Source organism: Variovorax sp. LARHSF232, assembly GCF_052871435.1.
On the sequence record NZ_JBIXJS010000003.1, the window covers coordinates 560,189 to 614,925 of the forward strand.

At 66.8% G+C, this 54,737-nt stretch carries 54 protein-coding genes and 1 pseudogene (2 of these 55 running past the window's edge); 35 read left to right on the forward strand and 20 right to left on the reverse strand.

The window, feature by feature from the left end; translation table 11 throughout:
- The 5 genes from zwf to ACIPRI_RS11505 all read left to right on the forward strand — a co-directional run.
- On the forward strand, positions 1-1,193 hold the 3' portion of the coding sequence (gene zwf, locus ACIPRI_RS11485; protein ID WP_446621557.1) for a glucose-6-phosphate dehydrogenase. 289 nt of this gene lie to the left of the window's left edge; 1,193 of the gene's 1,482 nt are visible here — the last part of the coding sequence; its start codon lies beyond the left edge, outside the window; it ends in the stop codon at positions 1,191-1,193.
- An 80-nt stretch (positions 1,194-1,273) separates the two neighbouring features.
- Positions 1,274-1,987, forward strand: coding sequence for a glutathione S-transferase N-terminal domain-containing protein (locus tag ACIPRI_RS11490; protein ID WP_446621558.1), 714 nt, complete (start codon positions 1,274-1,276; stop codon positions 1,985-1,987).
- Positions 1,988-1,995: 8 nt separating this feature from the next.
- Entirely contained in the window at positions 1,996-2,643 is a 648-nt protein-coding gene (locus ACIPRI_RS11495) for a nucleoside/nucleotide kinase family protein (protein ID WP_446621559.1), read from the forward strand.
- 66 nt (positions 2,644-2,709) lie between these two features.
- On the forward strand, positions 2,710-3,513 hold the full coding sequence (locus ACIPRI_RS11500) for a transporter substrate-binding domain-containing protein (protein ID WP_446621560.1): 804 nt from the start codon (positions 2,710-2,712) through the stop codon (positions 3,511-3,513).
- Between the two features lie 19 nt (positions 3,514-3,532).
- Positions 3,533-4,186, forward strand: a complete 654-nt coding sequence (locus ACIPRI_RS11505) for an amino acid ABC transporter permease (RefSeq protein ID WP_446621561.1) — start codon at positions 3,533-3,535, stop codon at positions 4,184-4,186.
- Between the two features lie 12 nt (positions 4,187-4,198).
- Here ACIPRI_RS11505 and ACIPRI_RS11510 read toward each other — a convergent pair whose 3' ends face one another.
- Positions 4,199-4,828 carry a LysE family translocator gene (locus tag ACIPRI_RS11510; RefSeq protein WP_446621708.1) on the reverse strand — a complete coding sequence of 210 codons (630 nt, stop codon included), beginning with the start codon at positions 4,826-4,828 and terminating at the stop codon, positions 4,199-4,201.
- A gap of 111 nt (positions 4,829-4,939) precedes the next feature.
- On the opposite strand from ACIPRI_RS11510, the gene ACIPRI_RS11515 reads away from it, so the two are divergent.
- Together ACIPRI_RS11515 and iaaH are read left to right on the forward strand one after the other, a co-directional pair.
- On the forward strand, positions 4,940-6,265 hold the full coding sequence (locus ACIPRI_RS11515; RefSeq protein WP_446621562.1) for an aminotransferase-like domain-containing protein: 1,326 nt from the start codon (positions 4,940-4,942) through the stop codon (positions 6,263-6,265).
- Between the two features lie 92 nt (positions 6,266-6,357).
- Entirely contained in the window at positions 6,358-7,881 is a 1,524-nt protein-coding gene (gene iaaH, locus ACIPRI_RS11520) for an indoleacetamide hydrolase (protein ID WP_446621563.1), read from the forward strand.
- Between the two features lie 12 nt (positions 7,882-7,893).
- On the opposite strand, the gene ACIPRI_RS11525 is transcribed toward iaaH, so the two are convergent.
- The 3 genes from ACIPRI_RS11525 to ACIPRI_RS11535 form a co-directional block, all read right to left on the reverse strand.
- Complete coding sequence (locus tag ACIPRI_RS11525) at positions 7,894-8,634, reverse strand: response regulator transcription factor (protein ID WP_446621564.1); 741 nt, start codon at positions 8,632-8,634, stop codon at positions 7,894-7,896.
- A gap of 12 nt (positions 8,635-8,646) precedes the next feature.
- Entirely contained in the window at positions 8,647-9,267 is a 621-nt protein-coding gene (locus ACIPRI_RS11530; RefSeq protein WP_446621565.1) for a TetR/AcrR family transcriptional regulator, read from the reverse strand.
- A 64-nt stretch (positions 9,268-9,331) separates the two neighbouring features.
- Positions 9,332-9,943 carry a phenylacetic acid degradation protein PaaY gene (locus tag ACIPRI_RS11535; RefSeq protein WP_446621566.1) on the reverse strand — a complete coding sequence of 204 codons (612 nt, stop codon included), beginning with the start codon at positions 9,941-9,943 and terminating at the stop codon, positions 9,332-9,334.
- 107 nt (positions 9,944-10,050) lie between these two features.
- Here ACIPRI_RS11535 and ACIPRI_RS11540 point away from each other — a divergent pair, with 107 nt between their 5' ends.
- The 14 genes from ACIPRI_RS11540 (at position 10,051) to ACIPRI_RS11605 (ending at position 23,856) form a co-directional block, all read left to right on the forward strand.
- Complete coding sequence (locus ACIPRI_RS11540; RefSeq protein WP_446621567.1) at positions 10,051-10,836, forward strand: enoyl-CoA hydratase-related protein; 786 nt, start codon at positions 10,051-10,053, stop codon at positions 10,834-10,836.
- A 5-nt stretch (positions 10,837-10,841) separates the two neighbouring features.
- Entirely contained in the window at positions 10,842-11,273 is a 432-nt protein-coding gene (paaI, locus tag ACIPRI_RS11545) for a hydroxyphenylacetyl-CoA thioesterase PaaI (protein WP_446621568.1), read from the forward strand.
- Between the two features lie 64 nt (positions 11,274-11,337).
- Complete coding sequence (paaK, locus tag ACIPRI_RS11550) at positions 11,338-12,654, forward strand: phenylacetate--CoA ligase PaaK (RefSeq protein ID WP_446621569.1); 1,317 nt, start codon at positions 11,338-11,340, stop codon at positions 12,652-12,654.
- 33 nt (positions 12,655-12,687) lie between these two features.
- Positions 12,688-13,698 carry a 1,2-phenylacetyl-CoA epoxidase subunit PaaA gene (paaA, locus tag ACIPRI_RS11555; protein ID WP_446621570.1) on the forward strand — a complete coding sequence of 337 codons (1,011 nt, stop codon included), beginning with the start codon at positions 12,688-12,690 and terminating at the stop codon, positions 13,696-13,698.
- Positions 13,695-13,991 (forward strand): 1,2-phenylacetyl-CoA epoxidase subunit PaaB, encoded by a 297-nt coding sequence (gene paaB, locus ACIPRI_RS11560; RefSeq protein ID WP_446621571.1) that lies wholly within the window; start codon positions 13,695-13,697, stop codon positions 13,989-13,991. The genes paaA and paaB overlap by 4 nt, the downstream gene beginning before the upstream one ends.
- 17 nt (positions 13,992-14,008) lie before the next feature.
- A complete protein-coding gene (paaC, locus tag ACIPRI_RS11565) occupies positions 14,009-14,788 on the forward strand; it encodes a 1,2-phenylacetyl-CoA epoxidase subunit PaaC (RefSeq protein ID WP_446621572.1) in 780 nt (259 codons plus the stop codon).
- Complete coding sequence (gene paaD / locus ACIPRI_RS11570) at positions 14,788-15,324, forward strand: 1,2-phenylacetyl-CoA epoxidase subunit PaaD (protein WP_446621573.1); 537 nt, start codon at positions 14,788-14,790, stop codon at positions 15,322-15,324. Before paaC ends, paaD begins: the two co-directional genes overlap by 1 nt.
- A gap of 13 nt (positions 15,325-15,337) precedes the next feature.
- Positions 15,338-16,432 carry a 1,2-phenylacetyl-CoA epoxidase subunit PaaE gene (gene paaE / locus ACIPRI_RS11575; protein WP_446621574.1) on the forward strand — a complete coding sequence of 365 codons (1,095 nt, stop codon included), beginning with the start codon at positions 15,338-15,340 and terminating at the stop codon, positions 16,430-16,432.
- A gap of 95 nt (positions 16,433-16,527) precedes the next feature.
- Entirely contained in the window at positions 16,528-17,682 is a 1,155-nt protein-coding gene (locus ACIPRI_RS11580) for an ABC transporter substrate-binding protein (protein ID WP_446621575.1), read from the forward strand.
- A gap of 141 nt (positions 17,683-17,823) precedes the next feature.
- Positions 17,824-18,852: a branched-chain amino acid ABC transporter permease gene (locus ACIPRI_RS11585; protein ID WP_446621576.1), complete on the forward strand. Its 1,029-nt coding sequence runs from the start codon at positions 17,824-17,826 to the stop codon at positions 18,850-18,852.
- Between the two features lie 8 nt (positions 18,853-18,860).
- Positions 18,861-20,744 (forward strand): branched-chain amino acid ABC transporter ATP-binding protein/permease, encoded by a 1,884-nt coding sequence (locus ACIPRI_RS11590; protein ID WP_446621577.1) that lies wholly within the window; start codon positions 18,861-18,863, stop codon positions 20,742-20,744.
- Positions 20,741-21,478 (forward strand): ABC transporter ATP-binding protein, encoded by a 738-nt coding sequence (locus ACIPRI_RS11595; protein ID WP_446621578.1) that lies wholly within the window; start codon positions 20,741-20,743, stop codon positions 21,476-21,478. Before ACIPRI_RS11590 ends, ACIPRI_RS11595 begins: the two co-directional genes overlap by 4 nt.
- An 18-nt stretch (positions 21,479-21,496) precedes the next feature.
- Positions 21,497-23,551, forward strand: a complete 2,055-nt coding sequence (gene paaZ / locus ACIPRI_RS11600; RefSeq protein ID WP_446621579.1) for a phenylacetic acid degradation bifunctional protein PaaZ — start codon at positions 21,497-21,499, stop codon at positions 23,549-23,551.
- Positions 23,548-23,856 carry an EthD family reductase gene (locus ACIPRI_RS11605; protein WP_446621580.1) on the forward strand — a complete coding sequence of 103 codons (309 nt, stop codon included), beginning with the start codon at positions 23,548-23,550 and terminating at the stop codon, positions 23,854-23,856. The genes paaZ and ACIPRI_RS11605 overlap by 4 nt, the downstream gene beginning before the upstream one ends.
- Before the next feature lie 10 nt (positions 23,857-23,866).
- On the opposite strand, the gene ACIPRI_RS11610 is transcribed toward ACIPRI_RS11605, so the two are convergent.
- On the reverse strand, positions 23,867-24,628 hold the full coding sequence (locus ACIPRI_RS11610; RefSeq protein ID WP_446621581.1) for a 3-oxoacyl-ACP reductase family protein: 762 nt from the start codon (positions 24,626-24,628) through the stop codon (positions 23,867-23,869).
- A gap of 123 nt (positions 24,629-24,751) precedes the next feature.
- On the opposite strand from ACIPRI_RS11610, the gene ACIPRI_RS11615 reads away from it, so the two are divergent.
- The gene (locus ACIPRI_RS11615; protein WP_446621582.1) at positions 24,752-25,702 is read left to right on the forward strand and encodes a LysR substrate-binding domain-containing protein; all 951 of its coding nucleotides are present in this window, start codon (positions 24,752-24,754) and stop codon (positions 25,700-25,702) included.
- 37 nt (positions 25,703-25,739) lie between these two features.
- Here the strand turns inward: ACIPRI_RS11615 and ACIPRI_RS11620 are convergent, their stop codons facing one another.
- The 4 genes from ACIPRI_RS11620 to ACIPRI_RS11635 are packed head-to-tail and all read right to left on the reverse strand — an operon-like array spanning position 25,740 to position 30,727.
- A complete protein-coding gene (locus ACIPRI_RS11620) occupies positions 25,740-26,483 on the reverse strand; it encodes an aspartate/glutamate racemase family protein (protein WP_446621583.1) in 744 nt (247 codons plus the stop codon).
- Between the two features lie 29 nt (positions 26,484-26,512).
- Complete coding sequence (locus ACIPRI_RS11625) at positions 26,513-27,886, reverse strand: amidase (RefSeq protein WP_446621584.1); 1,374 nt, start codon at positions 27,884-27,886, stop codon at positions 26,513-26,515.
- The gene (gene hydA, locus ACIPRI_RS11630) at positions 27,879-29,369 is read right to left on the reverse strand and encodes a dihydropyrimidinase (RefSeq protein ID WP_446621585.1); all 1,491 of its coding nucleotides are present in this window, start codon (positions 29,367-29,369) and stop codon (positions 27,879-27,881) included. Before hydA ends, ACIPRI_RS11625 begins: the two co-directional genes overlap by 8 nt.
- Before the next feature lie 32 nt (positions 29,370-29,401).
- Positions 29,402-30,727, reverse strand: coding sequence for an MFS transporter (locus ACIPRI_RS11635; protein WP_446621586.1), 1,326 nt, complete (start codon positions 30,725-30,727; stop codon positions 29,402-29,404).
- A 252-nt stretch (positions 30,728-30,979) separates the two neighbouring features.
- Here ACIPRI_RS11635 and ACIPRI_RS11640 point away from each other — a divergent pair, with 252 nt between their 5' ends.
- Positions 30,980-31,681, forward strand: a complete 702-nt coding sequence (locus ACIPRI_RS11640; RefSeq protein ID WP_446621587.1) for a GntR family transcriptional regulator — start codon at positions 30,980-30,982, stop codon at positions 31,679-31,681.
- A gap of 256 nt (positions 31,682-31,937) precedes the next feature.
- Entirely contained in the window at positions 31,938-32,312 is a 375-nt protein-coding gene (locus tag ACIPRI_RS11645; RefSeq protein WP_446621588.1) for a VOC family protein, read from the forward strand.
- A 6-nt stretch (positions 32,313-32,318) separates the two neighbouring features.
- Here ACIPRI_RS11645 and ACIPRI_RS11650 read toward each other — a convergent pair whose 3' ends face one another.
- Positions 32,319-33,131 carry a thioesterase family protein gene (locus ACIPRI_RS11650; protein ID WP_446621589.1) on the reverse strand — a complete coding sequence of 271 codons (813 nt, stop codon included), beginning with the start codon at positions 33,129-33,131 and terminating at the stop codon, positions 32,319-32,321.
- Between the two features lie 112 nt (positions 33,132-33,243).
- Between ACIPRI_RS11650 and ACIPRI_RS11655 the strand changes: the two genes are divergently transcribed.
- Genes ACIPRI_RS11655 through ACIPRI_RS11665 form a run of 3 tightly spaced genes read left to right on the forward strand, consistent with a single transcriptional unit; the run spans position 33,244 to position 35,036 of the window.
- Entirely contained in the window at positions 33,244-33,888 is a 645-nt protein-coding gene (locus tag ACIPRI_RS11655; protein WP_446621590.1) for a TetR/AcrR family transcriptional regulator, read from the forward strand.
- A 38-nt stretch (positions 33,889-33,926) separates the two neighbouring features.
- On the forward strand, positions 33,927-34,376 hold the full coding sequence (locus tag ACIPRI_RS11660) for a surface-adhesin E family protein (protein ID WP_446621591.1): 450 nt from the start codon (positions 33,927-33,929) through the stop codon (positions 34,374-34,376).
- A gap of 24 nt (positions 34,377-34,400) precedes the next feature.
- Positions 34,401-35,036: a GDSL-type esterase/lipase family protein gene (locus tag ACIPRI_RS11665; RefSeq protein ID WP_446621592.1), complete on the forward strand. Its 636-nt coding sequence runs from the start codon at positions 34,401-34,403 to the stop codon at positions 35,034-35,036.
- A gap of 1 nt (position 35,037) precedes the next feature.
- On the opposite strand, the gene ACIPRI_RS11670 is transcribed toward ACIPRI_RS11665, so the two are convergent.
- On the reverse strand, positions 35,038-36,129 hold the full coding sequence (locus ACIPRI_RS11670; protein ID WP_446621593.1) for a porin: 1,092 nt from the start codon (positions 36,127-36,129) through the stop codon (positions 35,038-35,040).
- A 296-nt stretch (positions 36,130-36,425) separates the two neighbouring features.
- Between ACIPRI_RS11670 and ACIPRI_RS11675 the strand changes: the two genes are divergently transcribed.
- From ACIPRI_RS11675 to ACIPRI_RS11690, 4 genes are all read left to right on the forward strand, one after another.
- Positions 36,426-37,943 (forward strand): efflux RND transporter periplasmic adaptor subunit, encoded by a 1,518-nt coding sequence (locus ACIPRI_RS11675; RefSeq protein WP_446621594.1) that lies wholly within the window; start codon positions 36,426-36,428, stop codon positions 37,941-37,943.
- Complete coding sequence (locus tag ACIPRI_RS11680; RefSeq protein WP_446621595.1) at positions 37,940-41,137, forward strand: efflux RND transporter permease subunit; 3,198 nt, start codon at positions 37,940-37,942, stop codon at positions 41,135-41,137. Before ACIPRI_RS11675 ends, ACIPRI_RS11680 begins: the two co-directional genes overlap by 4 nt.
- A complete protein-coding gene (locus ACIPRI_RS11685) occupies positions 41,124-42,581 on the forward strand; it encodes an efflux transporter outer membrane subunit (RefSeq protein ID WP_446621596.1) in 1,458 nt (485 codons plus the stop codon). Before ACIPRI_RS11680 ends, ACIPRI_RS11685 begins: the two co-directional genes overlap by 14 nt.
- A 147-nt stretch (positions 42,582-42,728) precedes the next feature.
- Positions 42,729-43,757: a Bug family tripartite tricarboxylate transporter substrate binding protein gene (locus ACIPRI_RS11690; RefSeq protein ID WP_446621597.1), complete on the forward strand. Its 1,029-nt coding sequence runs from the start codon at positions 42,729-42,731 to the stop codon at positions 43,755-43,757.
- Between the two features lie 81 nt (positions 43,758-43,838).
- Here the strand turns inward: ACIPRI_RS11690 and ACIPRI_RS11695 are convergent, their stop codons facing one another.
- Both ACIPRI_RS11695 and ACIPRI_RS11700 read right to left on the reverse strand, forming a co-directional pair.
- Positions 43,839-44,495, reverse strand: a complete 657-nt coding sequence (locus ACIPRI_RS11695; protein WP_446621598.1) for a glutathione S-transferase — start codon at positions 44,493-44,495, stop codon at positions 43,839-43,841.
- Positions 44,489-45,280 (reverse strand): hydroxyacylglutathione hydrolase, encoded by a 792-nt coding sequence (locus ACIPRI_RS11700; RefSeq protein ID WP_446621599.1) that lies wholly within the window; start codon positions 45,278-45,280, stop codon positions 44,489-44,491. The genes ACIPRI_RS11695 and ACIPRI_RS11700 overlap by 7 nt, the downstream gene beginning before the upstream one ends.
- 261 nt (positions 45,281-45,541) lie before the next feature.
- On the opposite strand from ACIPRI_RS11700, the gene ACIPRI_RS11705 reads away from it, so the two are divergent.
- Complete coding sequence (locus ACIPRI_RS11705; protein ID WP_446621600.1) at positions 45,542-45,832, forward strand: hypothetical protein; 291 nt, start codon at positions 45,542-45,544, stop codon at positions 45,830-45,832.
- 46 nt (positions 45,833-45,878) lie between these two features.
- Here the strand turns inward: ACIPRI_RS11705 and ACIPRI_RS11710 are convergent, their stop codons facing one another.
- Genes ACIPRI_RS11710 through hppD form a run of 3 tightly spaced genes read right to left on the reverse strand, consistent with a single transcriptional unit; the run spans position 45,879 to position 48,554 of the window.
- Positions 45,879-46,583 carry an SDR family NAD(P)-dependent oxidoreductase gene (locus ACIPRI_RS11710; RefSeq protein ID WP_446621601.1) on the reverse strand — a complete coding sequence of 235 codons (705 nt, stop codon included), beginning with the start codon at positions 46,581-46,583 and terminating at the stop codon, positions 45,879-45,881.
- A complete protein-coding gene (phhA, locus tag ACIPRI_RS11715; RefSeq protein ID WP_446621602.1) occupies positions 46,580-47,467 on the reverse strand; it encodes a phenylalanine 4-monooxygenase in 888 nt (295 codons plus the stop codon). The genes ACIPRI_RS11710 and phhA overlap by 4 nt, the downstream gene beginning before the upstream one ends.
- A 1-nt stretch (position 47,468) precedes the next feature.
- Positions 47,469-48,554 (reverse strand): 4-hydroxyphenylpyruvate dioxygenase, encoded by a 1,086-nt coding sequence (hppD, locus tag ACIPRI_RS11720; protein ID WP_446621603.1) that lies wholly within the window; start codon positions 48,552-48,554, stop codon positions 47,469-47,471.
- Between the two features lie 122 nt (positions 48,555-48,676).
- On the opposite strand from hppD, the gene ACIPRI_RS11725 reads away from it, so the two are divergent.
- The 3 genes from ACIPRI_RS11725 to ACIPRI_RS11735 all read left to right on the forward strand — a co-directional run bounded on the left by ACIPRI_RS11725 (position 48,677) and on the right by ACIPRI_RS11735 (position 50,548).
- Positions 48,677-49,159, forward strand: coding sequence for an Lrp/AsnC family transcriptional regulator (locus ACIPRI_RS11725; protein WP_446621604.1), 483 nt, complete (start codon positions 48,677-48,679; stop codon positions 49,157-49,159).
- Positions 49,160-49,332: 173 nt separating this feature from the next.
- Positions 49,333-49,872 carry a hypothetical protein gene (locus ACIPRI_RS11730; RefSeq protein ID WP_446621605.1) on the forward strand — a complete coding sequence of 180 codons (540 nt, stop codon included), beginning with the start codon at positions 49,333-49,335 and terminating at the stop codon, positions 49,870-49,872.
- A 7-nt stretch (positions 49,873-49,879) separates the two neighbouring features.
- Positions 49,880-50,548, forward strand: coding sequence for a class I SAM-dependent methyltransferase (locus ACIPRI_RS11735; RefSeq protein WP_446621606.1), 669 nt, complete (start codon positions 49,880-49,882; stop codon positions 50,546-50,548).
- Here the strand turns inward: ACIPRI_RS11735 and ACIPRI_RS11740 are convergent.
- From ACIPRI_RS11740 to ACIPRI_RS11755, 4 genes and pseudogenes are all read right to left on the reverse strand, one after another.
- Entirely contained in the window at positions 50,522-53,533 is a 3,012-nt protein-coding gene (locus tag ACIPRI_RS11740; protein WP_446621709.1) for an ATP-binding protein, read from the reverse strand. The genes ACIPRI_RS11735 and ACIPRI_RS11740 overlap by 27 nt on opposite strands.
- A 102-nt stretch (positions 53,534-53,635) precedes the next feature.
- Positions 53,636-53,761: pseudogene (locus tag ACIPRI_RS11745) on the reverse strand (double zinc ribbon domain-containing protein); the annotation flags it as partial.
- Between the two features lie 139 nt (positions 53,762-53,900).
- On the reverse strand, positions 53,901-54,548 hold the full coding sequence (gene ureG, locus ACIPRI_RS11750) for an urease accessory protein UreG (RefSeq protein WP_446621607.1): 648 nt from the start codon (positions 54,546-54,548) through the stop codon (positions 53,901-53,903).
- A gap of 8 nt (positions 54,549-54,556) precedes the next feature.
- A protein-coding gene (locus ACIPRI_RS11755) for an urease accessory protein UreF (RefSeq protein ID WP_446621608.1) crosses the window boundary here: on the reverse strand, positions 54,557-54,737 show its 3' end. It continues 509 nt past the right edge of the window; 181 of the gene's 690 nt are visible here — the last part of the coding sequence; the start codon falls outside the window, past its right edge — the gene reads right to left on this strand; it ends in the stop codon at positions 54,557-54,559.

Here is a 54,737-nt window from a genome sequence, read left to right on the forward strand (position 1 = left end):
CCAACACGCCCCAGCACTTCGAAGCCCTCGCAGCGGCGTTGAAGGATTCGAAGGCGGCGGTGCGCGTGTTCTTTCTGTCGACGGCGCCCGACTTCTTCGCGCCCATTTGCAAGAACCTGGCGGCCGCCGGCCTGGTGCATGCGCAATCGCGCGTGGTGCTGGAAAAGCCCCTGGGGCGCGACCTGGCCTCGGCGCAGAAGATCAACGAGGACGTGGGCAGCGTGTTCGCCGAATCGCAGATCTTTCGCATCGACCACTACCTGGGCAAGGAGCCGGTGCAGAACCTCCTGGCGCTGCGCTTTGCCAATGCGCTGCTGGAGCCGCTGTGGAACCGCACCTGGGTCAGCAACGTGCAGATCACCATCGCCGAGCAGGTGGGGGTGGAGACGCGCGGCGCCTTCTACGACCGCACCGGCGCACTGCGCGACATGGTGCAGAACCACCTCTTGCAACTGCTGTGCATCCTGGCGATGGAGCCGCCCAACTCCATCCACCCGGATGCGGTGCGCGACGAGAAGCTCAAGGTGCTCAATGCGCTGCGCCCCTTCACGCCGGCCGATGTCGAGACGCGCACCGTGCGCGGCCAGTACCGGGCCGGCGCCATTGGCGGCCAGCGCGTGCCGGGCTACCTGGAAGAGCCGGACATTCCGGCCGGCAGCAGCACCGAAAGCTATGTGGCGATCCGCGCCGAGCTGCAGAACTGGCGCTGGTCCGGCGTGCCCTTCTATTTGCGCACCGGCAAGCGAATGGCCGAGCGGGTGGCCGAAATCGTCGTCAACTTCCGCGCGGTGCCGCATTCGATCTTTCCGGGCGCCGGCGCCGGCACGCCGGGCAACCGGCTGGTGATCCGGCTGCAGCCCGACGAAGAGCTCAAGCTTTTCATGATGGCCAAGGTGCCGGGCGACACGCTCAAGCTCAAGCCGGTGGAACTGAACCTGGATTTTGCCGAGCAGTTCAGGCAGCGCCCCATGGAGGCCTACGAACGCCTCTTGATGGATGCGATCCGCGGCAACCTCACTCTGTTCATGCGGCGCGACGAGCTGGACGCCGCCTGGCGCTGGTGCGAGCCGATCCTGCATGGCTGGGCGCAGTCGGATCAGGCACCCAAGCCGTACAGCGCCGGCTCCTGGGGCCCGGCTGCCGCCAGTGCACTGGTAGGCCGCGACGGGGTGGTCTGGCGTGAAGAGGCTTAGCAAGGCCTAGCACAAAGGCCTTCGGCACGGTCGTCGGCGGACTTGTACCTGCGGCGCCTGCCTGGTCCAGAATGCGCGCCATGACGAAGAACGACCAACTCGCCTCCTTCCCCATCACCCGCAAGTGGCCCGCCGCCCAGCCCGAGCGGCTTCAGCTCTATTCGCTGCCCACGCCCAATGGCGTGAAGGTGTCGATCATGCTGGAGGAAACGGGCCTTCCCTACGAGCCGCACCTGGTGGACTTCGGCAAGAACGACCAGCTGTCGCCCGAGTTCCTCTCGCTCAATCCGAACAACAAGATCCCGGCCATCATCGATCCGGATGGCCCGGGCGGAAAGCCGCTGGCGCTGTTCGAATCGGGTGCCATCCTCTTGTACCTGGCCGACAAGACCGGCAAGTTCATTGCGCAGGATCCGGCCGCCCGCTACGAGACCATCCAGTGGCTGATGTTCCAGATGGGCGGCATCGGGCCGATGTTCGGCCAGCTCGGTTTCTTCCACAAATTTGCCGGCAAGGACTATGAAGACAAGCGGCCGCGCGATCGCTATGTGGCCGAGTCCAAGCGCCTGCTGGCCGTGCTCGACCAGCGCCTGAAGGGCCGGGCCTGGGTGATGGGCGATGAATGCACCATCGCCGATATCGCCATCTTCCCCTGGGTGCGCAACCTGGTCGGCTTCTACGAGGCGGGCGAGCTGGTCGGCTTCTCGGAATTTGCCGAGGTCAGGCGCGTGCTGGACGCCTTCGTCGCACGTCCAGCCGTGGCGCGCGGGCTGACGATCCCGGCGCGCGGCTGACAGAGAACATGGCGCCTTCTCGCCCGGCAATACCCCCGTCCTCCCTTGCGCGGGTCGAGGCATTGCTGGCGACGGGGGCGCCGCGCATCCTGCTCGGCCTGGTGGGGCCGCCGGGCGCCGGCAAGTCCACGTTGGCGCAGCAACTGCAAGCCGCCTTTGCCGAGGTGTCGCAGGTGTTGCCGATGGATGGCTTCCACCTGGCCAATTCCGAATTGCAGCGCCTGGGAAGGGCAGGGCGCAAGGGCGCGCCGGACACCTTCGACGCGGCCGGCTACCTGGCCCTGCTGCAGCGCCTGCGCCAGCCGCCGCGCGACGACAGCGAAGTGATCTACGCGCCCGAGTTCCGGCGCGACATCGAGGAAGCCGTCGCAGGCGCCATCGCCATCGAGCCGCAGGTGCGCCTGGTCATCACCGAAGGCAACTACCTGCTCTTGGACCAGGCGCCCTGGAACGCCATCGCGCCGCTGCTGGATGAAGCTTGGTACGTGGAGGTGGACGATCGGCTGCGCGAGCACCGCCTCGCGCAGCGCCACGAGGAATTCGGCCGCAGCAGGGATGACGCGCTGGCCTGGGTGGCGCAGACCGACGCGCCGAATGCCCGCCTGATCGCGGCCAGCCGGCCGCGCGCGACGCACCTGTTCCGCTGGGACGCCTGATCGCTGCCTCGCCGCCGCGACTGGTGGCAACATCCATCCTGTATTGACCACCCAAGGAACCTTCCCATGAAGAAGACGACACCCACCTCCTGGCTGGCTTCGGTGCTCCTGGCCGGCATCGCCCTGACCACCAGCGCTGCCAGCGCCGCTGACCTGCTCGACGAAGCGAAGGCGCGCGGCACGCTTCGCATCGCCTGCGAAGGCACCTATCCGCCCTTCAACTACAAGGACGACCAGGGCCAGCTGACCGGCTTCGACGTCGAGATCGGCAAGGCGCTGGCCGCCAAGCTGGGCGTGAAACCGGAGTTCGTGACCTCCGAGTGGAGCGGCATCCTGGCCGGCCTGCAGGCCGGCAAGTACGACGTGATCATCAACCAGGTGGCCGCCACCGACGCGCGCCGCGAGACCTTCGACTTCAGCGGGCCCTATGTCATGTCCTACCCGCAGCTGATCGTGCGGGCCAACGAGACGCGCAAGCTGGAGACGCCGGCCGACCTCAAGGGCAAGAAGATCGGCGTGGGGCAGGGCAGCAACTATGCGGAACTGGCCAAGGGCATCGAAGGCGCCGAGGTGCGCACCTACCCCGGCGCGCCGGAATACCTGCAGGATCTCGCCACCGGGCGCATCGACGCGGCCATCAACGACAGCCTGCTCATTCCCTACCTGCGCGCGAAGACCAAGCTGCCGGTCAAGGCAGGCGCCCAGATCGGCAAGCCCGAGAGCAACGCGATCCCTTTCCGCAAGGGCAATCCCAAGTTCAAGCAGGCCATCGACAAGGCCCTGGACGAGCTGAAGGCCGACGGCAGCTACGCGAAGATCTCCAACAAGTGGTTCGAGCGTGACGTGAGCGTGCCGCCGTCCGGCCGCTGACCCGCGTTCGGCGCCGCCCATGGATCTGCAATCGCTGTTCGCGCTGGCATGGCCGGTGATGCTGAAGGGGACCGGCTACACGCTGCTGTTCGCCGTCGTCTCGATGATCCTCGGCCTGCCCCTGGCAGGCCTTGTCACGCTGGTTCGCGTGCTGGGCATATGGGGGCTGTCCGGCGTGATGGCGCTGTACGTCAGCGTGATGCGCGGCACGCCGCTCCTGGTGCAGGTCTTCATCGTGTACTACGGCCTGCCCAGCGTCGGGATCGAGTTGTCGCCGATCACGGCGGGCATCCTGACTCTGACCTTGAACGTCGCGGCCTACATGAGCGAGACGCTGCGCGGGTCGATCAATGCCGTGGCGCAAGGGCAGTGGCTGGCCGGCACCAGCCTGGGGCTGACGCGCCGCCAGACCCTTCGCCACGTGGTTGGGCCGCAGGCGCTGCGGGCGGCGGTGCCCAGCCTGTCCAACAGCCTGATCAGCCTCATCAAGGACACCTCGCTGGTCTCGGTGATCGCGGTGACCGAGCTGATGCTGGCGACCAAGGAGCTGATCTCCACCACCTTCCAGCCCTTCCAGCTGTACATGGCCGCGGCCGGGGTCTACTGGGTGCTCAGCCTGAGCTTCGAGCAGGTTCAGCGCTGGATGGAAAAGCGAATGGCGTATCCGCACTGAAGGGCGGCCGTTTCACTGCGGCCGCGCCATCAGTGCCAGCCGCAGTGCCAGCAGCGCCAGTACCAGAGCCAGGGTGCGCGACTGCCAGCGGGCAGCCTGGGTGTTGCCGGCCAGCCATCGGTTCACCACACCGCCCAGGGCGCCCAGCGCCGCATGGAAGACGAAGCTGATCATGGTCAGCAGCACGCCCAGCGCGATCAGCTGCTGCGGCACCTGCCCCTTGGCGGCATCGACGAACTGCGGCAGGAAGACCATGAAGAACAGCAAGGCCTTGGGATTGAGCAGGCTGTTCAGCATGGAACGCAGCGTGACCGAGAACAGCGCACGCCGGCTCCCCGCCTGGGTCGTCAGCACGCTGGGGTTGCGCCAGGCCTTGTAGGCCATCCACAGAAGATAGAGCACGCCGGCCAGCCTGATCAGATCGAAGGCCAGCGGCCCTTGCGCGACGATGGCGGTGATGCCAAGCGCCGTCAGGGCCGTCAGGGCCAGATCGGCCAGGCCGATGCCCAGCGAAGCCGCCACGCTTCCGCGCCAGCCGTAGCCAACGCCATGTGCGATCACGAAGGCCATGTTCGGCCCCGGGGACATCAGCAAGAGCAGCACCGCGGCTGCGAAGAGCCCCAGCGAGGCGGGTTCCATCACCGGCACGTCGAGCTCCTGTGTGTGAAGGCGGGCCCTTATTGCCCCGCCAGGTTTCGCAGCGTAGTCTTCGTATTTGATACAGACAAATAATTGTTCTAGATACGGTGAATCATGCGACCTGCCCGCTACCGGCCCTTGATCGACGAGTTCAGCCGCCGCATTCGCAGCGGCGAGCTGCGCCCCGGCGAGCAGCTGCCCACGGTGCGTGCGCTGATGCGCGAGCAGGGCGTGGCGTTGGCGACCGCCACCCGCGTCTACAACTCGCTGGAGGCGATCGGCCTGGTGGTCGGCGAGGCGGGCCGCGGCACCTTTGTGCGTGACACCTCGCTGCCGCGTAGCCACGGCCTGCCGCAGCAACCCGGCGGTGGCGTGGTGGACCTGAGTTTCAACTACCCGGCCCTGCCCGGCCAGGCCGAACTCCTGCGCGAGGGTCTGCGCAGCCTGGCCGCTGCGGGTGATCTGGACGCACTGTTGCACTCCGCGCCCCAGGGTGGCCGACCGCACGAGCGCCAGACGGCGGCCAGGCACCTGCGCAATCGCGGCATCCGCGTCGGCGGTGAGCAAGTGCTGATCGTCAATGGCGCTCAGCAAGGGCTCGCACTGGCGGCGATGGCGCTGCTTGCGCCCGGCGACGCGATCGCCGTCGATGCCCTGACCTACCCCGGCATCAAGGCTTTGGCTGCGGCGCATCGCCTGGCGTTGTGCGCGCTGCCGCAGACCGGCGGGCAGACCGATCTGGATGCGCTGGCGGCGCTGTGCCGGCGCCGCAGGATCCGCGCCGTCTACAGCATGCCCACCCTGCACAACCCGCTCGGGTCGGTGATGAGCCTGGCAGATCGCGAGCGCCTGGTGGCGCTGGCCGAGCGGCACGATTTGCTGATCATCGAGGACGGCGCCTATGCCTTCCTGGCCGAGCCGGCGCCTTCGCCGCTGTTCACGCTGGCACCCGGGCGCACGATCTACGTTTCGGGGCTGTCCAAGAGCGTGGCTTCGGGCTTGCGGGTCGGCTTTGTCGCGGCGCCACCCGCCCTGGTGCCGGCGCTGGAGCAGGCGCAAAGGGCCTCGACCTGGAACACGCCCTCCGTCGTGGTGGCCCTGGCCTGCCGCTGGATCGAGTCGGGTGAAGTCGACGCGCTGGAGGAGGCGAAGCGCCGCGATGCGGGCCAGCGCCAGGCACTGGCGCGGCGTGTGCTGCGCGGCTGCGCCCTGTGTGCACATCCCTCGTCCTACTACCTCTGGCTGGCGCTGCCCGAGGGCTTGCGCGCAGACCCCGTGGTGAGCGCGCTGCAACGCGAGGGCGTGCTGCTGAGCAACGCCGAGCCCTTCGCGGCCACCGCCCATGTGCCGCAGGCGCTGCGGGTGGCGCTGGGCTCGGTGCCGCTCGAGGTGCTGAAGCTTGCCCTGCAGAAGGTGCGGGATGCGGCGACTTGCGTCTAGGGTCATTGCTCCTTGCGTGTCATCGGTTTCGATGACAGACGGGGCGGCGTAAACGGCGCAGCATGGCAAATCCTCTTTCGGAGATTTTTTCCATGTTCATCCCGACATCCGCTCCGTTCGCTTTGACCTTGCCACTGCTGTGCCTGGCCGCCATCGGTTCATCCGCGCACGCCCAGACCAACGCGCCGGACGTCGCCAAGCTGACCGCCAGCGAGGCTGTGCGGCAGATCTGCGCGGGCACCCTCGGCAGCGAGCACCTGGTGTCCGCCTATCTTGCGCAGGCCAAGACGAAGGCGAACCTCAACGCTTTCATCACCCTCGATGAAGCTGGGGCGTTGAAGGCTGCGCGGGCCGCCGATGCGGCCCGGCGGCGCGGGGATGCATGCAAGCCGCTGGCCGGCCTGCCGGTGGTCATCAAGGACAACATTCATGTGCAAGGCCTGCCCGCCACGGCCGGAACGCCGGCACTGAAGGCCTTCGTGCCTGCGGCCGATGCGCCGGTCGTCGCCAAGCTGCGGGCGGCCGGCGCCGTCATCCTGGGAAAGACGAACATGCACGAACTGGCCTTCGGCGTGTCTGGCTACAACCCCGCCTTCCAGACCGGCCCGGAGGTCGGTGTGCGCAACGCCTACGACACGGCTCGCATCGCCGGGGGCTCCTCCTCCGGCAATGGGACGGCGCTCGGTGCTCGCATGGCACCGGCGGCGCTCGGTACGGACACCGGCGGGTCGGTGCGCATCCCCTGCGCATTCAACGGCTGCGCCTCACTACGCCCGACCATGGGGCGCTATTCGCAGCAGGGTATTGCACCCATCTCGCACACGCGCGACACAGCAGGCCCGATGGCCATGTCGATGGCCGACGTTGCGCTGCTCGATCGCGTGATTGCCGGTGGCAAGGCGATCAAGCCGGCCGACTTGAAGCGCGTGCGGCTCGGCGTGGTGCCCGCCTTCTACGCCAACCTCGATGCGGACACGAAGGCCGCTACGGATGCAGCGCTGGCCAAGCTGCGCGCCGCCGGCGTCGCGCTGGTGGATGTGGACATGCCCAAGCTCATGGAACTCAACGGTGCCGTCGGCTTCCCGGTGGCGCTCTTCGAAGCGCACGACGACATGGTCGCCTACCTCGCCAGGTACCCGACGGGCATCGACATCGCTCAACTGGTGGCCGGCATCGCCAGCCCGGACGTCAAGGGCACCTTCGAGGGTCTGGTGATCCCGCGCAAGTTGCCTGCGGCCAATGGCGTGGTCGATGCCAAACCGGCCTATGACAACGCGATGCGCGTCGCACGGCCGCAATTGATAAAGCTCTACCGCGATACCTTCGCCAGGAACAGGCTCGATGCCTTGGTGTTCCCAACCGTGCCGCGGGTGGCCCTGGCGGCCACACCCGAAGCCAGCAGCCCGGAGAACTTCGGGGCGCTCATCCAGAACACCGACCCAGGCAGCAATGCAGGCATTCCGGGCATTCAACTGCCCTCCGGGCTGGGTGCCACGTCCGGCTTGCCGGTGGGCTTGGAACTGGACGGTCCGGCCGGCAGCGACCGCAGGCTGCTTGCCATCGGGCTGGCGGTGGAGCGCGAGTTGGGCCGTCTGCCGAAACCCACAGCGAAGTAGGCGGCTGGCCGTTCAGCGGCTGGCCCAGCCGGCCAGCGCGGATCGTCTTTCGATGCCGACTTTGTCGAAGATGCGTCGCAGGTAGGTCCGCACGGTGGGCACGCCCACGGCCATGCGGCGGGCGATCTCCTTGTCCGTCAGGCCTTCGCACACCGCTCTTGCGACTTCGCGCTCCCGCAGGCTCAGCGCATTCCACTTTGCGGCGGCGGGGAGGCCCGCGGCGCAGGGCGCCATGCACCGCGCGCGCTGCAGAGCGCCGATGAAGGCCGGCTCGATCAGATCGAGCAAGGCCTTTTCGTGGTCTCCGAAATTGCCGCGACCCCGACGCCGCCAGATGCGCAGATCGCCCAGCGCGCGGTCGCCGCCGTCGAATGCATGCAGGTTGATACCCCAGTGCAATCCATCGCGCGAGAGAAAGTCATTGAAAAAGGCGGTACGCATCAGTTCTCGCTGCGGCATGACTTCGGTCACGCAAGTGGCGCGGCGGCGCCTCTGCAGCAAGAAGGTGATGGGATCGTGGTGCTGATGCCATTCGCCATAGCGGTCCAGGTTGCCCAGGTCCATGTGGAGCGCCACGCGCCGGTCGAAGCAGCCGGCATGCGCGTTCCACACGAAGGAGGCGAACTGGTCGGCGTGCAGCAGGTCCAGCAGCGACCGGCCCAGGCATTCGCGTACCTCGGTCTCGTCGTGATCGTCCGCCAGCAATGCGAAGACGCTGCGCAGGGCGCGCTGTTCGGAGCCGGTCAGGTACATCGATTCAATCTCTCAGCCGTCCCGGCCCGCGGCCACAGGCAGCTTCACCTCGCCGACACCGCCCAGGAACAGATCGGCCACGATCGGTCCCATGGCGTCGTAGTCGAGCTGGCCCTCGGGTTTCATCCAGGTGAACATCCAGTTGATCATGCCGAACAGCAGCATGGTCAGGGGCTTGGCCATCTGCTCGCTGGCGGTGCCCTTGCGCATCTCGGCCAGCGCCTGCGCAAAACCGGCGACCACCAGGCGCTCCTTGTCGAGCACGCGCTGGCGGTCGGCTTCCTCCAGGAACTTCACGTCCTCGGTCAGCACCCGGTGCGCGTTCTGCGCGTCAGCGTATTCCTCGACGATGCGGCGGATCAGGTGGCGCAGCCTGGCTTCGCCCTGCAGATGCTTCGCCTCTTCATCGTCGATGAGCGCGGCCAGCCGCGAAACGTGGTCGTCCGCGATGCTCACCAGCAGGCTGTATTTGTCGCGGTAGTAGTGATAGAGCGTGGCCTTCGACAAGCCGCAGGCCTGCGCCACCTCATTCATCGAGGTGGCCGAGTAGCCGCGCCGGGCAAAGAGCTGCGCCGCCTGCGCCAGGATCATTTCCCGTTGGCCTTGGTAGCTGGCTGATCGTCCGCGTGCCATGCCGGTGCTTCCTCAGTGATTTGTTCTTGGTTGAAGGCAAAGGCGCGATCTTGCCTGAGCGGGATCAGGAAGCGCCGCCGCGCCGGGTCTCGATCAGCGACTTGACCTCCACGCTCTTCACGCGCGGACGCCCGGGCTCAATGGCCGCGAGCGGCGCCACCTCGACCATCGTCGCCAGGCAGCGGCGCGTCAGGTCCTGGTAGGTAAGGGTGCCTTCCAGCTTCCAGGCCACCTCGGCGTCGCTCAGCGCGCGCTTCACCTTGGCCGGCATGCCGGCCACCAGGCTTCTGGGCGGCACCTTCATGCCGGCCGGCACGAAGGCGCAGGCGGCCACGATGGAGGCTTCGCCGATCTCGGCCTCGTCCATCACCACCGCGTTCATGCCGACCAGCACGTCGCGCCGGATGATGCAGCTGTGCAGTACGGCGCCATGGCCGATGTGGCCGTTCTCCTCGACCACCGTGTCCTGCTCCGGAAAACCATGGATGACGCAGGTGTCTTGGACATTGGCGCCGCGCTGCAGGACGATGCGTCCGAAGTCGCCGCGCAGGCTGGCGCAAGGGCCGACGTAGCAGCCGGGCCCCACGATCACGTCGCCGATCAGCACGGCCGTGGGATGCACATGGGCGCTGGGGTCGATGACCGGCACCACGCCTTCGATGGAATAGCAGGGCATTGGGCGCTCCTAGGGTTTGCACTAGACCGGTATGTCTTGAAGCTTTCGTGTCCCTCATCCTAAAATCTACCGAACGGTCGGTCAATAGTGTTTAAGGAAATCCCACGATGAGCACGGAACCCTTGGTCCTGGTGGCAGATGCAGCTGCCACCCGCACGCTGACCCTGAATCGGCCGGCGGCGATGAACAGCTTCACCACCGAAATGCATGCCGAGCTGCTGACGGCGCTGAACGCCGCCGCCGATGAAGCGCAGGTGCGCTGCGTGGTCATCACCGGCGCCGGCCGCGGCTTTTGCGCCGGCCAGGACCTGGGCGACCCGCAAGCCGCGCCCGGCAAGGACCTGGGCGCGCTGATCGAGGCGCACTACCTGCCGCTGGTGGAACGCATCCGCTCCATGCCGGTGCCTGTGATCGCCGCGGTCAACGGTGTCGCCGCAGGCGCGGGCGCGAACCTGGCGTTCTGCTGCGATGTGGTGATCGCGGGCCGCGCCGCCAGCTTCATCCAGGCCTTCTCCAAGATCGGCCTGGTGCCCGACACCGGCGGCACCTGGCTGCTGCCGCGCCTGGTCGGTCATGCGCGGGCGCTGGCCATCGCCATGACGGGCGACAAGATTTCCGCCGAGCAGGCGGCGCAGATGGGAATGATCTGGCAGTGCGTGGATGACGCGGCGCTGCAAGACGCCGTGAACGCGCTGGCCGCGCGCCTGGCCGCCATGCCCACGCGCGCCCTGGTCGCCACGCGCCACGCGCTGTCCGCGGCGCAGGACATGGACCTGCGCTCGGCGCTGCAGCACGAAGCCACCTTGCAGACCGAACTGGGCGCCGCACACGACTACCTGGAAGGTGTCGACGCCTTCCGCAACAAGCGCGCCCCCAAGTTCACCGACCGCTGAAAGACATGAGCGAAACCACGCCCCAACAAATGGCCGAGCGCGTGCGCGACGGCATGCTGAAAAACGACCGCGCCACCCGCGCCATGGGCATGCAGGTGGTCGACATCTCGCCCGGCCGCGCCACCGTGACGATGCGCGTGCGCGAAGACATGCTCAACGGCCACGACACCTGCCATGGCGGACTGATCTCCACCCTGGCCGATTCGGCCTTCGCCTTTGCCTGCAACTCGCATGGCGAGCTGACGGTGGCGGCCTCCATCGCCGTCGACTTCCTGGCGCCAGGCCGCAAGGACGACCTGCTCACCGCCCAGGCGCACGAAGTGTCGAAGGCCGGCCGCACGGGCCTGTACGACTGCGAGGTGACCAACCAGCATGGCGAGCGCATCGCCGTGTTCCGCGGCCGCTCGCACACCATGAAAGGCAAGCCGGCGTTCTAGCCGGCAAAGGCAGGCCGGCGTTCTGACCGGCCTCCATTGATTCGGAATTCGGGAGACATATCAGATGACCGTGAAGACCCCCGCCCCCGGCGACCTGGCGCCCATCGAGAAAGCCAGCCGCGACGAGATCGCCGCCCTGCAGCTGACGCGCCTGAAGGCCACCCTGCAGCGCGCGTACGACAACGTGCCGCACTACCGCCAGGCCTTCGACGCCAAGGGCGTGCACCCGGAAGACCTCAAGCAGCTGTCCGACCTGGCGAAGTTCCCCTTCACCGTGAAGTCGGATCTGCGCGACAACTATCCCTTCGGCCTCTTTGCCGTGCCGCGTGCGCAGGTCGCGCGCATCCACGCATCGTCGGGCACCACCGGCAAGCCCACGGTGGTCGGCTACACGAAGAACGACATCGACGTCTGGGCCGAGCTGGTGGCGCGCTCGATCCGCGCCGCGGGCGGCCGGCCCGGCGACATGGTGCACGTGGCCTATGGCTATGGCCTCTTCACCGGCGGCCTGGGCGCGCACTACGGCGCCGAACGCGCCGGCTGTACCGTGGTGCCGATGTCGGGCGGGCAGACCGAGAAGCAGGTGCAGCTCATCAACGACTTCAAGCCCGACATCATCATGGTCACGCCCAGCTACATGCAGGTGCTGATCGAGGAGTTCGTGCGCCAGGGGCTGGATCCGGCCGCCAGCTCGCTGAAGGTCGGCATCTTCGGTGCCGAGCCCTGGACCGAGGCGATGCGGCGCGACATCGAGCACAAGGCCGGCATCGATGCGGTCGACATCTACGGCCTGTCCGAGGTGATGGGCCCGGGCGTGGCCAGCGAATGCATCGAAAGCAAGGACGGCCCGGTGATCTGGGAAGACCACTTCTATCCCGAGATCATCAATCCGGAGACCGGCGAGCCGGTGGCCGATGGCGAAGAGGGCGAGCTGGTCTTCACCTCGCTCAGCAAGGAAGCGATGCCGGTGATCCGCTACCGCACGCGCGACCTCACGCGCCTCTTGCCGCCCACCTCGCGCTCGTTCCGGCGCATGGGCAAGATCGTCGGGCGCAGCGACGACATGATGATCATCCGCGGCGTCAACGTGTTTCCGACGCAGGTGGAAGAGATCGTGCTGGCGCACGAGAAGCTCACCGGCGTCTACCAGCTGCACCTCAGCCGCGAGGGCCTGATGGATCAGGTCGAGGTGCATTGCGAGCTGCAGCCGGGCCTGGTGGGCCTGGCCGAAGACGCCCGCGGCGAGATCGCCAAGTGGGTGCAGCAGCGCATCAAGACGATGGTGGGCATCTCCACCTCGGTGCGGGTCTTCAACCCCGACACCATCGAGCGCACCCAGACCGGCAAGGCCAGGCGCGTGATCGACAAGCGGCCCAAGTGACGCGCTGCTGAACTTCATTCCAGGAGGAACGACATGTACACCCAAGCCATGGACACCATGGGCAAGGACGGCGCCGACGGCCAGAAGGCCGTGCGCTCGGCCGACGAGATGCGCCTGCAGGAGCGCTTCGACGAGCGCATCGATGCCGGCGACTTCATCGAGGCCAAGGACTGGATGCCCGATCACTACCGCAAGACCTTGCTCCGCCAGATCAGCCAGCACGCGCACTCGGAAATCGTCGGCATGCTGCCCGAGGGCAACTGGATCACCCGCGCGCCCACGCTCAAGCGCAAGGCGATCCTCCTGGCCAAGGTGCAGGACGAAGGCGGCCACGGCCTGTACCTGTATGCCGCGGCCGAGACGCTGGGCACCTCGCGCGACCAGATGCTCGATGCGCTGCACACCGGCAAGGCCAAGTACAGCTCCATCTTCAACTACCCAACCCTGACCTGGGCCGACATCGGCACCGTCGGCTGGCTGGTGGATGGCGCGGCCATCATGAACCAGGTGCCGATCTGCCGATGCTCCTATGCGCCCTATGCGCGCGCCATGATCCGCATCTGCCGCGAGGAGAGCTTTCACCAGCGCCAGGGCTACGAGGCGCTGCTCACCATGATGCAGCAGGGCACGCCGGAGCAGAAGGCGATGGTGCAGGACGCGGTCAATCGCTGGTGGTGGCCCTCGATCATGATGTTCGGCCCGCCGGACGACCAGTCGCCCAACAGCGCGCAATCGATGCGCTGGGGCATCAAGCGCGTCAGCAACGACGAGCTGCGCCAGAAGTTCATCGACGCCGCGGTGGAGCAGGCGCGCATCCTGGGCGTGACGCTGCCCGACCCGGAACTCAAATGGAACGAGGAGCGCCAGGCGCATGACCACGGCCCCATCGACTGGGAAGAGTTCTGGCGCGTCATCGCCGGCGACGGCCCCTGCAACCGCGAGCGCCTGGGCGCCCGCGTCAAGGCCTGGGACGACGGCGCCTGGGTGCGCGAAGCCGCGCTGGCCCACGCCCGCAAGCAAGCAACGATCAAGGAGGCAGCATGAGTTCCGACGTTCAAAAAGAGTGGCCGCTGTGGGAAGTGTTCGTGCGCAGCAAGGCCGGACTTGACCACAAGCATTGCGGCAGCCTGCACGCGGCCGACGCCAAGATGGCGATCCAGATGGCGCGCGACGTCTACACACGCCGCCAGGAAGGCTGCAGCGTCTGGGTGGTGCCCTCCGACCAGATCGTGGCCAGCGACCCCGGCGACAAGGACATGTACTTCGATCCGGCCGAAGACAAGGTGTACCGCCACCCGACCTTCTACCAGCTGCCCAAGGCCGTGGACCACATGTGAATGAGCGAGAACGACCCATGTCCACCGCCTCCATCGAACTCGATCTCACGCCCGCCACGCAGTACCTGCTGCGCATCGGCGACAGCTGCCTGATCCTGGCGCAGCGCCTCGGCGAATGGTGCGGCCACGCGCCCGTCCTGGAAGAGGACATCGCGATGTCGAACATCGCGCTGGACCTGATCGGCCAGGCGCGCGCCGTGCTCACGCGCGCCGGCGAGATCGAAGGCCGCTCGCATGACGAAGACCAGTTGGCGTTCCTGCGCAACGAGCGCGACTACTTCAACGTCACCCTGGTCGAGCTGCCGCGTGGCGACTTCGCTTTCTCGGTGCTGCGCAACACGATGATCGCCACCTGGCTCAAGCTCTTGTGGGAGCGCCTCGCCGCTGAAAGCAGCGATGCCGAGCTGCGCGCCATCGCCGCCAAGGCACTGAAGGAAGCGCGCTACCACCAGCAGCATTCCGGCGACTGGGTGGTGCGTCTGGGCGACGGCACCGATGAATCGCGTGCTCGCATGGAAGCGGCGCTGGCTGCACTGTGGCGCTACGCCGCCGAGCTGTTCGACACCGATGCCACCGACGAAGCGGCCGCCGACGCCGGCTGGGGCCCGCGCTGGTCGACGCTGGAGGCGCCCTGGCAGGCCGAGATGGAACAGATCCTGCGCGAAGCCGGCTTCGCGCTGCCGGCCGACAGCAAGTTCCAGAGCGACGGCAAGCGTGGCCGCCACAGCGAGCACATGGGCTTCATCCTGGCCGAGCTGCAGTACTTGCAGCGCGCCTTTCCCGGCGGGGTGTGGTGATGGCGCTGGCGGCCGTTGCACCCCGGCAGGACGCGCGCATCCAGGCCGCCTGGGACGTGCTCGCCACCGTGCTCGACCCGGAAGTGCCGGCCCTGTCCGTGTGCGACCTCGGCATCGTGCGCGAGGTGCTGGCGCGTGGCGACGGGCTGGAGATCGTGCTCACGCCCACCTATTCCGGCTGCCCCGCCACCGAGGTGATCGAGCGCGACGTGCTGGCCGCCATCGAGGCCGCGGGCCTGGGCCCGGCGCGCGCCACCTTGCGCCGCGCACCGGCCTGGACCACGGACTGGATCAGCGCCGAAGGCAAGCGCAAGCTGGCCGACTACGGCATTGCCCCGCCCGGCGCGGCGGCGCGCGCGGACGGTGCGGTGCCGATCCGCTTCTTCGGCCGCCGCATCGACGCGAAGGCGCCGGCCTGCCCGCGCTGCGGCAGCGATCACACCGAGCGGCTCTCCGCCTTTGGCTCCACCGCTTGCAAGTCGCTCTATCGCTGCCTGGCCTGCAAAGAGCCCTTCGAGCATTTCAAGCCCATCTGAACGAGCGCCCACCATGAGTGTCATGTTCCATCCCTTGCGCGTGCGCGCCATCGAGCCCGACACGCAGGAGGCGGTGATCGTCTCCTTCGACGTGCCGGCCGATCTGCGCGAAGTCTTCGGCTTCACCCAGGGCCAGTACCTGACCCTGCGCACCGACATCGACGGCCAGGACCTGCGCCGTTCCTATTCCATCTGCGCCGGCGTCGACGACGGCGAGCTGCGCGTGGGCGTGCGCAAGGTGCGCGGCGGCGTGTTCTCCAACTGGATCAACGAGCACCTGAAGCCCGGCGACACCGTCAGCGTGATGGCGCCGCAAGGCCGCTTCTTCGTGCCGCTCGACCCGGCGGCCCGGCGCCACCATGTGGGCATTGCCGGGGGCAGCGGCATCACGCCCATCCTGTCGATCATGAAGACGGTGCTGGCGCGCGAGCCGCACAGCCGCTTCACCCTGATCTATGGCAACCGGCTCCTGCAGTCGACCATGTTCAAGGAGGAGATCGAGGACCTGAAGAACCGCTACATGACGCGGCTTTCTCTGCAGCACGTGTTCTCGGACGAGCACACCGACGCGCCGCTCAACCACGGCGTGATGAACCGCGAGAAGATCGGCGAGTTCCTGGGCAGCGTGGTGCCGGCCGATGACATCGACCACGTCTACGTTTGCGGCCCCTTCCAGATGAACGACGAGGCCGAGGCTGCGCTGCTGGCCGCGGGCGTGCCGGAAGAGCGCATCCACATCGAGCGCTTCGGCGTGGCGCTGCCAGCCAATGCGCCTGGAGGCCCCGTGGGCGCGGTGGTGCACGAGGCCAAGCCGGGTGACGCCGAAACCGCACGCATCGTCATCATCCGCGACGGCCTGTCGCGCGAGATCTCGTTCACCAAGCAGCAGCCCAGCATCCTCGACGCCGCGTCCGCCGCCGGCATGGAGGTGCCGTATTCCTGCACCTCCGGCGTGTGCGGAACCTGCCGCGCCAAGCTGATCGAAGGCCAGGTGCGGATGGAACGCAATTTCGCGCTGGACAAGAAGGAAGTGGCCAACGGCTTCGTCCTGACCTGCCAGGCGCACCCGCTCACCGAGCGGGTGGTGTTGTCCTTCGACGAGCGCTGATGGCGTGCCGGCGCGGGAACATCCCGATGACGACAGCGCCCTGACACCGTTCCACTAACAAACCAAGTTTTTTTTCGCAAACCATGGAGACAAGAATGAAGTCGTTCAAGAAGAAATCCCTGCTCTTGGCGAGCCTGCTGTCACTCGCCACGTTCGTGGCGCAGGCCGACATCAACGTCGGTGTCACGCTGTCGGCCACCGGACCGGCCGCATCGCTGGGCATTCCCGAGAAGAACACCATCGCCCTGATGCCCAAGACCATCGCGGGCCAGAAGATCAACTACGTGGTGCTGGACGACGCGTCCGACACCACGGCGGCCGTGTCCAACACCCGCAAGCTGATTGCCGACAGCAAGGTGGACGTGGTGCTCGGCTCCACCATCACGCCGGCATCACTGGCCATGATCGACGTGGCTTCCGAGGCCAAGGTGCCGATGATTTCCATGGCGGCCTCGTCGCGCATCGTCGAGCCGATGGACGACAAGAAGAAGTGGGTCTTCAAGACGCCGCAGAACGACATCATGATGTCGCTGGCCATTGCGGAGCACATGAACAAGACCGGCATCAAGACGGTGGGCTTCGTCGGCTTCTCCGACGCGTACGGCGAAGGCTGGTATCAGGAATTCAGCAAGGCTGCCGGGCTCAAGGGACTGAAGGTCGTGGCCAACGAGCGCTTCGGCCGTACCGACACCTCGGTCACCGGCCAGGTGCTCAAGCTGATGTCGGCCAAGCCCGACGCGATCCTGGTGGCCGGCTCCGGCACGCCGGCCGCGCTGCCGCAAAAGACGCTCAAGGAGCGCGGCTACGCCGGCAAGATGTACCAGACGCACGGCGTGGCCAATGCCGACTTCCTGCGCGTGGGCGGCAAGGACGTGGAAGGCACCTTCCTGCCGGCCGGCCCGGTGCTGGTGGCCGATCAGCTGCCGCAGAACAACCCGGTGCGCAAGAGCGCGCAGGCCTACATCGCCGCCTACGAGGCCGCGCATGGCAAGGGCAGCGTGTCCACCTTCGGCGCGCACGCCTGGGACGCGGGCCTGTTGATGACGGCTGCCGTGCCGGTCGCGCTGAAGAAGGCGCAACCCGGCACGCCGGAGTTCCGCGCCGCGCTGCGCGATGCGCTGGAGAAGATCGACGAGATGCCCGGCGCGCACGGCATCTTCACCATGTCCGCCACCGATCACCTGGGCCTGGACCAGCGCGCGCGCGTCATGGTCAAGATCGAGAACGGCGGTTGGAAATACCAGCCTTGACCCACCCCCGAATCTCGCTCACTTCGTGTAGCTCGGATCCCCCCTCAAGGGGGCGCACCCAGCGGCCCGGCAAAGCCGGTTCCGCGGGCGCTCCCGAACAGGCCGGGCTACGCCGGCCCCTGGCTTGATACTGGAAAGAACATGGATGCTCAGATCGCCCTGCTGCTTGCGCAGGACGGCCTCGTGAATGGCGCGGTGTATGCGCTGATGGCGCTGGCCTTGGTGCTGGTGTTTTCGGTGACCCGCGTCATCTTCATTCCCCAGGGCGAATTCGTCGCCTTCGGCGCGCTTTCGCTGGCGCTCATGCAGGGCGGCAAGGTGCCGCCGACCTTGTGGCTGCTGCTGGTGCTGGCCGCCGCGGTGCTCGTGGTGGAGGCCTGGCGCTGGAAGCGCGGCGTGGCGGTGGACTGGAACTCCGCGCTGTTGTGGGCCGTGGCCTTTCCGCTGGCGGCTTGCGCGCTGTTGCTGCTCTGGCGCCCCGCCGGCCTGGCCGCGCAGGCGCTCAGCACGCTGGTGCTGATCACGCCGCTGGGCCCCTTGCTGTACCGCCTGGCCTACCGGCCGATGGCGCAGGCCACGGTGCTGTCGCTCTTGATCGTGTCGGTGGCGCTGCATGGCGTGCTGGTCGGGCTCGGCCTTCTCTTCTTCGGCGCCGAGGGCTCGCGCACGCCGGCCTTCTCCGAAGCGCGCTTCGAACTTGGCGGTCTGCAGGTTACCGGCCAGTCGCTGGTCGTGATCGTCGTCACGCTGGCACTGGTGATTCTCATGTTCCAGTTCTTCGGCCGTTCCATGGTGGGCAAGGCGCTGCGCGCCACTGCCATGAACCGGGTCGGCGCGCGCCTGATGGGCGTGCCGACCGAGTTGTCGGGCGATATCAGTTTTGCGCTGGCGGCGTTGATCGGCGCGGTGTCGGGCCTCTTGATCGCACCAATCACCACCATCTACTACGACACCGGCTTCCTGATCGGCCTGAAGGGCTTCGTGGCCGCCATCGTCGGCGGGCTGGCCAGCTACCCGTTGGCGCTGGCGGGGGCGCTGCTGGTGGGGCAGCTCGAATCGTTTTCGTCCTTCTGGGCCAGCGCCTACAAGGAGGTGCTGGTGTTCACGCTGATCATTCCGGTGCTGTGGTGGCGCTCCCTGAAGAGTCGCCATGTGGAGGACGAGGAGTGAGCGCGATCATGGACAAAGCACAAAGCGCCACTGCCGACTCGAACAAGGAAGCGTCGCGCGGCTTCCTCACGCGCCGCGGCCTCACCGTGGCGGCGGTGCTGGCGCTCGCGCTGGCCTGGGGCTTCCTGCCCGAGTTCACGGTGGTTGTCATCAGCTATATCGGCCTGTATGCGCTGGTGGCGGTGGGCCTGGCCATGCTGACCGGCGTGGGCGGCATGACCTCCTTCGGCCAGGCCGCTTTCGTCGGCATGGGCGCCTACGCCACTGCCTGGATCTGCACTTCGCCGACGGCGGCGCAGTGGCTGGGCCCATTGGCCGGCAGCGCGATCGTGCCGTGGTTCGGCCTGGCGCTGGGCCTGGTGCTGACTTTTGCGCTGGCCTGGATGCTGGGCGCGGTCACCGTCAAGCTGCAGGGCCACTACCTGCCGCTGTGCACCATCGCCTGGGGCCTGGGCCTCTATTACCTGTTCGGCAATATGGAGTTCCTGGGCGGGCAGACCGGCATCACCGGCGTGCCGGCGCTGGTCGTCTTCGGCTACTCGCTGGCTTCGCCGCGCTCGCTGGGCATCGTGATCTGGTTCGCCTTGCTCATCGCCCTGTGGCTTCTGCACAACCTGCTGGATTCGCGCGAGGGCAGGGCGATCCGAGCACTCAAGAGCGGCCGGCTGATGGCCGAATCGATGGGTGTGGACACCGCCCGCCACCGCATCAAGCTGTTCGTGCTGGCGGCCCTGATGGCGGCCATCTCCGGCTGGCTCTACGCGCACATGCAGCGCTTCGTGAACCCGACACCCTTCAATCTCAACATCGGCATCGAATACCTGTTCATGGCGGTGGTGGGCGGCGCCGGCCACCTGTGGGGCGCGGTGCTGGGCGCGGCCCTCATCACCCTGCTCAAGGAGAAGCTGCAGGACGTGCTGCCCAGCCTCCTGGGCAGCAGCGGCAACTTCGAAGTGATCGTGTTCGGTCTCTTGATGCTGCTGGTGCTGCAGCGCTTCGCCGACGGCATCTGGCCCGCGCTGGAGCGCATCGGCCAGCGCTTGCTGCGGCCGGAGAAGGCGCGCGCGCCGCGCCATGTCGCCGAACTGGCGCGCCGCGTGCTGCCGTCCAAGGGCACGGTGCTGCTGCAATCGCAGGCCGTGACCAAGCGCTTCGGTGGCCTGGTGGCCAACGATGCGGTCACGATGAACGTGAAGGCCGGCGAGATCCATGCGCTGATTGGGCCCAACGGCGCAGGCAAGAGCACCTTCTTCAACATGATCTCCGGCGTGGACGATCCCACCGAAGGCGAAGTGCGCCTGATGGACCAGCCCATGCAGACGAAGCCCGCGCGCGCCTTTGCCGCCCTGGGCCTGGGCCGCACCTTCCAGCATGTGCGCCTCCTGGGCCAGCGCAGCGTGGTCGACAACGTGGCCCTGGGCGCACACCTGCGCGCCCGGCGCGGCTGGCTGGCGTCGATGCTGCGGCTGGACCGGGCCGAAGAAGCCGCCCTGCAGGCCGAGGCGCGTCGCCAGATCGAGCGCTGCGGCCTGGCGGCCCACGCCGATGCGCCGGCCGCTTCGCTGGCATTGGGCCAGCAGCGCATCGTCGAGATTGCGCGTGCCCTGGCCAGCCAGCCGGCGGTGCTGCTGCTGGACGAACCGGCCGCGGGCCTGCGTCATCTGGAAAAGCGCGCACTGGCAGAACTTCTTTCGCAACTGCGGGCCGAAGGCCTGGGCATCCTGGTGGTGGAACACGACATGGAATTCGTCATGAACCTGGCCGACCGCATCACCGTGCTCGAGTTCGGCACCGTGATCGCAGAGGGCAAGCCGGCCGAGGTGCAGGCCAATCCGAAGGTGCTCGATGCTTATCTGGGCGGGGCGGACGAACCCTTGGAGGCCGCGGCATGAGTGCGCCACTTCTGCAGCTGAAGGACTTCTGCGTCTCCTACCGCACGGTCGAGGCCCTGCACAGTGTCGCCCTCGAAGTGCGCGAAGGCGAGATCGTCACCGTGATCGGCCCCAACGGCGCCGGCAAGACCACGCTGCTGTGCGCGGCCATGGGCCTGCTGCCCTCCAGCGGCCAGCTGATGCTGGATGGCGAGCGCGTCGGCCGCCCCAGCGTCGAGGCGCTGGTGGCACGCGGAGTCGGCCTGGTGCCCGAGCGGCGCGAGCTCTTCGGCGAGATGTCGGTGGAAGACAACCTGCTGCTCGGCGGCTTCTACCGCTGGCGCAAGGGCCAGCGCGACCAGAAGGCGCGCATGGAAGAGGTGTTCCAGATCTTCCCGCGCTTGCGCGAACGCCATGTGCAGCTGGCGTCCACCCTGTCCGGTGGCGAGCGCCAGATGCTGGCCATCGGCCGTGCGCTGATGGCGCGCCCGCGCCTCCTGATGCTGGACGAACCCTCGCTGGGCCTGGCGCCGCTGATCGTGCGCGAGGTGCTGCAAGTGGTGTCCAGCTTGCGCAAGCACGGCGTATCGGTGCTGCTGGTGGAGCAGAACGCGCGTGCCGCCCTGCAAGTGGCCGACCGCGCCTATGTGCTGGAGATGGGGCAGGTGGCGCTCAGTGGCGCGGCCCGCGACCTGCTGCACGACCGTCGAATCATCGACACCTACCTCGGCATCGGAACCAAGGCCGCTGCCTGAACCTGGAACCTCAAGACCATGACTAGCATTCTCCAAAGCTACATCGCCGGCCGCTGGATCGGCAGCGAGCCCGGACAGGACCTGCGCAGCGCCATCAATGGCCAGACGGTGGCCACCACGCACGCCGACGCCATCGACTTCGGCGAAGCGGTCGCGCATGCGCGTGGCAAGGGCCTGCCGGCCCTGCTGGCGCTGGATTTCCAGCAGCGCGCCGAGCGCCTGAAGGCGCTGGCCAAGTACCTGGCCCAGCACAAGGAAACGCTCTACGCCATCTCGGCCCACACCGGCGCCACCCGCACCGACAGCTGGATCGACATCGAGGGCGGCGCCGGCACGCTGGCCGCGTACGCCGCGATGGGCAGCGGCGAGCTGCCCTCCGGCAACCTGGTGCATGAAGGCCCGGCCATGCCGCTGGGCAAGAAGGGCAGCTTTGCCGGCACCCACATCCTGGTGCCGCGCCATGGCGTGGCGGTGCACATCAATGCCTTCAACTTCCCGGTGTGGGGCCTCCTGGAAAAGTTTGCGCCGAGCTTCCTGGCCGGCATGCCCTGCATCGGCAAGCCCGCCACCGCCACCAGCTATCTCACCGAGGCGCTGGTGCGCCTGATGAACGAATCGGGCCTCTTGCCCGAAGGCAGCCTGCAGCTGGTGATCGGCGGCACCGGCGACCTGTTGGATCGGCTGGGCGGCAGCGACGTCGTCACCTTCACCGGCTCGGCCGACACGGCAGCCAAGCTGCGCGTGCACCCGAACATCGTGCGCCAGTCGATCCCCTTCAACGCCGAGGCCGATTCGCTCAACTGCGCGATCCTGGCGCCCGACGTGTCGCCCGATGACGAGGAGTTCGACCTGTTCGTCAAGGAAGTGGCGCGCGAGATGACGGTGAAGGCCGGCCAGAAGTGCACCGCCATCCGCCGCGCCATCGTGCCGCGCCAGCATCTGGACGCGGTCGCCGAAAAGCTGCGCGCGCGCCTGGCGAAGACGGTGGTGGGCGACCCGGCGCGCGAAGACGTGCGCATGGGCGCGCTGGCCTCGCAGGCGCAGCGCGCCGACGTGGCAAGCCGCGTCGCCACCTTGATGCAGGCCGCAGAGCTGGTGTATGGCGAGCGCGATGGCTTCGCGCCGGTGGGCGAGGGCGTGGCCGAGGGGTCCTTCTTCGCGCCCACCCTGCTGCTGTCGCGCAAGCCCCTGGAACACGATGCGGTGCACGACGTCGAGGCCTTCGGCCCGGTCAGCACCCTGATGCCCTACGACGGCATCGACGAGGCCGTGGCGCTGGCGGCGCGCGGGCGCGGCAGCCTGGTCGGCACGCTGGTCACGCGCGACCCGAAGACCGCGGCCAGGGTGGTGCCGGCCGTGGCCGCGCTGCACGGACGCCTGCTGGTGCTGGACCGGGAAGCCGCGGCCGAATCCACCGGCCACGGCTCGCCGCTGCCGCAGCTCAAGCACGGCGGCCCGGGGCGCGCCGGCGGTGGCGAGGAGCTGGGCGGGCTGCGCGCCGTCAAGCACTACCTGCAGCGCACGGCGGTGCAGGGCTCGCCCTCGATGCTCGCGGCCATCACCGGCGAGTACATGCGCGGCGCCAAGCTCAACGAGGGTGAGCAGCATCCCTTCCGCAAGCACTTCGAGGACCTGCAGATCGGCGATTCGCTGCTGACGCACCGCCGCACCGTGAGCGAGGCCGACATCGTGGCCTTCGGCGGCATCTCGGGCGACTACTTCTACATGCACTTCGACGAGATCGCGGCCCGGGAATCGCCCTTTGGCAAGCGCATCGCGCACGGCTACTTCGTGCTGTCGGCGGCGGCCGGCCTGTTCGTCTCGCCGGCGCCGGGGCCGGTGCTGGCCAACTACGGCCTGGACACGCTGCGCTTCGTCAAGCCGGTGGGCATCGGCGACACCATCCGCGCGCGCCTGACCTGCAAGCGCAAGATCGACCGCAACCGCAAGGACGCCAACGGCATCGGCCAGGGCGTGGTGGCGTGGGACGTGGAAGTCACGAACCAGGATGGCGAGCTGGTCGCCAGCTACGACATCCTGACCCTGGTAGCCAAACGAGGAGCGCAAGCATGATCAAGGTCAGCGTCATTTATCCCAACGACGAAGGCAGCACCTTCGACATGGACTACTACATCGACAAGCACGTGCCGCTGTGCCAGCAGCTCCTGGGCGAAGCGCTGCTGAAGGTGGAGATCGACGAGGGGCTGTCCGGTGCCGCCCCCGACAGCCGGCCGCCATTCGTCGCCGCCGTTCACATGTACTTCGAATCGACCGCGGCCTTCTACGAGGCCTTCGGCCCGCACGGCTCGGCAATCCGAAAGGACGTGCCCAACTACACCAGCATCAAGCCGCTGACGCAGATCGCCAAGGTGCGCTGAAGGGCGTCGTTCAGGCCGTGAAGCCGCCGTCGGCCACGATGTCCGCACCCGTCACGAAGCTCGATTCGGGGCGCGCGAGGTAGGCCACCACGCTGGCGACCTCCTCGGGCCGGCCATAGCGGCCGATGGCAATGCCGGGCGTCGCGAGCTTCGAGATGGCGCCGTCGGCCGGGTTCATGTCGGTGTCGGTGGGGCCCGGGTGCACCGTGTTCACCGTGATGCCGCGCGGACCCAGGTCGCGCGCCAGGCTGCGGTTGAAGCCGGTCACGGCACCCTTGGTCAAGGTGTAGAGCGAGGCGCCGCCGAAGGTGCCATAGCGCGTCATCGAACTGCCGATGTGCACGATGCGTCCGCCCGTCTTCATGACGCGCGCCGCTTCCTGCGTGGCGACGAAGACGCCGGTGACGTTGACCGCGATCATGCGTTCGTAGTCCGCAAAGGGAATCTCCTCGATGGCGCCTGGCAGGAAGATGCCGGCGTTGTTGACCAGGATGTCCAGGCCATCGAAAGCCTTGGCGGCCTGTGCCACGGCGGCACGCACGGCCGCCGGGTCACCGGCATCGGCCCGGATCGCCAGCGCGCGGCCGCCGGCTGCCTCGATCTGCGCGACCACGGCCTTGGCCTTGTCCGGCGATGCGCTGTAGGTGATGGCCACCTGCGCGCCGTCGGCCGCCAGCCGCTCTGCGATGGCCGCGCCGATCGAGCGCGAGCCGCCGGTCACGAGCGCGGACTTGCCGGCCAGGGGAAGGTTCTTGTTGTTGCTGCTTTCCATGATGAATCGCTCCAGTTGAAATTGACGAAGGAGCGAATGGTGGGCTTTGAATTACCTTCACGGTAGCCGAGAATCGATGGAATCTTCTTCAAGCATTCGTTGAAAGCGATCCCGCCAAAAAAAATGGAAACCCTGGCCAATCTCGAATCCTTCGTGCGCAGCGCCCAGGCCTGCAGCTTTTCCGGCGCGGCCAGGCGGATGAGCCTGACGCCGGCTGCCGTGAGCCGCAACGTCGCCATGCTCGAGCGCAACATCGGCCAGCGGCTGTTCCAGCGCAGCACGCGCCGGCTCACCCTGACCGAGGCCGGCGAGCGCTTCCTGCTCGAGGTGGAGCAGCACCTGGACGGCGTGCAGGCCGCCATCGCCGGCATGACGCAGCAGCAAGGCGAGCCGGCCGGCGTGCTCAAGGTCAGCGTGGCCGTGAGCTTCGGTGTGGACTACGTGCTGCCGCTGTTGCCGGCCTTCCTGGAACGCTATCCCGCGGTGCGGCCCGACTGGCAGTTCGACAACCGCCAGGTCGACCTGATCGCCGAAGGCTACGACGCCGCCATCGGCGGCGGCTTCGAACTGGGCCCCGGCGTCGTGGCCAGGGCACTGGCGCCGGCGCACATCATCGCGGTGGCCTCGCCCGCCTTCCTGCGCGGACGCAAGCCCCCGGCGGACCCGTCCGGGCTGTCGGCCTTCGATTGCATCGGTCTGCGCTCCACGCGCACCGGCCGGATGCGCCAATGGCTCATGCGCAATGCAGCCGGTGCGCAAGTGGCCGCGCAGCCGCGCGAGCACGTCGTCGTGAATGATCCCGCCGCGGCCTGCCGCGCCGCGCAGCTCGGCCTGGGCGTGGCGCTGCTGCCGGTGGCCAGCGCCTTGCCCTTGCTGGACAGCGGTGCGCTCGTGCGCGTGCTGCCCAAGTGGCATGCCGACCTCGGTTCCATCTCGATCTACTACGCCAACCGCAAGCTGCTGCCGGCCAAGACACGCGCCTTCGTCGATTTCGCCGTGACGCACTTCGAGCGCCAGCGCCTGGCCGAGCGCTTGGCGGGCATTCCGGCTGGCGCCAAGGCGAGAGCGCGCTGAGCGGCGCCAGGCCGGCGCTGCAGGCCCTTCAAGCGCTTCAGGCCGGCCCGAAGCGCGCCGCCAGCTCGGCCGCGAGGCCGATGGTGGGTTTCGCGGCCGGCCGGCGGAAGGTGCCGGCCGTGGCCTTGCGCACGCGCAAGGTGGCCAGCGCCTCGGCCTGCTTGACCGCCGCCGCCATCTGATCGACCACCGGCACCGGAATGCGCTCCTTCACGCGTTCGGCCAAGCCGGCCAGCGGGGCACCGGCGAGGATCACCACGTCGGCCTCGTCCTCGCTGACCGCGGCGTTGGCCAGTTGCACCAGCAGCTCTTCCTTTTCGTCCTGCACGTCGGCGACCGAGGCGAAGCGGCCGTCGAGCATGCGAATGCCGGCGAGCCGGCTGGTGAGGCCGTGCGCTTCCACGCACTCCTGATACCACGGCCCCAGCGCCTGCGCGAAGGTGACGATGGCAAAGCGCTTGCCCAGCATGCAGGCGGTGAGCATCGCCGCCTCGGCCATGCCGACCACCGGCAGGTCGAACAGCTCGCGCGCGCCGAACAGGCCGGGATCGCCGAAGGCCGCGATGATGGCGGCGTCGAATTGCGTGTGGTGCTGCGCCAGCATTTCCAGCGCGATGGCCCCACCGATCTGCGCTTCGGCGCGGGTGGCGATGTAGGGAAAGCCGCGCGGCGCGGTCAGCGCCACCAGTTCGGTGCCGGCCGCTGCTGCCGGCCGCGCCGCGTGCATCAGCCGGTCGGTGATGCCCTGGCTGGTGTTGGGGTTCAGGACGAGGATGCGCATGAGAGCTCCAGAGGATGTGTGTGACGAGCTTAGGCGGGCCGCAGTGCAGCTTCGCAGGCGGCGGCGGCGTCGAGCAGCATTCGGTCGCGGCCGCGTGCCGCCACCAGTTGCAGCCCCACCGGCAGGCCGTCCCGGCCTTGTCCGCAGGGAATGGAGATGGCCGGCGCGCCGGCGTGGTTCACGAAGGGCGTGAACACTGCATGGGCGCGCGGCTCCACGGGGCGGCCTTCGATGGTGGCCGGCCCCAGGCGGTCGTTGTTCCAGGCCACGCAGGGCGTGGTGGGGCACAGCAGCAGGTCGTGGCGGGTCAGGAATTCGCCCAAAGTCAGCGCGATCTGCAGGCCGGCCTCGCGCGCCCGCGCCACGTCGGCGCCGCGCCATTGCAGGCCGCGCTCGATCTGCTGGCCGATGTCGGGGTCGAAAAGCGCAGGGTCGCGCTGCCAGTCCGCGCCGAACAGGTTGGCCAGGCCCACGTGCTGCAGTGGCATGAGCGCGTCTTCGTTGGCGCCAGCCGGCCAGGCGGGGTCGTCGCGAACGATGTCCAGGCCGGCGGCGCGCAGGCGCTCGATGGCGGCCTCGATGCAGGCGCTGACGTCCGGATCCACCGGAACGTCCAGTCCCAGGCGCGGGCTGTAGGCGATGCGCAGGTGCCGCGGCTCGCGCGCGTCCTCGGCCGGCAGGGTGATCGACTGCGGATCGCGCGGGTCGGCGCCCACCATGGCCTCGAACATGCGCCGCGCATCCACCACGTTGCGGGCGATCGGCGCGATGGCCTGCAGGCCGATGAAGGCATGGGCAAAGCCGAAGGGGTCGGCGATCGCGCCGAAGGAAGGCTTGAAGCCGACCACGCCCACATGCGCCGGCGGCCGCCGGCTGGAGCCGCCGCCATCGGTGCCCAGCGCCAGCGGCGCCAGGCCGGCGGCGACCGCCACCGCGCAGCCGCCCGACGAGCCGCCGGGGGTGAGCGACACATCCTGCGGATGTCGCGTCAGGCCGTAGACCTGGTTGGTGGTGAGGCCCTTGCAGGCGAACTCCGAACTGTTGCCCATGCCGATCAGTAAGGCACCGGCGCGGCGCAGCCGCTCGACCGCGAGCGCATCGCGCGGCGCGACGAAGTCGGCAAAGAGCCGCGAACCCTGGGTGACGCGTTGGCCGCGCACCCAGATCACGTCCTTCACCACCACCGGCACGCCCGCCAGCGGCAGCGGCGCCTTGCCGAGTTCGAGGCGCTGCTTCAGTTCGGCCAGTTGCTGCGCGAGGTCGGTCGGCGCATCGCCCACCACCGCGTTGAGCTGCGGATTGCGTTCGGCAATGCGTTGCTGGAAAGCGGCCAGCACCTGCGCCGGATCGAGCCGGCCGGCGTTGACGGCCGCCGCGATGGCGCCGGCGTTCAGTTCATTCATGGCGCGCCCTTGTCAGTTGGCGCAGCGCGTCCGGCAAGTTGGCCACGTAATGCCCGCCGGCGGCGGGGTCGACGACCTTGGGCCGCGCCATCTCGGGCTTGCCGCAGGGCAGGAAGCGGCCCTGGCCGGGCTGGCCGCAGACCTGGCCCGCGTCCCACACGCGCTGGCCGCGCACCAGGGTCGTCACCGGCCAGCCGGTGACGCGCATGCCCTCGTAGGGCGTGTAGTCCACCGCGTGGTGCAGCAGGCGGTTCTCGATGGTGACTTCCCGATGCGGGTCCCAGATGGCGATGTCGGCGTCGGCGCCGACGGCGATGGTGCCCTTGCGCGGGTGCAGGCCATAGAGCCGGGCCGGGTTGGTGGCGGTGAGTGCGACGAACTGGTTGAGCGTGATGCGGCCGGTGAGCACGCCTTCGGAGAAGAGCAGCGGCAGCCGCGTCTCCAGCCCGGGGATGCCGTTCGGGATGTACTGGAAGGGCACCTCCTGACCGCCGGGCTTCTTGCCCTGCGGATCATCGAAGCGGAAAGGCGCGTGGTCGGACGAGACGATGGTGAACAGCCCGTCCGCCAGGCCGTCCCACACCACCCGCTGGTTGGCCTTGTCGCGCGGCGGCGGGCTGCAGACGCACTTGGCGCCCTCGTAGCCGTCGTCCAGGTCATTCGCGGTCAGGAACAGGTATTGCGGACAGGTTTCCGCGTAGATGCGCAGGCCGTGCGCGTGAGCCCAGCGGATCTGGTCGATTGCCTCGCGGCCCGACACGTGGACGATCAGGATCGGCACATCCACCACTTCCGACAGCGCGATGGCCCGGTGCGTCGCTTCGCGCTCCACCGCCATCGGGCGCGAGGTGGCGTGGAACTTGGGCGCCGTGTGACCGGCTTCCTCCAGCGTCTCGGTGAGCCAGGCGATGCAGTCCGCATTCTCGGCATGGATCATCGCCAGCGCGCCATGCCGGCGCGCCACCGCCAGCAGCTGCAGGATCTGGCGGTCGTCCAGCCGCATGTCCTCATAGGTCATGTAGATCTTGAAGGAGGTGTAGCCGGCCTCGATCAGGGCCGGCAGCTCCTCGTGCAGCACGGTGCGCGTGGGGTCGGTCACGATCATGTGGAAGGCGTAGTCCACCAGGGCCTTGCCTTCGGCGCGCCGGTGGTAGTCCTCCACCGCGGCGCGCAGCGACTGGCCTTTTTCCTGGGCGGCGAAGGGAATCACCGTGGTCGTGCCGCCGCAGGCGGCCGAGCGCGTGCCGGTCAAAAAGTCGTCGGCCATGCGCAGGCCCTCGCCCATGGGCTGGTCCAGGTGGCAGTGGGCGTCGACGCCGCCGGGCAGCACCAGCAGGCCGGTGGCGTCGATCTCTTCGCGGCCGCGCGCCAGCCCCAGGCCGATGGCGACCACCCGGCCGTCACGGATGCCGATGTCGGCCTGCATGGTGTCGCAGGCGGTGGCCACGGTGCCGTGGCGGATCACGGTGTCGAAGTCGTTCACGGCTGTCTTTCGTTCAAAGGATCAAGGGCATGTCAGTGGCCAGCATCCTTCAAATCGATGTGCGCAGTCTCGCGCGCCGCAAAGGCGGCCACCGCGATCAGCGCGCAGACGATGGCCAGGTAGACAGCCACTGGCGTGATCGAGTCGAAGCGGGCGATGAGGCCGGTGGCGATCAGCGGGGCCAGCGCGCCGCCGAACACGCCGGCGAACTGGAAGCCGAGCGAGGCGCCGGTCACACGCACCCGGGTGGCAAACAGCTCGGGCAGGAAGGACGCCAGCGGCGAGAACATGAAGGACACCAGCACCATGCCCACGAAGGAGGCCAGCATGATGGCGCCGGCGTTGCCGCTTTGCACCAGGCTCACGAAGGCGAAGGCCCACAGCGCGCCGCCGATGCCGCCGATCATCAGCACCGGACGGCGGCCGATGCGGTCGGACAGCCAGCCGGCCACCGGAATGAAGATGATCTGAGCCAGCGCGCCCAGCAGCACGGCATTGATCGCGATGCTCTTGGGCAGGCCCAGCTTGGTCGGCACGTAGTACAGCAGGAACAGCGTGAACACGTAGAAGGCGATGTCGCCGCCCAGCCGGGCGAAGAAGGCGATGGCCAGCTGCGGCTTGTAGTGGCGCAGCACTTCCATGATGGGGGCGTGTTCTTCGTGGCCCTTGGCCTCCTTCTCGAAGACCTTGGATTCCTGCACCCGCAGCCGGATGTACAGGCCCACGCCCACCAGCAGCGCGCTCATCAGGAAGGGCACGCGCCAGCCCCACGAGAGGAAGGCCTCCTCGGACACCTGCCAAGTGACCAGGGCAAAGGCGCCGTTGGCCAGCAGCAGGCCCACCGGTGCCGCCACCTGCACCACCGCGCCGAGCAGGCCGCGGCGCTTTCCTTCGGGGTCGAGCTCGTTGACCATGATCGCCGCGCCGCCCCATTCGCCGCCCAGCGCCAAGCCTTGGATGATGCGCAGCACCACCAGCAGCACCGGGGCCAGCATCCCGACCTGCCCGAAGGTGGGCAGGCAGCCGATCAGGAAGGTGGCCAGGCCCATCATCAGCAAGGTGATGAACAGGATCGACTTGCGGCCCAGCTTGTCGCCGAAGTGGCCGAAGATCGCCGCCCCCAGCGGCCGCGCCGCGAAGGCCACGCCGTAGCTGGCGAAGGACAGCAGGGTGGCCACCAGTGGCTCGCTCTGCGGAAAGAACAGCTTGGGAAAGACCAGCGCCGCCGCTGATCCATAGATGAAGTGGTCGTAGAACTCGAGCGTGGTGCCGGCCAGGCTGGCCGCCGCCACGCGGCGGGTCGAGGATGGGCCGGCCTGCAGCTCGGCACTGGCACTCAGGGGCATGGACGCTTGCATGGTTGTCTCCGTCGGTGTTGTCGTGGGCCGCTGCATGCGGCTTGGACGAAAGATAGGCCATAACCGATGTGCAATCAAGATGATTTTTGTATTTCACATATTTTGATTTTGTATGGCGCAAATTAAAGGGAAAACCCTTGAATTCAATTCAACTGGCGGCTTGTCCCAGAGCGCTTTGGACCCATAAAACAGGAATTGGCCGCCAAGCCGCCATACAATCTATTGAATTGCAGCGTGCAAGATGAGGCGAACATGAACAAGACAACACCCAGCAAGGACGAAAACGAAGGCGCGGCATCGGTCGAAGAGATCAGCGAGCGCGTCCTGGGCGCCGTCTGGGAACACCGCTTGCCGCCCGGCACCAAGCTGGTGGAAGAAAAGCTGGCGGCGGTCTTCGGCGTCAGCCGCACCAAGATCCGGTTGGCCCTGGCCCGGCTCTCGCACGACGGCATCCTCACGGTGGAGCCCAACCGCGGCACCTTCGTGTCCAGTCCCACGGTGGCGCAGGCGCGGCAAGTGTTCGACGCGCGCCGGGTGGTCGAGGTGGCGCTCTTGAACCGGCTGTGCGGCCAGCTCACACGCGAGCAGATCGCGCGCCTGCGCAAGAACATCGCCCTGGAGGCCGACGCGCGGGCGCGCAGCGACCGGCGCGCCACCATCCGGCTGTCGGGCCAGTTCCACGTGCTGCTGGCGGAGGTGGGGCAGAACCCCTACCTGGAGAAGTACATGCGCGAGCTGTGCGCGCTGACCTGCCTGGTTATCGCGCTCTACGACGCGCCGGGCACGCCGGCCTGCCCGCACGAGGAGCATGTGGGCATCGTCGATGCCCTGGAACGGGGCGATGCCAAGGCAGCCGGCGCGCTCATGGTCGAACACCTCGACCATGTGGAGCGCACGCTGCGCCTGGAGATGCCCGGGGAAGCCGAAATCGACTTCGAGGCGGTGTTCAGCTGAGGTGAAAGCCCACCCCCGTATCGGCGCACTGCGTGTCGCCGAGTACCCCCTCAAGGGGACAGCCCCTGCGGCTCGGCAAAGCCGGTTCCGCGGCGCTACTGGCTTCGGTTGTGCCGGCTTCATGCGTCGTGGGTCGCGCGACGCGCGATGGAGCAACTGACTGAGACCCTCCGACGCAAACGGTCTGCCCGCGGCGGCGCGTATGCGCCAAGGGCTGTGGGGACAATGCAAGTCCCCGAGCTGCCATGGAGATGCCATGCTGCAAGACGCTCTCATGTATTCCTACATTCCCGCGCAGGACGTGGATCGTGCGCGGCGCTTCTACGAAGACAAGCTGGGCTTCAAGCCCTCGCGCGAAATCGGCGGCGGCGTCACCTACGTGTGCGCCGGCGGCACCGCCTGCTTTCTGTACCCGACCCCCAATGCCGGAACCTCGCTGGCGAGCCAGGCCTTCTGGGAGGTGGCCGACATCGAGCGCGAGGTGGCCGAGTTGAAAGGGCGCGGCGTGGTGTTCGAGCACTACGACATGCCCGGCAACGACGGCGGCGACATCTACACCGAGGGCGGTGCCAAGGCGGCCTGGTTCAAGGACAGCGAAGGCAACATCATGGCCCTCGTGCAGACACTGTAGGGTGCGTCAGCCGCGCTGGCGCAGCACCAGCGTCTGCACCGCCACGCCGATGCTGCCGCGCTCGTCAAACAGCTGCGACAAGGTGGTGCCGGCGCCGCTGGCGTCCGCCTGCGTCTGGGACTGCAGCCCGATCCATTCGCCCTGCGGCTGGCGATGCAGGTGCAGGCTGAGGTCGGCATTGGCGAACACGTAGCGCTCGGCGGGCAGCACCCAGCTCAGGCCATTGCCGAAATCCGCGGCGGCCACCGCGCGCATGGCCGGCGAGGTGGCCGTGCCGTCGATGAAGGGCACGGCCAGGCGGAACCAGGCGGCGCCGCCGCCCGGCCTGGATGGGTCGCCCTGCGCGTTGCGCGTTTCCACCGCGCTGCCGTAGAAAGACACGCCATCGGGCAGGCCGGGGATTCGCAGGCGCTCGCTGCAGTCGCCCGGCAAGGGCAGCAGGCGCGCCGGCGTCCAGCCCGGCACGTCGGTCGGCAGCGTCATGGCCTGCTGGCGCAGCATCAGCGCATGCGCGCGCGCCACCAGCGTATCGCCATCGAACAGATCGATGGAAAGACGCGCGGTGGTGCGCGAGGTCTGCACGCTGCATTGCGTACGCAGCGGCATCACCGGCACCGGCCGCACCAGTTCGACCGTGACACGCCCCAGCTGCCAGCCGGGCTCGGCCATCGCCTGTTCGGCCACGTGCACGATGAGCGCGCAGGGCGCGCCGCCGTGCTGTGCACGCGGATCCCAGGGGCCGCGTGACAGTGCGCTGGGATGCCAGAGCTCGCCCTGGCGCGAGTACACCGCCGCCGGATGTGATGCTTGGTTGGTCATGGACTTTTCCTGTGGAAGGGGACGACGGCCACGGGGTCACAATGGGCGCCATGCATGCCGAAGCAGCAAATTCTAGGAACAAGCCCGGCCGCGGGCGTTCATGTTCGGACCGATGAAGGCAAAGGCCGGCCGCGCCAACGCGCCCGCGCCGCGCAGGCGGCCGCAACAGTCGCGCGCGCAGCACACCTCGCGTGCGCTGCAGGAGGCTTTTGTTCAGCTTCTGGCCGAGCGCGACTACGCGCGCATCTCCATCCGCGAGATCGTGTCCGTGGCGGGCACCGGCCTCGGCAGCTTCTACCAGTACTTCGCCAGCAAGGACGATCTGGCCCGCGTCTGCCTGCACCTGCGCAGCAAGGCGCTGCTGGCGGCCATGCACGAGGCCGGCCAGCAGCATGCAGGGCGGCCGCTGGCCGAGATCGCGGCGGCCATCGTCGACGCACTGGCCGACGCGCACCGCGGGCATCCGCCGCAATGGGGTGCGCACTACCTGCTGGAGCGGCACCTGTCCAGTGCCGACGCCTACCGCAAGATGTACGAGCGCTTCGTCGACGGCTGGGCAGAGGCCTTCGCCGCGGCCAGCGACCCGCTGCCGCCGGAGCGCCTGCGCGAGGCGGCGCGCGTGAGCCACACGGTGCTCTACGGCCTGTGCGCCCACCATTTCATCGGCACCGGCGGCCAGCCGGATCTGACGCAGCTCGTCGCCCAGTCGCGCAATGCCGTGCAGGCTTGCATCGAGCGCATCCGGCGCGCCACCTAGAATGCCCGCTCTGTTTGTGTGCGTGCAAGGATTTTCTTTTGAACAACAAGGGCTTGTGCGCTGCGCTGGTGGTGGGTGCCGCGTCGCTGGCCGCGCAGGCGGGCGGGAATGGCGAAGCAGGCGAGGGCGGGTGGTTCACCATCACCGGCGATGCGCGCCAGCCTCAGGCTGACACGCTGCAGGTCGATCCGGTGGCGCTCAAGACCGAGGGCGACTTCAAGACCATGAAGGTGCGCGTCAGCCGCGCCCAGCAGCGGCGCAACTGGGACGAGGTGCCGTACCGTTCCTACGAGGCCCGCGTGCTCTTCAACTGCCGCACCCTGCGCGCCTTCTACCTGGAGGCCAGCTTCTACCAGGAGCCGATGTGGCAGGGCCATCCGCACGACGTGGCCGACTACATGCACGACCCCAAGCCGGTGCTCTTCAAGGGCATGGAACCGAACCCGACCGAGCGCGTCATTCGCGCCGCCTGCCGTCCCGCCGCCTAACTTTCCGAAAGCTTGATCGAGAAGATGAATCGTCGACACCTGCTCATGCTGGCCGGCTTGCAGTCGGCCCTTGCTCTTGCGGCCTGCGGCAAGCGCAAGCCTTCCGTTGCTGCGCTGAAATCCGATGCGCGTGTGCTGGCGCTGGGCGACAGCCTCACGGTGGGCTATGGCGCCACGCCCGAGCAGGCCTGGCCGGCCTTGCTGGCGCAGCAAACTGGCTGGCACATCGCCAACGAAGGCGTCAATGGCGACACCTCCGCCGGTGCTCTGCTGCGCCTGGAGTCGTTGTTGGCGGCGAGCAGCTACGACGCGGTGCTGGTCGGCATCGGCGGCAACGACATGCTGCGCGGCGTATCGCAGCAGGCCACCCGGGACAACGTGGCGGCCATTGTGCGCAAGGCACTGGCGCACACGCCTTACGTCGCGCTGATCGCCACGCCCGCGCCCGAGCCGCTGCGCGCGACGGTCGGCTCGCTTGGCGATGCCGCCTTCTACGAAGAGGTGGCGAAGGCCGAGAAGGCGCTCCTGATTTCGGACGTGTACTCCACCGTCTTGTCGGATGCGGCGCTGCGATCGGACCGCATCCACGCCAACGCGCAGGGCTATGCGGTGGTGGCCCAGGAACTGGCCGACAAGCTCAAGGCCGCCGGCTGGCGCTGATCTAGAACGAGAAGCGCATGCCGCCGACCCACTGCGTCAGGTCGTTGTCGGTGCCGCTGGTGATGCCCGAGGGAATCGAGAAGGAAGCGCGCCCGAGGCCGGCGCCGTCCTGGTTCCTGAAGTAGCTCACGCCCGTGTAGAGGGTGGTGCGCTTGGACAGCGAATATTCATAGCCGATGCCCAGCCCTTCAGTGCGCGCGTTGTCGATGTAGCGCGGCCGGTTCACCACGTACTGGATCTTCACCAGGCTGACGCCCAGCCGGTAGTCGGCGCCGAGCCACCAGCCGCTGCCGTCCTGGTTGGCGACACTTCGATCATCCACCGCGAGATAGGCGCCGCGCAGGCGCAGGCTGCCGAAGCTGTAGGCCGCACCCACGATCCAGCTGCGCCGATGCGCAAGCGGCGTCACGCTGCCGCCGCGGTCGTCGACATAGCCGGCGGCGATGTCGACCGGGCCCTGCGCGTAGCGCGCGTAGGCGTCCACCACGCGGTTGCCGCCGGCATCGTTGGTGACTTCGCCGAAGCCGCCCAGCACGCCGAAGCGAAAGCCGCCCCACACCGGCGACTCGTACTTGACGGCGTTGTTGATGCGCGCGGGGCCGCCGTTGCCGGTGCTGCTGTCGGCAGAGCCGCGCACCGGCTCGTAGCCGCCGAAGCCGCCCACCACCGCGCTGCTGGGCCCGTTGGACAGGTTGGAGAAGATGCTGAAGTCGCTGCTCAGGTTGTACAGGCTGCTGTACTGGCGCCCCAGCAGGATGCGGCCCGCCGGCTCGTAGCCGAAGCCGACATAGGACTGGCGGCCGAACAGCGCGTTCTGTCCGTAGGTGCCTTCGTCCATGTTGAGCCCGGTCTCCAGCACGAAGTCGGCGTTGAGGCCGCCGCCCAGATTCTCACGGCCCCGAAAACCCAGCCGCGAGCCCGACAGCCCGCCCGACTGCAGGCGCGAAACACGCCCACCACCGCCCCAGATGCCTTCGGAATACATATCGGCTATGCCGTAGACCGTGAGCGTGTCCTGCGCATGCACGGCACCCGCCAAGACGCAAAGTCCGAGGCCGGCGAGCGGCGTGCGTAGCGGCAGCAAATGGAGCATGGGTCGGCACTTCTTGTGTTTGCTTGGGCTTCATTACACGCGCCCCACCCAGGCATGGCAAGACTTGTGCGGGCGCCGGTGGCCGCCTTGCCATGCACCGTTGCCCGGCGTGCACAGTTGCACTTTACATTAGCCCCTTTGTCAGATTCGAGACGCGCTCGACGCAAGGAGAAATTCGCATGAACATCGGGCTTCGGCAGCGGTCGGCAGTGACACACATCTGTCGCAATCGCAGGGAAGCGGCATCGCCTGGATGGCGTCGCCTTGTTCTTTTGGTGTTGCCTGCATCGATGCTCATGGCGGCCTGTTCCAAGCAAGAGTCGACGGCACCGGCGGCACAACCGGCCGATGTGTCGGCACTCACGGTGAAGGCGCAGACCGTTCCCGTCACCTTCGAGTTCGTCGGCCAGACCGAAAGCTCTCAGCAGGTCGAGATTCGCGCGCGCGTGAGCGGCTTCCTGGAAAAACGCGTCTACACCGAAGGCAGTTTCGTCAAGCCCGGGCAGGTGCTGTTCACCATGGACGCCAAGCCCTTCCAGGCCGACTTGCAGGCTGCCAAAAGCGAGCTGGCGCAACAGCAGGCGCGCCTGACCACCGCGCGTGCCAACCTGAACCGCGTGAAGCCGCTGGTGGCCGACAACGCGCTGTCGGTGAAGGACCTGGACGATTCCACCGGCCAGGAACAGTCCGCCGCCGCCGCGGTGGAAGCGGCCCGCGCCAAGGTGACGGAGTCCGAGCTCAAGCTGGGCTACACCACCATCACCTCGCCGCTGGCCGGCCTGTCTTCCTTTGCCAAGATCCAGGACGGCGCCTACGTCAGCCCCGGCAACAGCCTGCTGACCTACGTGGCCCGGCTCGATCCGATGCGGGTGAACTTCAGCCTTTCGGAAAACGAAAGCCTGCGCAAGAAGGACGAGATCGCACGCGGCATCCTCAAGGCGGCGCCCAACGACAACTACCTGGTCGAAGTGGTGCTGGCCGATGGCTCGGTCTTTCCGCATCGCGGCCGAATCACCTTTGCCGATGCCTCCTTCAGTCAGGAGACCGGCACCTTCCTCCTGCGCGCCGAATTGCCCAACGCCGACGGCCAACTGCGCCCCGGCCAGTTCGTGCGCGTCAACGTGATCGGCTTCACCCGGCCCAACTCCATCGTGGTGCCGCAGCGCGCGGTGATCGAAGGCCCGAAGGGGCCCTTCGTGTGGGTGGTCGACCCGGAGGGCAAGGCCCAGCAGCGGCACGTGGAGGCCGGCGACTGGCTCGGCGACCAGTGGCTGGTGAGCAGCGGCCTGAAGGACGGCGACAAGGTGGTGGTCGACGGCTTCATGCGGCTGGCGCCGGGCTTGCCGGTCAAGGCCAAGGACGTGCCGGCCGAGCCGCTGCCGGATCCGACCGCGCGGCCGACGGGCAAGGTGGCTGCAGCGACTGGCGCGTCTGCCGCGCCGGCTCCGACCGCCGCGCCTTCCGCATCTGCCGCGCCGGCCGCCGCCGATGCGGACAACAAGACCGCCGTCTACTTCGCCGCCAACCGCGCCGGCATCGACGCCACCGGCCAGATCCGCCTGCTGGACATCGCCGCCGCCATGAAGGGGCAGCCCACCGCGCGCGCCACCTTGCACGGGTACGCCGACGCCAGCGGCAACGCCAAGCGCAACAAGGAACTCGCCAAGCAGCGTGCCCAAGCGGTGCGCGACGCGCTGGTCGCGGCCGGCGTCTCCGCCGAACGCATCGCGCTGCAGGCGCCAGCCGATATCACCGGCGGCAACTCGCCCGTCCAGGCGCGCCGCGTCGACATCGTGCTGGCGGGGGCACGATGAAGTTTGCGCATTTCTTCATCGACCGGCCCATCTTCGCGAGCGTCATTTCACTGGTCCTGGTGATCGCCGGGGCAGTGGCGATGGTGAACCTGCCGATCGCGCAGTTCCCCGACATCACGCCGCCGCAGATCTCCGTCACCGCCACCTATCCGGGCGCGAGCTCGGAGGTGGTGGCGCAGAACGTGGCCGCGCCGATCGAGCAGCAGGTCAACGGCGCCGACAACATGATGTACATGAACTCGACGTCGAGTTCGACCGGCAACATGACGCTGTCGGTGTACTTCGAGATCGGCACCGATCCGTCGCTGGCGCAGGTGGACGTGCAAAACCGCGTCAACCTGGCGCTGCCCACCTTGCCTTCCGCGGTGAGCGGGCAGGGCGTGTCGGTGGCCAAGAAGTCGCAAGCCTTCATGATGATCCTGGCGATCTATTCGCCCGACGCCAGCCAGGACCCGACCTACATCGCCAACTACGCCAACATCAATGTGTTGGATACCATCAAGCGCATTCCGGGCGCCAACCAGAGCTCGATCTTCGGCTCGCCCGACTACGCAATGCGCCTGTGGCTCAAGCCCGACCGCATGGCCAGTCTGGGTCTGACGGCCACCGAGGTGCAGCAGGCCGTGGCGGCGCAGAACCAGCAGTACGCGGCCGGCCGCCTGGGCGCCTCGCCCACCGCGACGCCGGTGCAGCAGACGTTCCCGGTGGCCACCTCGGGCCGCATGACCGAGCCCTCCCAGTTCGAGAACATCATCCTGCGCGCCTCCCAGCAGGGCACCGGCGCCATCGTGCGGGTGAAGGACATCGGCCACGTGGAGCTGGGCTCGAAGGACTATTCGATCCGCTCCAAGTACAACGGCAAGAACGCCACCTTGATCGCGGTCTACCAGCAGCCCGGCGCCAACGCGCTGCAGGTGGCCAAGGACGTGCGCGCCGCGCTGGCCGAGATGAAGAAGACCTTCCCGGCCGGGCTGGACTACGACATCGCGCTGGACACCACCGAGTTCGTGCAGGAGTCCATCACCGAGGTGGTGCACACCTTCCTCGAGGCCGTGGTGCTGGTGGTGCTGGTGGTGTTCCTGTTTCTGCAGAGCTTTCGCGCCACGCTGGTGCCGATCATGGCGGTGCCGGTGTCGATCATCGGCGCCTTCATCGGCCTCTCGGCGATGGGCTTCTCGATCAACATGCTGACCCTGTTCGGCATGATCCTGGCCATCGGCATCGTGGTGGACGACGCCATCGTGGTGGTGGAGAACGTCGAGCGCAACATGAACGAGTTCGGGCTCGATCCCAAGGCCGCGGCCAAGAAGGCCATGGACGAGGTGAGCGGCCCGGTGGTGGCCATCGTGCTGGTGCTGTGCGCGGTGTTCATCCCGGTGGCCTTCCTGTCGGGCATCACCGGCCAGCTGTACAAGCAGTTCGCCATCACCATCGCGGTGTCGGTGGTGCTGTCGGGCCTGGTGGCGCTGACCCTGTCGCCGGCGCTGGCGGCCATATTGCTCAAGCCGCACGCCCAAGGCGCGCACGAGCGCAAGGGCTTCTTCGGCTGGTTCAACCGGCGCTTCGATGCGCTCACCAACAGCTACAGCCGCACCACGATTCTGGTGATCAAGCGGGTGGCCGTGTCGCTGCTTCTGATCGTCGGCATGGTGGCGATCATGCTGGGCCTCTTCAAGAAGGTGCCCTCGTCCTTCCTGCCGGTGGAAGACCAGGGCTACATCTTCACCGCGGCCATCATGCCGGACGCCGCCAGCCTGGACCGCACCGAGGCCGCCACCGACCGGGCCCAGGCCTGGTACAGCCAGCAGCCGGGCGTGAAGTCGGTGGCATCGGTACCGGGCTTCTCGCTGATCGATTCGCAGCTCAAGACCAACGCCGGCCTCTTGTTCGTGTCGCTCAAGGGCTTTGCCGAACGGCAGGCACCCAACGAGAAGGCCGACGCGCTGATCCATGCCGCCGCCAAGGAGTTTTCGAAGGACCAGGAGAGCGTGATGATTCCGCTCAACCCGCCTTCCATTCCGGGCCTGGGCACCACTGGCGGCTTCGAGTTCTGGGTGCAGAGCGAAGGCGATGCGCCGTTGCAGCGGGTGGAGCAGCTCACGCGCGAGATCATCGCCAAGGCGCGGCACCGACCTGAACTGCAAGGTGTGAACTCCACCATCAACACGCGCTCGCGCCAGCTGATGGTGGACGTGGACCGCGACAAGGCCGAGAGCCTGGGCGTGCCGGTGCAGGACGTGTATTCCACCCTGCAGACGCTGTTCGGCTCGCTCTACGTGAGCCAGTTCCCGAAGAACAGCCGCCTGTTCCAGGTGATCCTGCAGGCCGAGCCCGACTACCGCACCAAGCCGGAAGACCTGCAGAACATGTACGTGCGCAGCCGCAACGGCCAGATGGTGCCGCTGAAGGCCGTGGCGACCACGCGCTACGTGATCGGCGCCGACATCGTGACGCGCTTCAACAACTTCACCGCGGCCAAGATCTCGGGCGGGCCGGCGCCGGGCTACAGCTCGGGCCAGGCGCTCGACGCCATGGAGGAGATCGCCAAGGAGGTGTTGCCGCAGGGCTTCTCGTATGCCTGGTCGGGCCAGGCCTACGAAGAGAAGAAGGCCGGCTCCACGGCCGGCATGGTGTTCGCCTTCGCGCTGGTGATGGTGTTCCTGATCTTGGCGGCGCAATACGAGAAGTGGTCGCTGCCCATCGGGGTGCTGCTGGCGGTGCCTTTTGCGCTGTTCGGCGCCATCACGGCGATCTGGCTGCGCGGCACGCAGAACGACATCTACTTCCAGATCGGCCTGACGGTGCTGATCGCGCTGGCGGCGAAGAACGCGATCCTGATCTTCGAGTTCGCGGTGGAGCTGCGCCACAAGGAAGGGCTGTCGGCCTACGACGCCGCCGTCGGCGCGGCCAAGATCCGGCTGCGCCCGATCGTCATGACCTCGCTGGCCTTCATCCTGGGCTGCATTCCGCTGGCCATTGCCAGCGGCGCCTCGTCGGCCAGCCGCCATTCGCTGGGCACCGGCGTGATCGGCGGCATGCTGGGCGCCACCGCGGTCGCGATCTTCTTCATCCCCATGTTCTTCTGGGGGCTGGAGACCTTGAGCGAGCGGACGTCCAGAAAGAAGAAGGACGTTGCTGCTGGTGTCGAAGCTGCCGTGCAAGTGGGCGAAGGAGCCGGCCATGCACCGCACTGACCGGATGATGAAGAGAACGGCGCCGGCGCTGGCGGCAGTGGCGGCGCTGTTGCTGCTGGCCGGCTGCATGCTGGGCCCCGACTACAAGCGCCCCGAGCTGGTGGTGCCGAACCAGTTCCGCGGCGAGCCGCCGCGCAGCGACATCAGCCCGACTGCGGCCGACACCGCCTGGTGGCAGCAGTTCGGCGACGCGCAGCTCGATGCGCTGATCGACGAGGCCCTGGCCAACAACCTGGACGTGGCAGTGGCGGCGGCGCGCGTCGATCAGTTCTATGGCGCGCTGGGCACCACGCGCTCGGCGCTCTTTCCGCAGCTGGGCGCTGATCTGTCCGGCACGCGTGCCCGTGCCAGCGGGCAGACCATCAGCCCGGCGCCGGCCACCAACCCCTACAACACGGTGCAGGCCAGCCTGCTGGCGAGCTGGGAGATCGACCTGTTCGGCCGCACGCGCCGGCTGACCGAGGCCGCCACGGCCGAGCTCAACGCCAGCGAAGCGGCCCGGCGCGGGACCGTGCTGTCGGTGGTGGCAGCCGTGACGGCCGGCTACGTGCGATTGCGCGACCTGGACCGCGAGGTGGAAGTAGCGCGCAGCACCTTGCAGCTGCGCAAGGAATCGCTGCAGCTGTTCGAGCGCCGCTTCAAGGGCGGCGTGGTGTCGGAGGTGGAAGTGAGCCAGGTGCGCTCGGAATACGCCACCGCCCTGCGCACCTTGCCGCAGCTGGAGCAGTCGGCGGCGCAGCAGGAAAACGCGCTGTCGGTGCTGGTGGGCCGCAACCCCGGTCCGATCGCACGCGGCCGTTCCATCAACGACCTGGCCATGCCGCCGGTGCCGGCCGGCCTGCCTTCGGAACTGATCGAGCGCCGGCCCGACCTGCTGGCCGCCGAGCAGTCGCTGGTGGCGGCCAATGCCCGCATCGGCGCGGCCAAGGCGGCGTACTTCCCGAGCATCTCGCTCACCGGCGCTTTCGGCGCAGCCAGCCGTTCCCTGTCCGACCTGTCCAGCGGGGCGGCGCGCGTCTGGAGCTACGGCGCCGACATCAGCATGCCGATCTTCACCGCCGGCGCCATCGCCGGCCAGGTGACCAGCGCCGAGGCTGCGCAGCGCGAATCGCTGGCGCGCTACCGCAGGGCGGTGCAAAGCGGCTTTCAGGAAACCGAGGACGCGCTGGTCGGCGTCACCAAGTCGCGCGAGGCGCTCGATGCGTCGAAGCTGCAGGTGGAGTCGCTGGCGACCTACGCGCGGCTGGCGCGGCGCAAGTACGAAGGCGGCTACACCAGCTACCTGGAAGTTCTGGACGCCGAGCGCAGCCTGTTCAACGCACAGCTGGAGTTGGCGCAGGCGCAGGCCAACGTGCTGCTGCAGGCCACGGCGTTATACAAGTCGCTGGGTGGCGGCTGGGTCGATCTGGCGGACCAGAAGTCGCTCAAGCCGGAGAAGGGCTAGCCTGCTTCGCGCAAGCCGGCCGCATGGGGCAGGTGCCGCCGGCTTGCGTGCGAAATGTCATTGGAAGCTGTGGCGTGGTGGGTACGCCGTGCGCTTGCGCGGCGGCGCAGCAGGCTACGATTCGTCGGGAAACATCGAGTTACAAACATGTCCGACAACAACCACTCCTCCCGTCTGCTTGCAGCCTCCAACCCGGCGTCCGGTCCCCTGGGCCGCCGCGAATTCGCCACCTGGCTGGGCGCCGCTGCCCTGGGCCTGGGCGTCGCGGGCCGCGCGAAGGCGCAGGCGGCAGCACCCATCGCCCGGCTGCGCATCGTCATTCCGGCCAACGAAGGCGGCGGCTGGGACCAGACCGGCCGCGCCCTGGGCGCCGCCATCCAGGCGGCCGGCGCGGCCAGCGAGGTGGTCTACGAGAACATCGGCGGCAAGGGCGGAACCATCGGCCTGGCCAAGTACGTGGAGAAGTACGACGCCGACCCCGACGCGCTGCTGATGGGCGGCATGGTGATGGTGGGCGCGGTGGCGCTGCAAAAGCCGGCCGTGGACATGAGCCGAATCCAGCCGGTGGCGCGCCTCACCAGCGACTACGAGGTGGTGGTGGTGAAGGCCGATTCGCCCATCGCCACCGCCAAGGAACTGATCACGCGGCTGCGCTCGAACGCGGCCGGCACCGCCATCGCCGGCGGCTCCGCCGGCGGGGTCGACCACATGTTCGCCGGCATGCTGGCGCGTGTGGCCGGCAGCACCGCCAGCCTGGTCTACCTGCCGCACGCCGGCGGGGCGCAGGTGGTGGAGTCGGTCGAATCGGGCAAGGCCGTGGCCGGCATTTCGGGCTACAGCGAGTTCAAGGACGGCATCGCCAGCGGCAAGCTGCGCGCCATCGGCGTGTCGGCCAAGCGCCCCTTCCTGGGCATTCCGTCGGTGCGCGAGCAGGGCGTGGATGCCGACCTGGCCAACTGGCGCGGCATCTTCACCGGCAAGGCCGTGCCGGCGGCGCGCCAGCGCGAACTGGTGGCCGCAGCGCAGCGCGCGGTGCAGACCGACGCCTGGCAGAAGACCTTGAAGCGCCAGAACTGGGACGCGTCGTGGATGGACGGCAAGGACTTCCAGGGCTACCTGGAGCTCGAGCAGTCGATGGCCGGGGTGATGACCATGCTGTTGAAGCTCAAGGCCTAAGCGGCCACCAGATCCAGGTTGGTGGGGCCGGGCAAGGCGCGTGCTGCCCGTAGCCGGACGGGAAGTTCGAGCACGACAGCGCTAATCAGGAAACGCGACGCCGGGCTCCCCAACCTTCCACGTTGAGTATTTCCGCGTGGCCCGTGCCCAGAGCGCGCCTTGCGTGAGTCCGTCGAGCCAGCGCTGCAGCATCGGCCACGGCTGCATCGCGAACCATTCGGCATCGGTCTGCGCGAACTGCCGCACGAAGGGCGCGATGGCCATATCGGCCAAGGCGGGCCGATCGCCGAACAGATGTGACGTGCCTTGCAGCCGATCGTTCAGCGCCATCAGGAAGTGCGCGCCCCGCAGCCGGTGCACGGCCATGTCGGCGCCTTCGAAACGGTTCGGATACTTGTATCGATCGAGCTGCTGCTTGAAGTCGCCGTCGCATCGCGCGATGAGTTCCAGCATGTCTGCGTGCGTGCCGCGATCGGGTTGCAGCCATTGCCCGGGGTCCTGGCGTGCCAGGGCCCAATGCATGATGTCCAGGCTCTGGTCGATCACCGTGCCGTCAATATCGACCAGCACCGGCACCGTGCCCTTGGGGGAGGCCGCCAGCAGATCGGCCGGCTTGTCGCGCAGCACCACCTCACGGAGTTCGCAGCGCTGCCCGCTCGCCACCAGCGCAAAGCGGGCGCGCATCGCGTAGGGGCAGCGGCGAAACGAATAGAGGACGGGGACGCGCAGGTTCACCACTTGTTGCGCAGTTCGCGAAGCTTGACGAACACCGTTTTCGGATCCGGGTTCTCGGGCAGATCCGGAAAGGCCTCGCGCAGCGCCGCAATGACACTCGGGCTGGACAGGCGCAGGAAAGTGTTGATCTGCTTTTCCTCGTCCAGCGTCGTCACGCGGCCCCTGGCTGGGTCCTGCCCCGCGACGTCGGGCAACAGCGCCTGGGCCGCCGCGTTGTCGGGTTCGCGCGCGAGGGTGAAACGCAAGTTGTTCTCGATGTAGTCGTGGCCTGGATAGACGCGCGTCCCGGCGGGCAGCTTGGCAAGCTGCTCGACGAAGGTGGTGTACAGCGCTTCGGCATTGCCGCCGTTGTGGCAATTGCCCGCGCCCGCGTTGAACAGCGTGTCGCCGGAAAAAAGTGCCGGGTTCTCCGTGTGAGAGCGCAGGCAGATATGGCACATCGTGTGGCCGGGCGTGTCCATGCATTCGAGCTCGACGGTCTTGCCGACCTTGATCACGTCGCCGGCCTGGACGCCGCGATGCACGCCCGAGATGCGAGATCCTGACAGATGGTGCGCAATCACCTTGGCGCCGGTTGCCGCGACGACGGCCGCATTGCCTCCGGTGTGGTCGTGGTGCTCGTGCGTATTGAGAATCTGCGTGATCTGCCAGCCCTTTTCCCTGGCGGCGGCCAGGCACTTCTGGTGGTCCAGCGGATCGATGGCGAGGGCCTCGCCGCTTTCGGGGCAGGCGATCAGGTAGTTGTAGTTGCGGTACGCATTGCCGGTCCAGATACGCTCGACGATCATGGGAGGCTCCAGGTGTCAAAGGGGCGTCCGGCAAGCATAGCGCCGGCGGCGCGGGAGCCGCTGCTAGACTTCTCCCATGCCTCGCCTTGTCTGGATTTCCGAGCAGATTCGAATTCCCCGCTGACCGGGTACGCGCGCGTCGTCCCGGTCAGCCGGGTCGATGCCACGCGAACGGGCCATTTCGTTCGTCCTTCGATCCCACGCGCATGTCGCTGCCTGCCGCTGCCTGCGGCCGGCGCCCTCAGCAAACGGGATCAAACGATGAAGCCCCCACATTTTTTACCCGCGCCCCATCTTGAGCAGGTCTACCTCATCGAACGTGATGCGGGCTTGCTCTGCCGCATCCTGGGTCTGTACGCCTCGCGCGGAATCGACGTGCTGCGAGCAGAGTACGCCTATGCAGCGCAGGACGTGATGACGCTGAAAGTCTGCGTGGCCAACGAAGCAGAAGGCAGCGTCGAGATACTGCGCGTGTTGATCGACAAGGCAGCAAGCCTTGTCGGTGTGTTCGCTGCCGCTGAACAGCCGACCGCCATGCAGAGAGTGGCCTAGGCGCGCCTTGTTTGGCGGCGAGTCCGACGCAGCGCGCGCCCCGAACCTAGCTAAGACCCGTGACCGGCAGGGCCGCGCCGTGCACGGCGCGCGCGGCATCGGAAGCCAGGAAGGCAATCACTTCGGCCAGGTCTTGCGGCGCCACCCACTGGGTCGGGTCGGCATCGGGCATGGCGGCCCGGTTCTCCGGCGTGTCAATGATGGTGGGCAGCACGCAATTCACGTTGATGTTCTGCGTGCGCAGCTCGGCCGCCATCGACTCGGTGATGCGGATCACCGCGCTCTTGGACGCGATGTACGCGCCCATCTGCGCCAGTCCGCGCTGGGCCGAGAAGGCGCCGATGTTGACGATCTTGCCGCCGCCCTGCTTTTGCATCTGTGGCACCACCGCGTGCGCCATGTGCTGCACGGTGTGGAAGTTCAGGCCGAACAGGAAGTCCCAGGTCTTGGCGTCGGTGGCATGCACCGGATCGCCCATGCGAAAGCCGCCGGCCAGGTTGCACAGCACGTCGATGCGGCCGAAGCGCGCGATGACGGCCTGTGCTGCCGCATCCGCTTCTTCCTCTTTCATCAGGTTGCCGGCAAAGAAGGCCTGTCGATCATGCTCGGCGCCAAAGGCTTGCTGCAGCGCATCGGCCTTCAGGTCGACCAGCGCCAGCCGCGCACCCTGCTGCGAAAAGGCCTGCGCCACCGCGCGGCCCAGGTTGCCGGCCGCACCGGTGACGAGCACCACCTTGTCCTGGAAGTTCATGCTTGTTGGCCCTGGTTGTCTTTCTTGGCGCGATGGTAGCTGCCGGTGCCGCGCGAAATCACCCGGTCGGTGGGCAGCACGGTGCCGGGTTCGTAGTCTTCCTTGCCGGCAATGCGCTGGTACAGCGGCCCGAAGTCGATCGTCGCCAGCTCCAGCAATTGCTGCAGGCCGTCGATGACGAAATAGCTCTCTTGAAAATCGTCGATGCGGTAGCGCGTGCGCATCACGCGCTCCAGTTCGAAGGCGATGCGGTTGGGCGAGGCGTCGTCCAGCGCAAAGACCGACTCGGTGCGCGACGACGCAATGCCCGCGCCGTAGATGCGCACGCCGTCTTTCTGCTGCACCAGGCCGAATTCGACCGTGTACCAGTACACGCGCGCCAGCTTGTCCAGAACGCCCAGCTGTTGCGCGCGCAGGCCGCCCTTGCCGTAGGCCTGGATGTAGTCGGCGATCACCGGGTTCATCAGCATCGGCACATGGCCGAACACATCGTGGAAGACGTCGGGCTCTTCCAGGTAGTCGAGCTCGTCGGGCTTGCGGATGAACTGGCCCGCCGGAAAGCGCCGGTTGGCTAGGTGATCGAAGAAGACTTCGTCGGGCACCAGGCCCGGCACCGCCACCACCTGCCAGCCGGTGCGCTGCATCAGCACGTCGCTCAGGCGCCGGAAGTCGGGGATCTCATCCGGGCCGATGGGCAGCTTCTTCATGCCGTCGACGAACTCGTCGCAGGCGCGGCCAGGCAAGAGCTTGGTCTGGCGCTCGAAGAGCAGCTTCCACACTGCGTGCTCGGCCGGCGAGTAGTTGTCCCAGCCCTGGTCGATGGTCCAGTCGCGGCGGTGTGGTTGTGCGCCGCCGGCCAGGCCGTGCTTGACCTGTTGCAGCATGTCAGGCCGTCTGCAGCACGCCGCGGCGCACCTGGTCGCGTTCGATCGATTCGAACAGCGCCTTGAAGTTGCCCTCGCCGAAGCCGTCGCTGTAGTCGCCCTTGCGCTGGATGAACTCGAAGAACACCGGACCGCCGAAGACGGTCTGCGAGAAGATCTGCAACAGCAGCCGCGGGTTGCCGCCCTCGGTGGTGCCGTCCAGCAGGATGCCGCGCGCCTGCAGGTCACCGATCGACTCGCCGTGGCCCGGCAGGCGGGTCTCGAGCATCTCGTAGTAGATGTCGTTGGGCGCGGTCATCAGCGGCACACCGGCCAGGCCGAGCTGGTCGATGGTCTCGATGAGGTTGTCGCTCAGCAGGGCGATGTGCTGGATGCCCTCGCCGTTGAACTTCATCAGGAACTCCTCGATCTGGCCCGAGCCCTTGGACGATTCCTCGTTCAACGGGATGCGGATCTTGCCGTCTGGCGCCGTCAGCGCCTTCGAGGTCAGGCCGGTGTACTCGCCCTGAATGTCGAAGTAGCGGATCTCGCGGAAGTTGAAGAGCTTCTCGTAGAAGTTGGCCCAGAAGGCCATGCGGCCGCGATACACGTTGTGCGTGAGGTGGTCGATGACCTTGAGGCCGAGGCCCGGCGGGTGGCGATCGACGCCTTCGATGAACTCGAAGTCGATGTCGTAGATCGACTTGCCGTCTTCAAAGCGGTCGATCAGGTATAGCGGTGCACCGCCGATGCCCTTGATGGCGGGCAGGCGCAGCTCCATCGGGCCGGTGGCGATCTCGATCGGCTGGGCGCCCAGTTCCAGCGCGCGCTTGTAGGCCTTGTGCGAGTCCTTCACGCGGAAGGCCAGCCCGCAGGCCGACGGGCCGTGCTCGGCGGCGAAGTAGGCGGCCGGGCTGTGCGGCTCCCGGTTCACGATGAAGTTGATGTCGCCCTGGCGGTACAGCACCACGTCCTTGGAGCGGTGCCTGGCGACCAGCGTGAAGCCGAGTTTCTCGAAGAAGGGTTCCAGAGTGTTCGCGGCGGGCGAGGCGAATTCGACGAACTCGAAGCCTTGCAGTCCCATGGGGTTGTCAAACAAATCGGCCATGCCAGTCTCCATCAGGGGTGAGTATTAGATGGTTCCCGATGCTACGAATTCATCGAGCAGGTTTACTGCATTTTGCGTCTGTTGCCTAGTGTGATGCGCAGGAATCCTGCAAAATCTTCCAAATGAACGCACAAGTCCAACTCGACAAGATCGATATACGCGTTTTGGAGGTGCTCCAGGCCGATGGCCGGGCCACCTACGACCAGGTGGCGGAGAAGGTGGGCCTGTCGCCCTCGGCCACCTTGCGCCGGGTCAAGCGCCTGGAGGAATCGGGCGTCATTGGCCGTTATGTGGCGCTGGTGCAGCCCGAGCGGGTGGGGCTCACGCTCACCGCCTACATCAACGTGCGCCTGGAAAAGCATGCCGAGACGCACAAGCGCAGCCCCATGGACGCCTTCCGCGCCTCGGTGCAGGGCTGGCCCGAGGTGGTGGAGTGCAGCTCGCTCACCGGCGAGATGGATTACCTGTTGACGGTGCTGGTGGCCGACATGGCGCACTACTCGCGCTTTGTCATGGACACGCTGCTCAAGCACCCGAGCGTGCAGGACTGCAAGACGAGTTTTGTGCTGGAGCGGATCAAGAGGACGACGGCGTTGCCGCTGTAAGACAGTCCACGTCGAGGCGGCGAGCGAGTGGCAGGCTGCTCGGCGCGCTTCTTGGCTGGCCGAAAGAAATAATCGTTGCTAAATGTCAACTTAAGTTCTTGACCACTCTTACATTGTGTATAGACTGCTCAGCGATCGTCCAAACAGCATCACAACAGACAAGGAGTCTATTCATGGGTTGGTTCATGCAAAAGCACGACATCTACGTCGGCAGTATCCTGGATGAATTGAATCTTCGATTTGCTCCTACTCAGGGCACAGATCTTCTGTTTGGCGGCATCGAAGAAATGGCCGCCTTGCAAAAGGAGTTCAAGATATTCAAGGAAGGCCGATCTTTTCAAGCGAGCTCCGCCGTATTGAATATTGGTGCGCGCAATGCCGAAGCGAAGAATGGATGGCTCGGTTACCTGGGAAGTCTGCATCAACATCCCTCCAACAAGGGCGCACAAAATGGTGACGCCGCCATCGTTAGTGCCTTGAAGAAGAATCTTGCATCAAAGGCTCCATTGCCGGTGTATTTCACGTCGCACAGTTTGCAAGAAGACGAGATGGTCAAGGTCACTGAAAAGGCCCGTCCCATCCATTACCTGGAGCAGGACTACCTCGTTATTTCCTTGCCCATGCAGTCGGTGCAGGCGGCCAGGGCCTCCATGAAGGTGAAAGCAAGGGCAAGGGCAAACGCAAAGGCTGCCGCCAAGAAGAAGGCAAGCTGAAGAGGCGATGAATCCCGGTGCGGCAGCGCCGCTGCTTGCTGCACAGGGGCCTTTGCTTGCCTCCGTAGGCTCCTATTACTCGGAAAAGATCCAGCAATACGGGGCAGTACCTCTGGGTGTCGACTGGTCTTGCGTTCCCACGCAAGAAATGCGGTTTGTGCAATTGCTGAAACTGTGCGACTTCAGCAGCGATTTTTCGCTGAATGACGTCGGTTGTGGCTACGGCGCGCTGCTTCAATATTTGACCCGGCGGCGGCTGCGCGGTCGGGTCGACTATCTGGGGACGGATTTAAGCCAAGACATGATTGCGGCGGCGACCGAGCGCTGGCGCCGCCATCGTTTAGCGGAATTTTCCGTCGCCTGCAATACACCGCGCGTCGCGGATTATTCAGTCGCAAGCGGGACGTTCAACGTCAAATTGCAAGGCTCCGATGAGGCTTGGGAGCTTCTCGTTGGTGACAGCCTTGAATGCCTGCACCGCATGAGCCGCCGAGGATTCGCCGTCAATTTTCTTTGCCCTCCCATGCGTGCTGAATCAAGAATTCCAGAGCTTTACTACGCAGAGCCCGAGCGCTGGGCCTCTCGTTGTGAAGAGCGCTTCGGGGTGGATGTCGAAGTGCTGAGCGGCTATGGGATCAAGGAGTACACCCTATTGGTGCGTCGCCGCACTACTTGATGGCGCCGATTTCGAATTGAAGGCTTGAAGATACTCGTAGCAAGCCAGATCCAGTTTCTTCTGCAGGATCGAAGCTCCTGTCACGTCGATCAGTTCCTTCGCCCGCTCCAGCAGCAGGGGAATCCGCTCAAGCTGGCCGTGGCGCAGCAGTGCCGCGCCCAGCACGATGAGCGATCGGCATTCCGCGAACCTGTTGCTTTGCAGGGTTGCCGCATTGATAGCGCTTTCTGAATGGCTGATCGCGCTGGCGTACGTGCCTTCCGCCAGGCAGCATTCCGCCAAGCTGGCCAAAATTTCTGGCCCAAATTCGAGTGCAGCGCGAGACTCTCGCAAGCGCGCCAATGCCTCATTGAAGGACTCTCTGGCCTGGGAAAAATTGCCAAGCACGAAAGCCGCAAGGCCAGCGCTGTTGCGCGCGAACACCTGTGCATAGGCGCTGCTCGACGTCTCGGCGAACTTCGATACCTGCACCGCATGGTCCGCAACAAGGTCCCTGTTTTCGGCGCACCACGCCAAGTCAATGTGGACGTGATGTGCAATCTGCTTCATTACCGGGTCGGCGGTTGCGGCAGCCCGCTCGGAGATCTGAGTCAACTGCTGGAGAGCCTCGTCAAAGCGGCCCAGCCTGTTTAGCAACCTGGTCCTGATTCCATATGCCCACTGATCAACGTCCACGCCGATGAACTCGCGGTCGTAGTCGTCGATTTCGGCGTGATCTGCAAGGCCGGCTTCATTGGCCGCGATACCTTCCCTTAGAAGACCCGACCAGGCGCAGGCGTGGCTCAGGGAAATATTCAACAGCGCTCTGCGTCCTGTGCCGATGGAGTGCGGGGCCAATGCCAGTGCCTTCTTGACGCAACGCATGTACTCGTCCGACGCACCCCCGTTGGATTGCAGGCTGCGCCCTTGGGCAAACAAGAGGAGCTGGATCAGGTTGATGTCCGTCTGCTCTGCGTGAGCCAGCGATTCCTCGATGATCTGCTGGATCTCCTCCTGACGCAGGCCTTCACGCCAACCCAGAAGCACGATCCGCCCCCCGGCCAGGGAACGCAAGCCAGCAGCTTCTTTTGTCGGAACTTGGTCCTTCAAAAACTCGCGAACTCGTCGCCAATGCCTTGTTGCCTGCGCCGCGTTGGTGGAAGCAATCCATTTTGCCGCTCGCGCTTCATGCTCCGCCGCCTTCAAGTATTCGCCGGCCGCCGCGTAGTGGTGGGCAATCAGGGCCGCAAACTCCTTGCCCCGGCTGCGGTAGTACTGCTCCATGGCAGCCGCGGCAGCCTGGTGCAGCGCGGATCGCCTTGTGCGCAACTGGGTTTCGTAGGCAACTTCCTGGATGAGCGGGTGCCGAAAGGAGTACTCAAGCCCGGATTCGTTTGAACGCAGCTGAATGAAATCCATGGCACACAGTCGCTCCAGTCCCTGGCTGATGTCGCCTGAAATTTCTTCCTTGGCAATCCGCTCCAGCACGGCCAGCGGAATGTCCTTGCCAATCACCGAGCAAATTTGAAGCAGGGATTTGTCAACGGCATCCAGACGGTCGATCCGCGCGCCGATGATCGATTGGACATTGAACGGGACGGATCTCTCCAGAGCGTCGATCTTGCTTTCCAGCCTCGATTGGCCAAGAGAAATGACGTCTTCGTTCAAAGAGCGGACAAGCTCTTCCGCAAAGAGCGGGTTACCGCAACTGCGCCGGATGATCAGATCGCGCGCGACGGACAAATCGCGGCGATAGCTGGTGAGATCGGTGACGATCTGATCGATGATCTCGTTGCTGAGATCGGGAAGATCCATCCTTTTATAGTTCGGACCTGTCTGCCATGGGGCGACGAACGTCGGGCGGTGGTTCAGCAGCAGAAGGATTTTTGTTCCAACGACGGCGGCGACCAACTCGGACAGGAACTCGAGGCTGGGTTCATCAAGCCAATGCAGATCCTCCAGCAGAATCAATATGACTCTGTCGCGTGGCTGCCTGGCCAACTGCCGGGTGATGGCAAGCAGGCGTGCGCGGCGTGCCGTCGATACAGATGTCGGCGATGCGTCTTCGGAATTGATCAGGCCGATGAAATCGGCCAGCAGCGTTTCGTCCTGCTCGTCCAGCACAAGCTCGCCATGCGTTCCTTGAACTGCGAGGGTCTCTGCAATTTTTCTTCTCGCGATGACGGAATCATCGATGTCGGAAATATTGAAGAAGCACCTTCTGAACAGTTCGAGGACCGGCTGCAGCGGTGCCGCATGGCCGTAGAGTTGCGCCCGGATTTCATGCACCACGAGGCCGCGCCTGCGGCACCAGTCTGCAAACTCCGAGCAGAGGCGGCTCTTTCCTGCACCGGGTACGCCCGAGATCCCAATGACAGGGGCATCGCCTCGTTCTGCGCGGCGGATGGCCGATTGCAGCAGCCGCATCTCTCGGACGCGGCCGTGAAATTGCGATCGCGTGTTTCGGCGCAGCAGCACTTCGGGGCCAATCTTGCTTCGCACCAGGGCGAAGAGCGGCATTGCGACGCTGATCCCCTTGAGCGGGACGGGGCCCAAGACTTGAAAGTCGTAGTACTCGTCAGCCTGATCCCGGCCGGCTTGGGTAATTCGGATCTCTCCTGGCTCAGAGCTTGCCATCACGCGGCTCGCGATGTGGATGGTCAAGCCGTGCACGCCATCGCTGCGCGCGCTGACTCCGACCGTCGGGTCGGAAGCAATCTGCCCCGTGTGCAGGCCGATGCGAATGCCCAGGTCCCAGGCCTCATTGGCAAAGACGGCTTGGATGCGCAACGCGGCCTCGCATGCCAATCGAACGTGGCCCTCAAGAGTTCGGGGCGCCCCGAACAGGGCCAGGATTCCATCGCCCAGCGTGCGAACCACCGTGCCGCCATAGCGCTCGACCGCATCGCACATCTGCCGCAGGGCAGGCTGCAGCCGTTGCATGGCCTCTTCCGGCCCAAGTTGAGCGACCTTCTCGGTCGAGTTCGCAATGTCGGCGAACAGCACCGTTGCGATCTTCAATTCACCCCGAGGCTCGGCAAGCCGCGGCAAGGCGGCGCCATCAAAAGTGGCGACCGCCGATGAGGCTATTTCGGTTCCGCAGTCTCCGCAAAATTTGGCCGCAAGACTGTTCTCTCGCCCGCAATGGGAGCACACCAGGCCGAACTGGCTGCCACAACTCTCACAGTAGCGATTGGTATCGGAATTGTCGGTGTTGCAAGCCAAGCATCGCATGGGGTGCCGATCGACGGAGACTGCAGCATTCGCAGAGACGAAGTTCTTTGCGAAGCAAGATTGGCGGTCAAAACGCAACCTATGGTTAACACTTTATTGCAATTGGCAGGCTTCGGCAACATGGCAGCAGCGCAAAGAACTAGCCGATCAGCATTCCGCGCTCTTCGATGAAGCTGATCACCTCATCGAGCCCAGTCTGCGTCTTGAGATTGGTCATCACATAAGGCCGCGCCTTGCGCATGCGCTTGGTATCGCTTTCCATCACCGACAAATCAGCGCCCACGTACGGCGCCAGGTCCGTCTTGTTGATGACGAACAGATCGCTCTTGGTGATCCCAGGCCCGCCCTTGCGCGGAATCTTCTCGCCGGCCGCCACGTCGATCACGTAGATCGTCAGGTCGCTCAGCTCGGGGCTGAAGGTCGCCGCCAGGTTGTCGCCGCCGCTTTCCACGAACACGATGTCGGCGTCCGGAAACTGGCCCAGCATGCGGTCGATGGCTTCCAGATTGATGGAGGCGTCTTCGCGGATGGCGGTGTGCGGGCAGCCGCCGGTTTCCACGCCCATGATGCGGTCGGCCGGCAAGGCACCGGCCACGGTCAGCAGGCGCTGGTCTTCCTTGGTGTAGATGTCGTTGGTGATGGCCACCAGGTCGTACTTCTCGCGCATGCGCTTGCAGAGCATCTCGAGCAAGGTGGTCTTGCCCGAGCCGACCGGGCCGCCGATGCCCACGCGTAGCGGCGGCAGTCTCTTGGTGCGATGGGGGATGTGGTGCAGCGCGGATGACATAAAAAAGATCAGCTTCTGAAAAGGCGGGAGTACTGGGTTTCATGCCGCGCCGACAGCACGGCGAGCATGGGTGAAAAAGCCTGGCGCTCATCATCGGACAAGGCCATCGCCCGTTCCACCGCGTCGGGAATGTCGCGCGCCAGGCGCCCCAGCATGCGCTGGCCGGCGCTCTGACCAAGCGGCACCGCC

Excerpts from the sequence above, each read along its gene's own strand:
- ACIPRI_RS11605 (WP_446621580.1), top strand. The coding sequence starts at position 23,548 with ATGATCAAGGTCAGCGTCATTTATCCCAACGACGAAGGCAGCACCTTC.
- ACIPRI_RS11705 (WP_446621600.1), top strand. The coding sequence starts at position 45,542 with ATGAAGCCCCCACATTTTTTACCCGCGCCCCATCTTGAGCAGGTCTAC.
- ACIPRI_RS11685 (WP_446621596.1), top strand. The coding sequence starts at position 41,124 with ATGCACCGCACTGACCGGATGATGAAGAGAACGGCGCCGGCGCTGGCG.
- ACIPRI_RS11620 (WP_446621583.1), bottom strand. The coding sequence starts at position 26,483 with ATGCGCATCCTCGTCCTGAACCCCAACACCAGCCAGGGCATCACCGAC.
- ACIPRI_RS11540 (WP_446621567.1), top strand. The coding sequence starts at position 10,051 with ATGAGCACGGAACCCTTGGTCCTGGTGGCAGATGCAGCTGCCACCCGC.
- hppD (WP_446621603.1), bottom strand. The coding sequence starts at position 48,554 with ATGGCCGATTTGTTTGACAACCCCATGGGACTGCAAGGCTTCGAGTTC.
- paaZ (WP_446621579.1), top strand. The coding sequence starts at position 21,497 with ATGACTAGCATTCTCCAAAGCTACATCGCCGGCCGCTGGATCGGCAGC.
- ACIPRI_RS11725 (WP_446621604.1), top strand. The coding sequence starts at position 48,677 with ATGAACGCACAAGTCCAACTCGACAAGATCGATATACGCGTTTTGGAG.
- ACIPRI_RS11640 (WP_446621587.1), top strand. The coding sequence starts at position 30,980 with ATGAACAAGACAACACCCAGCAAGGACGAAAACGAAGGCGCGGCATCG.
- phhA (WP_446621602.1), bottom strand. The coding sequence starts at position 47,467 with ATGCTGCAACAGGTCAAGCACGGCCTGGCCGGCGGCGCACAACCACAC.
- ACIPRI_RS11505 (WP_446621561.1), top strand. The coding sequence starts at position 3,533 with ATGGATCTGCAATCGCTGTTCGCGCTGGCATGGCCGGTGATGCTGAAG.
- ACIPRI_RS11580 (WP_446621575.1), top strand. The coding sequence starts at position 16,528 with ATGAAGTCGTTCAAGAAGAAATCCCTGCTCTTGGCGAGCCTGCTGTCA.
- ACIPRI_RS11655 (WP_446621590.1), top strand. The coding sequence starts at position 33,244 with ATGAAGGCAAAGGCCGGCCGCGCCAACGCGCCCGCGCCGCGCAGGCGG.
- ACIPRI_RS11615 (WP_446621582.1), top strand. The coding sequence starts at position 24,752 with ATGGAAACCCTGGCCAATCTCGAATCCTTCGTGCGCAGCGCCCAGGCC.
- paaB (WP_446621571.1), top strand. The coding sequence starts at position 13,695 with ATGAGTTCCGACGTTCAAAAAGAGTGGCCGCTGTGGGAAGTGTTCGTG.
- ureG (WP_446621607.1), bottom strand. The coding sequence starts at position 54,548 with ATGTCATCCGCGCTGCACCACATCCCCCATCGCACCAAGAGACTGCCG.
- ACIPRI_RS11730 (WP_446621605.1), top strand. The coding sequence starts at position 49,333 with ATGGGTTGGTTCATGCAAAAGCACGACATCTACGTCGGCAGTATCCTG.
- ACIPRI_RS11500 (WP_446621560.1), top strand. The coding sequence starts at position 2,710 with ATGAAGAAGACGACACCCACCTCCTGGCTGGCTTCGGTGCTCCTGGCC.
- ACIPRI_RS11585 (WP_446621576.1), top strand. The coding sequence starts at position 17,824 with ATGGATGCTCAGATCGCCCTGCTGCTTGCGCAGGACGGCCTCGTGAAT.
- ACIPRI_RS11710 (WP_446621601.1), bottom strand. The coding sequence starts at position 46,583 with ATGAACTTCCAGGACAAGGTGGTGCTCGTCACCGGTGCGGCCGGCAAC.
- ACIPRI_RS11595 (WP_446621578.1), top strand. The coding sequence starts at position 20,741 with ATGAGTGCGCCACTTCTGCAGCTGAAGGACTTCTGCGTCTCCTACCGC.
- ACIPRI_RS11590 (WP_446621577.1), top strand. The coding sequence starts at position 18,861 with ATGGACAAAGCACAAAGCGCCACTGCCGACTCGAACAAGGAAGCGTCG.
- ACIPRI_RS11535 (WP_446621566.1), bottom strand. The coding sequence starts at position 9,943 with ATGCCCTGCTATTCCATCGAAGGCGTGGTGCCGGTCATCGACCCCAGC.
- ACIPRI_RS11490 (WP_446621558.1), top strand. The coding sequence starts at position 1,274 with ATGACGAAGAACGACCAACTCGCCTCCTTCCCCATCACCCGCAAGTGG.
- paaD (WP_446621573.1), top strand. The coding sequence starts at position 14,788 with ATGGCGCTGGCGGCCGTTGCACCCCGGCAGGACGCGCGCATCCAGGCC.
- ACIPRI_RS11700 (WP_446621599.1), bottom strand. The coding sequence starts at position 45,280 with ATGATCGTCGAGCGTATCTGGACCGGCAATGCGTACCGCAACTACAAC.
- paaE (WP_446621574.1), top strand. The coding sequence starts at position 15,338 with ATGAGTGTCATGTTCCATCCCTTGCGCGTGCGCGCCATCGAGCCCGAC.
- ACIPRI_RS11665 (WP_446621592.1), top strand. The coding sequence starts at position 34,401 with ATGAATCGTCGACACCTGCTCATGCTGGCCGGCTTGCAGTCGGCCCTT.
- ACIPRI_RS11650 (WP_446621589.1), bottom strand. The coding sequence starts at position 33,131 with ATGACCAACCAAGCATCACATCCGGCGGCGGTGTACTCGCGCCAGGGC.
- iaaH (WP_446621563.1), top strand. The coding sequence starts at position 6,358 with ATGTTCATCCCGACATCCGCTCCGTTCGCTTTGACCTTGCCACTGCTG.
- ACIPRI_RS11635 (WP_446621586.1), bottom strand. The coding sequence starts at position 30,727 with ATGCAAGCGTCCATGCCCCTGAGTGCCAGTGCCGAGCTGCAGGCCGGC.
- ACIPRI_RS11525 (WP_446621564.1), bottom strand. The coding sequence starts at position 8,634 with ATGTACCTGACCGGCTCCGAACAGCGCGCCCTGCGCAGCGTCTTCGCA.
- ACIPRI_RS11625 (WP_446621584.1), bottom strand. The coding sequence starts at position 27,886 with ATGAATGAACTGAACGCCGGCGCCATCGCGGCGGCCGTCAACGCCGGC.
- ACIPRI_RS11645 (WP_446621588.1), top strand. The coding sequence starts at position 31,938 with ATGCTGCAAGACGCTCTCATGTATTCCTACATTCCCGCGCAGGACGTG.
- paaK (WP_446621569.1), top strand. The coding sequence starts at position 11,338 with ATGACCGTGAAGACCCCCGCCCCCGGCGACCTGGCGCCCATCGAGAAA.
- ACIPRI_RS11530 (WP_446621565.1), bottom strand. The coding sequence starts at position 9,267 with ATGGCACGCGGACGATCAGCCAGCTACCAAGGCCAACGGGAAATGATC.
- paaI (WP_446621568.1), top strand. The coding sequence starts at position 10,842 with ATGAGCGAAACCACGCCCCAACAAATGGCCGAGCGCGTGCGCGACGGC.
- paaA (WP_446621570.1), top strand. The coding sequence starts at position 12,688 with ATGTACACCCAAGCCATGGACACCATGGGCAAGGACGGCGCCGACGGC.
- ACIPRI_RS11675 (WP_446621594.1), top strand. The coding sequence starts at position 36,426 with ATGGCGGCCTGTTCCAAGCAAGAGTCGACGGCACCGGCGGCACAACCG.
- ACIPRI_RS11495 (WP_446621559.1), top strand. The coding sequence starts at position 1,996 with ATGGCGCCTTCTCGCCCGGCAATACCCCCGTCCTCCCTTGCGCGGGTC.
- ACIPRI_RS11670 (WP_446621593.1), bottom strand. The coding sequence starts at position 36,129 with ATGCTCCATTTGCTGCCGCTACGCACGCCGCTCGCCGGCCTCGGACTT.
- paaC (WP_446621572.1), top strand. The coding sequence starts at position 14,009 with ATGTCCACCGCCTCCATCGAACTCGATCTCACGCCCGCCACGCAGTAC.
- ACIPRI_RS11610 (WP_446621581.1), bottom strand. The coding sequence starts at position 24,628 with ATGGAAAGCAGCAACAACAAGAACCTTCCCCTGGCCGGCAAGTCCGCG.
- ACIPRI_RS11735 (WP_446621606.1), top strand. The coding sequence starts at position 49,880 with ATGAATCCCGGTGCGGCAGCGCCGCTGCTTGCTGCACAGGGGCCTTTG.
- ACIPRI_RS11690 (WP_446621597.1), top strand. The coding sequence starts at position 42,729 with ATGTCCGACAACAACCACTCCTCCCGTCTGCTTGCAGCCTCCAACCCG.
- ACIPRI_RS11680 (WP_446621595.1), top strand. The coding sequence starts at position 37,940 with ATGAAGTTTGCGCATTTCTTCATCGACCGGCCCATCTTCGCGAGCGTC.
- ACIPRI_RS11515 (WP_446621562.1), top strand. The coding sequence starts at position 4,940 with ATGCGACCTGCCCGCTACCGGCCCTTGATCGACGAGTTCAGCCGCCGC.